Raw genomic sequence first — 57,671 nt, 5'->3', positions numbered from 1 at the left:
CTCACCCCGGACGCCACGGCTCTGGTGTGCGGCACGGAGCGGCTGACGTTCGCGGAGCTCAACGGCCGCGCCAACCGCATGGCCCGACTGCTCGTCGAGCGGGGGGCCGGGCCCGAGCGGGTCGTGGCGCTCTCGCTGCCCCGCTCGGCGGACCTGGTCGTGGCCCTGTACGCGGTGCTCAAGTCGGGCGCCGGGTATCTGCCCCTGGACCCGGAGTACCCGGCCGACCGGGTGGCGTACCTCTTCGACGACGCTGCTCCGGCGTGCCTGATCACGCATCACGGCACCGCGGCGGGTCTGCCCGACGTGGCGGCCGGGACACCACGGGTCGTCCTGGACGACCCCGCGGTCGAGCGGGCCCTGGCCGGTCTGCCGGACAAGGACCTCGTCCAGGCCGACCGGATCGCCCCGGTGGGGGCCGACCACCTCGCGTACGTGATCTACACCTCGGGTTCGACGGGCCGGCCCAAGGGTGTGGCGGTCGAGCACCGCAACGCCGTGAGCCTCTTCCACAGTCAGCGGGCCCAGCTCTTCCGGCCCGGGTCACAGGCGCTGGGTGACCGGCGGGTGCGCGCCGGTGTCACGGCGGCCTTCACCTTCGACGCGTCGGTCAACGGTCTGATCTGGATGCTGGACGGCCATGAGCTGCACGTCATCGACGACGAGGTGCGCCGGGACCCGGAGCAGATGGTCGGCTACGTGCGGCAGCAGCGCCTCGACTTCGTCTTCTCCACGCCGACCTATCTGCGGCAGCTGCTGGCGGCCGGGCTGATGGATGCCGCCGAGCACCGCCCGCGTCTGCTGGAGATCGGCGCCGAGGCGACCGACGACGCTCTCTGGCAGGAGATGCGGGAACTGCCCGACGTATCCGCCTTCAACTACTACGGCCCGACCGAATGCACCGTCGTCACCCTCTGCCTCCCCTTCGCGGAGAGCGAGAAGCCCCTGATCGGCAGGGCGCTGGGGAACACCCGGGCCTATGTCCTCGACAGCCGGCTGCGGCTGCTTCCCGCGGGCATGGCGGGCGAGCTGTACATCGCGGGACCGCAGGTGACTCGCGGCTATCTCGGGCGCTCGGCGCTGACATCCGAGCGGTTCGTGGCGGACCCGTACGGCGTCCCGGGCGAGCGGATGTACCGTACCGGCGATGTCGTGCGCCGCACGGCCGACGGGCTGCTGGAGTACCTGGGGCGCGCGGACGACCAGGTGAAGATCCGCGGCTTCCGCATCGAGCTCGGCGAGATCGACTCGGTGCTGACGGGCCACCGGTCGGTCGCGCACAGCGCGGTGGTGGTGCGGGAGGACCAGCCCGGCGTCAAGCGCCTCGTCGCCTATGTCGTCCCGGCCGGCCGGAGCGCCGACACCGAGGTGCTGCGCGCCCATGTGTCGGACCGGGTGCCGGAGTACATGGTGCCGTCGGCGTTCGTCGTCCTGGACGCCCTGCCGATGACCGCCAACGGGAAGCTGGACCGCAAGGCACTGCCCGCACCCGACTTCAGCCGCCAGGTCGTCGGCCGCGGCCCGCGCACCCCGCGCGAGGAACTGCTCTGCGGGCTGTTCGCGGAGGTTCTCGGCCTGCCGGAGGTCGGTATCGACGACAGCTTCTTCGAGCTCGGTGGCGACAGCATCATCTCGATCCAGCTCGTCAGCCGGGCCCGCCGTGCGGGACTGGCTCTCACGCCCCGTGACGTCTTCCAGCTGCGGACCGTGGAGGCGCTGGCCGCCTCCGCACAGCTCTCCGACGAGGCGGGGAGCAGCACCTCCGAAGGGTCCGGGCCGGACAGCGCGACGGGCGCGGTGCCGCTGACGCCGATCATTCACCATCTGCGGGAGACCGGCGGTCCCGTGGACGGGTTCAACCAAGCCATGATGATGCAGGTCCCGGGCGACTACGACCTCGGGACGCTGACCAAGGCGTTCCAGGGGGTGCTCGACCACCACGACGCGCTGCGGTTGCGGCTGGACAGGACGCCGGACGGCACCTGGTCGCTGGAGGTTCCCCCCCGGGGCGCTGTCCGGGCCGAGGATGTCGTGCGGCGGGCCGACGCGCGTGCCGTGCCTCTGAGCGAGGCCGCGCAGGCCGCCCAGGAGCGGCTGTCCCCCGGCGACGGGGTGATGGTGCAGGTGGTGTGGCACGACGCGGGGCCCGACGCTCCCGGGCAGGTTCTTTTCATGGCGCATCACCTCGTCGTGGACGGAGTGTCCTGGCGCATCCTGATGCCCGATCTCGTCGCCGCGTACGAGGCGGTCTCGGCCGGCCGTGAGCCGGACCTGGAGCCGGTGGGCACCTCGTTCCGCGCCTGGGCCGACGGGCTGGTGCGGGCGGCCGGGGAGCGTACCGGCGAGCTGGACATCTGGACCGCCATGCTCCAGGGCGAGGATCCCCTGCTCGGCTCCCGCCCGCTCGACGCGCGCCGTGACGTCGTGGCGACGTCCGGGGGCCTGTCGGTCTCGCTGCCCGCCGACATCACGCGGGCGCTGCTGTCCCAGGTGCCCGCGGCGTTCCACGCGGGCGTCAACGACGTACTGCTCACCGGCTTCGCACTGGCGGTGACGGACTGGCAGCGGCGGCGGGGCCGCGACTGCTCCAGCGCGTTGATCGACCTGGAGGGGCACGGCCGTGAGGAACTCGTCCCCGGCACCGACATCTCCCGCACCATCGGCTGGTTCACCAGCCTCTACCCCGTACACCTCTCCCCCGGCGTCACCGAAGACGCCTGGGAGGACGTATGGACCGGCGGCCCCGCCGTCGGCAACGCCGTCAAGAGCATCAAGGAACAGCTCAGGGCCCTGCCCGACAACGGCGCCGGCTACGGCCTACTCCGCCACCTCAACCCCGACACCGCACCCACCCTCGCCGCCCTCCCCACCCCCCAGATCAGCTTCAACTACCTGGGCAGGCTGGGCGGTTCGGCCTCCGAGGAGGAAGGCGACTCCGGGAGCGGGCTGGGCGGAGCCGCCGACCCCCAGATGCCGCTGACCCACGCGCTGACGCTCAACTCGATGGCACGGGAGACGCCCCAGGGGCCGTCCCTGGTCGCCAACTGGTCCTGGCCGCGGGAGCTGTTCGACGAGGACGAGGTGCGGGACCTGGCCCAGACCTGGTTCCGCGCCCTGCGGGCGATCGTCACGCACGCCGAAGGGCCGGGTACGGGCGGCCACACGCCGTCCGACCTCTCGCTGGTCCGGCTGGCGCAGAGCGAGATCGACGAACTGGAGGCCGGGCAGCCGAAGCTGGCGGACGTTCTGCCGCTCGCCCCGCTCCAGGAAGGTCTGCTCTTCCACGCCCTCTACGACCAGCAGGGCTACGACGTCTACACCGTCCAGTTCTCCTTCGAGATCGGCGGTGAGCTGGACGGCGCGGCGCTCCGGGCGGCCGCGGACGCCCTCCTCAAGCGCCACGCCAACCTGCGGGCCGGGTTCCGGACTCTGGACAACGGGGAGGCCGTCCAGGTGATCCCGGCCGAGGTGAGGCTGCCGTGGTCCGAGCTCGACCTCAGTGGTCTGTCTCCATCGCGCCGTGAGGCCGAGCTGGCCCGTCACCTGGACGAGGACCGCAACCGGCGCTTCGATCTGACCGCTCCCCCGCTGGTGCGGTTCAGTCTGGTCGCCCTCGGTGAGGGGCAGCACCTCTTCACGATCACCAACCACCACATCCTGCTGGACGGCTGGTCCTACCCGGTGCTGCTGGGAGAGTTGTTCGAGCTGTACGCCGCGCAGGGGGACGACTCCGCTCTACCCCGGGTGGCCCCTTACCGGGACTACCTCGTCTGGCTGGCCAAGCAGGACCGCGGTGCTGCCGCGGAGGCGTGGACCCGGGCGCTCGACGGCCTCGACGAGCCGACGCTGCTGGCGCCGGTGGACCCCGGGCGGTTGCCGGTCGTCCCGGAGCGGATCTCGCGGGAGCTGTCACCGGAGTTCGCGGTGGCCCTGCGTGAGAGGGCCCGTGAACACGGCGTCACGCTGAACACGCTCATGGGGGTCGCCTGGGCCATCACCCTGGGGCACCTGACCGGCCGGGACGACGTGGTGTTCGGCACCACGGTGTCGGGCCGGCCGCCGGAGATCCCGAACATCGAGTCGATGGTGGGGCTGTTCATCAACACCCTGCCGGTACGGGTCCGGCTCGACCCCGCCGAAACGGTGGGCGACCTCCTGCGCCGCGTCCAGGACCAGCAGTCCGAGCTGATGGCCCACCAGCACGTGGGGCTCACCGACATCCGGGAGATGACCGGGTTGGGCGAGCTCTTCGACACGATCCTCGTGTACGAGAACTACCCGGTGGACAACGAGGCGATGGCCCAGTCGCTCGGCGATCTGACGGTTCGGGGCACCGAGCCCCTCGACGCCACGCACTACCCGATCGGCGTCACGGTGATGCCGATGGGCGAACGGCTGCTGGTGCGGGCGGACTACCGCGGCGATGTCTTCGCTCCGGAAGCCGCCGAACGCGTCCTCGGTCACCTGCTGCGGGTGGCCGAGGCGATGACCGATCCGCTGCGTCCGGTGCGCGAGCTCGATGTGCTGTCCGACGCCGAGCGCCGCCGGCAGCTCGTCGACTGGAACGACACGGCCCGCGACGTGCCCGACGAGGTCCTCGCGGAGCTGTTCGAGGCCCAGGCCGCGCGGACACCCGACGCCGACGCGCTGCTGTCCGGCGGCACACGCCTGTCCTACGCGCAGCTCAACACCCGGGCCAATCGGCTGGCACGGCTCCTGATCGCCCGCGGGGTCGGACCGGGGAGTTACGTGGCGGTGGCCCTGCCGCGGACCGCGGAGCTGCCGATCGCTCTGCTCGCGGTGGCCAAGACCGGCGCGGCGTACCTGCCGATCGATCCGGACTACCCGGCGGACCGGGTCTCGTACATCTTCTCGGACGCGCGGCCCGTCTGTGTGATCGCCGGCACGAGCACGGCGACGGGACTGCCGGTGGACCCCTCCGACCTGGTCGTCGTCGACGACGGGACCACGCAGGCCGCTCTGGCGGCCCTCTCGGGGGAGGACCTGGCCGCCGTGGAGCGGACCGGTCCGCTCTCGCCCGCGAGCCCGGCGTACGCCATCTACACCTCCGGTTCCACGGGCCGGCCCAAGGGTGTCGTGGTGTCGGCCGGGAACCTGGTCAACTTCCTCTTCGCCATGCGTGAGCGGGTGTCTCCGCAGCCGTCCGACCGGCTGCTCGCCGTGACGACGGTGGCGTTCGACATCGCGGGACTTGAGCTGTATTTGCCGCTGGTCTGCGGAGCGTCGGTGGTGATCGCCGCCTCGGACGAGGTCCGGGACACCGCGCTCCTCGCCGAGCTGGTGAGGAGCACGGGGGCGACCATCCTGCAGGCGACCCCTTCGCTCTGGCAGAGTCTGGTCACCGAGCGCCCCGAAGCCGTGCGCGGCCTGCACATGCTGGTCGGCGGGGAGGCACTGCCCGCCCCGCTGGCCCGGGCGATGGCCGAGCTCGGTTCCCGGGTCGTCAACCTCTACGGCCCGACGGAGACGACCATCTGGTCCGCCGCCGCCGAGGTCTTCGCCGAGGGCGACCCGTCCATCGGGCGTCCCATCGCCAACACCCAGGTGTATGTGCTGGACGCCGGGCTGCGGTTGATGCCGGCGGGCATACCGGGAGAGCTCTACATCGCGGGAGAGGGAGTCGCACACGGGTACCGCGGTCGGCCGGGCCTGACCGCCGAGCGCTTCGTCGCCAGCCCCTTCGGCACCGCGGGCGAGCGGATGTACCGCACCGGCGACCTGGTGAAGTGGCGGCCGGACGGACAGCTGGAATTCGTGGGCCGCGTCGATCACCAGGTGAAGATCCGCGGTTTCCGGATCGAACTGGGCGAGATCGAGAGCGCCGTCGCCGCCCATCCGGCCGTCGGCCAGGTCACGGCGCTGGTCAGGGAGGACCGGCCGGGCGACAAGCGTGTGGTGGCCTACGTCGTGCCCGCGCGGAGCGATGAGGAGCCGGACGCCGACGAGCTGCGGAGCCGGGCGGCGCTGACGCTTCCGGAATACATGCTGCCCTCGGCCTTCGTGGTACTGAAGTCGTTCCCGCTGACGCCGAACGGAAAGCTGGACCGCAAGGCCCTGCCCGCGCCCGACTTCGGCAGCCTGGCCTCGTCCCGCGACCCCCGGAACCCGCGTGAGGAGGTCCTCTGCACGCTCTTCGCGGAGATCCTCGGCCTGGAGACCGTAGGAATCGACGACAGCTTCTTCCAGCTCGGGGGCCACTCCCTCCTCGCCACCCGCCTGGTCAGCCGCGTCCGTACGGTGTTCGACGTCGAACTCGCGGTGCGCGAGATCTTCGAACAGCCGACCGTCGCCGGGCTCGCGCAGCGCCTGGACACCGCCGACGGCTCCCGTCAGGCGCTGGGCGTGATGCGGCGTCCGGCGGAGATCCCGTTGTCGCCGGCCCAGCGGCGGCTGTGGTTCCTCAACCGCTTCGAGGGGCCGAACGCCGCGTACAACATTCCGCTCGCCACCAGGCTGCTCGGCGACGTGGACCCCGCTGCCCTCCAGGCCGCGCTGCGCGATGTGGTGGACCGTCACGAGAGTCTGCGGACGGTCTTCCCCGACACCGACGGCCGCCCCCGCCAGGACATCCTCAGCTCCACGGCGACCGCCCTGGAGCTGCCGGTCACGGTGGTGTCCTCGGAGGAACTGGACGGCGCGGTGGGCGCCGCGGCCCGGGAGGGCTTCGACCTGGCGCGGGACATCCCGCTGCGGGCGCGGCTCTTCCGGGTCTCCGCCGACGAGCACGTGCTGCTGATCGTGGTGCACCACATCGCGGGCGACGGCTGGTCGCTGACGCCCCTGGCACGGGATGTGGCGACGGCTTACCGGGCGCGGCTGTCCGGGGCGGCACCGGAGTGGGAACCGCTGCCGGTCCAGTACGCGGACTACACGCTGTGGCAGCGGCAGGTGCTGGGCGAGGAGAGCGATCCGGCCGGCGCGCTGGCCGGACAGCTGGACTACTGGCGTGCGGCGCTGGCGGATCTCCCGGAGGAGATACCGCTGCCCATGGACCGGCCCCGGCCGCCGGTGGTGGACTACCGGGGCCGGACGATTCCGCTGCGGCTGCCCGCGCACATCCATCAGCGGGTGGTGGACCTGGCGCACGCGTGCGGTGCGAGTGTGTTCATGGTGATGCAGGCCGCGGTCGCGGCCCTGCTGGGCAAGCTGGGCGCCGGGGACGACATCCCGCTCGGCAGCGTGATCGCGGGCCGCACCGACGAGGCGCTGGACGATGTCGTCGGCTTCTTCGTCAACACGCTGGTCCTGCGCACCGACCTCTCGGGCAATCCGTCCTTCCGCGAGCTCGTCGAACAGGCCAGGGCGACCGACCTGGCCGCCTACGCCCACCAGGACGTGCCCTTCGAGCGCCTGGTGGAGGAGCTCAACCCGGTCCGTTCCATGGCCAGGCACCCCCTTTTCCAGGTCATGCTGGTGTTCCAGAACAACGCGACCGTGCAGACCGAGGTGCCCGGGGCCCGGATGATCCCGTACCCGACGGGCACGGACGTCGCCAAGTTCGACCTGTCGTTCCAGTTCGGCGAGCGGCTGGGCCCGGACGGCGCCCCGGCGGGCATCGAGGGCAGCATCGAGTTCGCGCTGGAGCTCTTCGACCCGGAGACGGTCGAGGCGCTGGCCGTGCGGCTGGAGCGGTTCCTCGACGTGGTGACCGCCGATCCCGCGCGCGCTGTCGCAGGTGTCGACGTCCTCACCCCGCAGGAGCGGCGGACGATTCTGGTCGAGTGGAACGACACCGAGCGGCCCGTCGAACCGGTCACCCTGCCCGGGCTCTTCGAGGCCCAGGTGTCCCGCACCCCGTCGGCGGTCGCCGTGGACGCCGGGCATCTCAGGCTCACCTACGCGGAGCTGAACGAGCGCGCCAACCGGCTCGCGCACGCCCTGGTCGAACGCGGTGTGGGGCCCGAGTGCGTCGTCGCCCTCGCGCTGCCCCGCTCGGTGGACATCGCGGTGGCGCAGCTCGCCGTGGTGAAGGCCGGCGCCGCCTATCTGCCGGTGGACCCGGACTATCCGGCCGAACGCATCGCCTACATCCTCGATGACGCGGCCCCGGTGCTGGTCATCACCGACACGGAGCACGCCGGGCGGCTTCCGGAGGGCGGTGGCGCACCGCGCCTCCTCCTGGACGACGCCGATCTCTCCGGGCACCCGACGCACAACCCGGCGGTGCCGATCCACACGGCACAGCCCGCGTACCTCATCTACACGTCCGGTTCGACCGGCCGCCCCAAGGGCGTCGTGGTCACCCACCACGGGCTGGCCAGCTTCGCGGCCGTGGAGGTGGAGCGGTTCGACGTGACCGGGGACAGCCGGGTACTGCAGTACGCGTCACCCAGCTTCGACGCGTCGGTGCTGGAGATCTGCATGACGTACGCGGCGGGCGCCACGCTCGTGGTCCCGCCCCCGGGGCCGCTGGCCGGGGACGTCCTGGCCGAGGTGCTGCTGGAACTCGAGGTGACGCACGCGCTGATTCCGCCCGCGGCGCTGGCATCGGTACCGGCCGGCGGCTTCCCCGCTTTCCGGTCCCTGGTGGTCGGCGGTGACGCCACCTCGGCGGAACTCGTCGACCGGTGGGCTCCGGACCGCCGGATGGTGAATGCCTACGGTCCGACCGAGTCCACCGTCGCGGCCACGATCGGCCAACCGCTGACGGCCGGCACGGGCACTCCGACGATCGGGCGTCCGGTGCACAACAGCCGGGTGTACATCCTGGACTCGGGTCTGAGCCCGGTCCCGGCCGGAGTCGCCGGTGAGCTGTACATCGCCGGCGCCGGCCTGGCACGTGGCTATCTCGGCCGGACCCCGCTGACCTCGGAACGGTTCGTCGCCTGCCCGTTCGGCGGTCCGGGCGAGCGGATGTACCGGACCGGCGACCTGGCCCGCTGGACGGCAGAGGGGGAGATCAGGTACCTGGGGCGCGCGGACAACCAGGTGAAGATCCGCGGCTTCCGCATCGAGCTGGGAGAGATCGAGTCCGCGCTGCTCTCCCACGGCCGGGTGGCGCAGGCCGTGGTCACCGTCCGGGCGCAGCAGACCGGCGAGCCCGCGCTGGTGGCCTACACGGTGGCCGGGGACGAGGGGGCCGCCGATCAGGCGGAGCTGCGCCGGCACCTGGCGGCGTCCCTGCCCTCGTACATGGTGCCGGCCGCCTTCGTACGGCTCGACGCGCTGCCGGTGACGCCCAACGGAAAGCTCGACCACAAGGCGCTGCCTGCCCCCGATCTCGGGGAGCTGGCGGGGTCGCGCGGTCCGCGCGCGCCCCGGGAGGAGCTGCTGTGCGGTCTGTTCGCAGAGGCCCTGGGCCTGGAACGGGTCGGCATCGACGGCAACTTCTTCGAGCTCGGCGGCGACAGCATCGTCTCCCTTCAGCTCACCAGCCGGATCCGCTCGGTCCTCGGCGTCAAGATCAGCAACCGCGCCCTCTTCGAGACGCCCACCGTGGCATCGCTCGTCGAGAGCCTCGGCTCCGGGTCGTCGAGCGACGGCTTCGAAGGCCTGCTGCCGCTCCGCGCCGACGGGGAGAAGCCGCCCCTGTTCGCGGTGCACGCCACGGGCGGGCTCGCCTGGGGATACGGCGAGTTCCTGAAGCACATCCGCGCCGAGTACCCCGTCTACGGCCTACAGGCACGCGGCTTCAAGCCGGGCGACGAACTGGCCCGGAGCGTACCGGAGATGGCCGCGGACTACATCGAGCAGATCCGTACGGTCCAGCCGCACGGCCCGTACCACCTCATCGGCTGGTCCATGGGTGCGCTGACCGCCTACGAGATCGCCACCCAGCTCCAGGACGCGGGAGAGGAGATCGGCCTTCTGGTCAACCTCGACCAGATTCCGTTCGAGGAGTACTTCGGCGCCGATCAGCCCGAATACACCGAGCAGATCGTCTTCCGCGCACTGCTGATGGTCGCGGGATTCGATGTCGATTCCATCGGTGAGGACGTCGTATTCGAGTACGCCCAGGTCATGGAAATGGTCAGCAGCCGGGACAGCGCCTTGGGGAGCCTCGAACCGCATCACATCGACGCGTTCGCCGAGGTGATGAAGAACAACTACCGCATCGTGACGGAATTCCGTCCCAAGAAGCTGCGGGGCGGCATGACGGTGGTCGTCTCGACCACCGAACACGGTGAGGAGGCCGAGCAGCGCATGGTCGACAAGTGGAGCCCGTACGTCGGCGGGGGCATCGACACCCACCCCCTGGCCGCGACGCACAACGACATGATGTCGCCGGGCGCCGTCTCGGAGATCGGCCGCCTGGTCCACGACCGGCTCCGGTCTCTCGGCGGGCCGCCCGTGGCAGCTAGCTGACTCCTCCCTTGCGGCGGTCCTCCGGCCGCCCCTTTGATGAGCAGAAATGCCCGTAACGCTTGGCCAATCCCCGATGTGGAAGTGGACGGATATGGAGACAGCGATCTCTGCGGAAGGACTCCGCAAGAAATACGCGGACAATGTGGTGCTGGACAGCATCGACCTGTCCGTCGCCAAGGGCGAGGTGCTGGGACTGCTCGGTCCGAACGGTGCGGGGAAAACCACGATCGTGCGTATCCTCGCCACGCTGTTGCCGTACGACAGCGGGAAAGTCACGGTCGCCGGGTTCGACCTCGCCAAGGACAAGCGCGAGATCCGTCGCCGTATCGGTCTGACCGGGCAGTACGCGGCAGTCGACGCCCTGCTCACCGGACGGGAGAACCTCCGTCTGATCGGTGTTCTCCTGGGACTGGGCAAGCGCAAGGCGCACACCAGGGCGGAAGAGCTTCTGGAGCAGTTCGACCTGACGCATGCCGCCGACCGGCAGGCCAAGACGTACTCGGGCGGCATGCGGCGCCGGCTCGACCTCGCCGCAAGCCTCGTCACCACTCCCACCGTGCTCTTCCTCGACGAGCCGACCACCGGCCTCGACGTGACCAGCAGGAAGCTGTTGTGGGGCATGGTCAGGGAGCAGGTGAACAAGGGGGTGTCCGTTCTCCTGACCACGCAGTACCTGGAGGAGGCCGATCAGCTGGCCGACCGGATCGCCGTCCTCAACCAGGGCGGGCTCATCGCCGAGGGCACCCCGGAGGAGCTCAAGCGGAAGGTCGGCGGCGAGCGCCTGGAGGTGTCCGTGGCGACGGAGGCCGACCTTCCGGCCGCGACGCGGGCTGTCGGCCAGGCCTCCGCCGAGGTCCCGTCGATCGACAAGAAGACGAAGACGGTCTCCATACCGCTGGTAGGCGGGGTGAACACCCTCGCCTCGGTGACCACCGCGCTGAAGGAGGCGGCGGTGGAGCCCGTCGACTTCGCGATCCGCCGTTCCTCCATGGACGACGTCTTCCTCGCGCTCACCGGGCAGCCGGTGTCGCCCGAAGAAGCCGACGACGACGAGACAGGCCCGGGGGCCCGACCCACCGCAGAGCGGCAGACCGTTCAGGGAGAGAAAGCGGCATGACCGAGACCCTTGTCCACTCATCCGCCCTCATCGGCCGGCACCTTCGGCATCTGACGCGCACACCACAGCAGTTGCTGAGTGTCACGTTGCTGCCAGTGCTCTTCGTCCTGGTCTTCGGCTATCTCTTCGGCAGCGCGATGGAGGTGCCGGGCGGCCAGTCCTACCAGGACTACATCATGGCCGGCATCTTCGCCCAGGTCGTGCTCGGGAACATGGTCCTGAGTGCCCTCGGCGTGATCTCCGACCTCGACAACGGGCTGATGGACCGCTTCCGGTCGCTGCCGATGTCCCGTTCCGCCGTCCTCATCGGCCGGACCACCCACGATCTGATCCTGACCATCTGGAGCTTCGCGCTCATGACGGTGCCGGGCTATGTGATCGGCTGGCGCGTGCACGAGGGCATTCCGTCGGCCCTGGGCGGATTCGGCGTGATGCTCCTCCTGGGGCTGGCCGCTTCCTGGCTCGGTGCCCTGCTGGGCCTGAAGCTGGCCAACGCCGCGGCGGTGAACGCCCTCGGCTCCATCATCGTGATGCCGCTGGCGTTCCTGTCGAACGCGTTCATCCCGCTCGACGGCCTGCCCGGCTGGATGCAGGCGATCTCCCAGTGGAACCCGGTCAGTTCCGTGGTCCAGGCCACTCGGGAGCTGTTCGGGAACGCACCGCCGGTCCCCGCCGACGCGGCGTTCCCGATGCAGCACGCGGTCCCCATGGCCGTGGCCCTCTCCCTGGCCCTGCTGGTCGTCGCGGTTCCGCTGACGATCCGCGCCTACGAGAAGGCCGCGTCGAAGCAGTAACTCCACCCCACAACGGCAGGGGGCCGGACCGCGACCGCTCATGGACGCTGTCCGGACTCTCTGCGACGAAGACCCTGCAAGAACACATCCTGCAGGGTTTCGTCGTATCTCCGCGGCCCTCGGTCCAGACGTACCGATCCGGCTGCCCGATCCCGTCCGCACCGAACCCAGTCCACGAAACGGGGGAATGATGATGACCGAGACGAAGGAAAGACCCAAGGGCTCCCGGCTGAGTTCACTCACCGGAGTCCGATTCCCAGCACTACTCCTGGTATTCCTCAACCACATCCACCTCGGGATCCCTCTCCGCTCACCGGAGGCCGGAGAGACCTACTACACCTGGGCCGGCTGGATCGGCCAGGCCGGCCTCTCGCTCTTCTTCCTCATCAGCGGATTCCTGCTGGTGTGGACCGCGCGCGAACACGATTCCGCACTGCAGTTCTGGCGGCGCAGGTTCGTACGGATCGCACCCCTGCACTGGGTGACCTTCGGCCTCTCGCTGGCCATCTTCGCCTATCCGGCCGTCTCCGGCACGGCGGCCGTTCTCAACTTCCTGATGGTCTCGTCGTGGTCGATCGATCCCGAAATCTTCGGCAGCATGAACGCCCCCAGCTGGTCACTGACCTGCCTGGCCCTCTTCTACCTGCTCTTTCCCGCCCTGCACCGGGCCGTGCGGCGCGTTCCGGCGCGACGTCTGTGGTGGTGCGCCGGCGCGGTGGTGGCCGCGATCATCTCCATCACGGTCGTCGTACGAGCGGTGGTCCCCGCAGACCCCATGATCCACCCCCTGTCGCCGGCGTCCTCCCTGAACGCCTTCTACTTCATCCAGATCTTCCCCGTGTCGCGCGTTCTGGAGTTCCTCCTGGGAATTCTGCTGGCACGCCTGGTCATCTCCGGCCGGTGGATCGGGGCCGCCCGGCCTCTGCCCGCCACGGCGCTGCTCCTGGTGGGCTTCTTCATCGCCTACCAGCTACCGCGTGAATACCGGCTCGTCGCCGCGATGATCATCCCGGTCGCCCTGTTCGCCGGCAGTCTCGCCGCGGCCGACATCGCGGGGCGCAAGTCCCTCCTCGCGACCCGGCCCATGCAGTGGCTGGGCGACATCAGTTTCGCGTTCTTCCTGGTCCACTGGCCGGTGATCATGTTCTTCGCCAAGGTCTTCGGCCAGCAACGGATGTACTCGGTATCCGAGTTCATCGCCGTCGCACTGCTGGATCTCACGGTCAGCATCGTCCTCGCCTGGCTGCTCACCATCGGCGTGGAACGTCCGCTCGTCCAGCTGCTGTCGGGCCCCCGCGGCCGGACCGAGCAGCCGCCGACGGACCCCCTGCCCTCCATCCCTTCACCCCGACAGGGAGGCCACGACGAGGAAGCAGCGTCACAGGCTCACGCCTCATGACGCAAGGGTGTCCCTCCAACCGGAGGGACACCCCTCCTCATCCTGTGGTCTCTCCTGACCATCCCCCACACAGGAGCAGACATCATGTCCCCCGACCCCTCACGACCCCGGCTGCCCTCCCTCACCGGCATCCGCTTCCCTCTCATGCTCGTCGTGTTCATCGGCCACGTCGCGCTCATCGTCCCCTTCGCGGATCCCGAAGCCGCGCAGTGGTACCGCCACTATCTGGGCGGAATAGGCAAGGTCGGACTGTCCTGCTTCTTCGTGCTCGGCGGATTCATCCTCACCTGGATCCACCGTGAGAAGGACTCGCCCCTGCTCTTCTGGCGCCGCAGGCTTGCCAAGATCGTCCCCCTGCACTGGCTGACGTTCGCCGTGGCCGTGGTCGTCTTCGCCGGCTCCGCGACGACCTTCGAGACGGGGGCCATGAGCCTCCTGCTCCTACAGGCGTGGTCGCCCGACCCCCAGATCTTCGGCGCCGCCAACGCCCCGAGCTGGTCGCTCGCCTGCGTCGCCTTCTTCTACCTGCTGTTCCCCGTACTCCATCGGGCGATGTCTCGCGTCAAGGCCCAGCACCTGTGGTGGTGCGTCGGCGCGGTCCTGGCCGTGGTCTTCGCCATACCCGCCGTGGTGCGCGCCCTCGTACCGGCCGAGGCCGGGATGGCGCCGAACGCGCCCGCCGGTTCGACGGACGCGTTCTGGATCATCCAGATCTTCCCGGTGACCCGGCTGCTGGAGTTCGTCCTGGGCATCCTGGTGGCCCGCATCGTCATGGCCGGCCGCTGGACCGGCCCGGGTCCGCTGCCGTTCGCGGTCCTGCTCGCGGTCCTCTACTTCGTCGCGCTGGAGACCCCCGCGGAGTACCGGCTGGTCGCCATGACCATCGTGCCGGTGACACTGCTCCTCGGCTCCCTCGCGGCGGCCGACCTGCGGGGCGACCGGTCCATCGTCGCGAACCGCCCCATGGAGTGGCTCGGAGACATCTCCTTCGCCTTCCTCCTCGTCCACTGGCCGGTGATGAACTTCTTCTTCCAGCAGTTCGGAGAGGAGCTCTACTCCGTCCCCAAGGCGATCGGCGTGGTCTGCCTCGATCTCGCGGTGAGCCTGGCCCTCGCCCGGCTGCTCACCGTGGCCGTGGAGCGGCCGCTCGTGAAGCTTCTGTCACCGAAGCGAAGGAGCAGGGAAGCCGCGCGCGCACACTGAGCGGCCCGGCTCCCCTGTTCTCCGTGCGGGCGGGTTCAGAAACCCCATTCCTCCGACAGGAGGTCGATCTCGTTCTGGTTGAGGTCCACCAGAAGGTCCGACGGAGTGAATCCGCCCGCATCCGGCGTCTCGGCATGGGCGACCAGGGCGCCGAGCGCCTTGAACCAGCCCTCGGCCAGCGCCCGCACCTCGTCCTCGCGGAACAGCTCCGAAGGCCAGGACCAGGTGGCCGACAGCCGCGGGCCGTCCGCCTGGTCCTGGGTGACCGCGTTCAGCTCCAGCGCGTGCCCGACCGGCATGTCCGGGTCGCGTCCGTCGCCCAGGTCCACGTCGGACAGTACGGACCAGTCCGCCACGTCACCGGCCCCGTCCGCCATGGCGATACGGCCCAGGTAGTTGAAGCTGATCTGCGGTGCCGGCAGGGCGGACAGCGCGGCACCGGCTTCCTCGTTGAGGTAGCGCAGCAGCCCGTACCCGATGCCGTTGTCCGGTATCGCCCGCAGCTGCTCCTTGACCTCCTTGAGCACCCGGCCGAGAGCGGGACCGCCGGCCCGGACGTCGGGCCACTCCCGGTCCGGAACCCGCGGATCGAGGTGCACCGGGTACATGCTGGTGAACCAGCCGACCGTACGGGAGACGTCGAGGTTCTCCCCGAGCTCTTCGCGGCCGTGCCCTTCGAGGTCGAACACGACGCTGCGGCCCGCTCCGCGTGCTCGCTGCCAGTCGACCGCGGCGATGGCGAAGGCCGCCAGCAGAACGTCGTTGATCCCCGCGTGGTAGATGGTCGGCAGCCGGGTCAGGAGCGGTTCGGTCAGCTCCACGGGCAGGGAGAGCGTGAGCCTGCGGGCGGTCGCGGCCTTGTCCCGGACCGGGTCCAGCGCTCGGCTTCCCAGCGGCCGCCGGGGTTCTCCGAGCATGGCCGCCCAGAGCGGCAGTTCCTCGATCCGGCCCGGCTTCCCGGCTTCCTCGGCCAGATTCCGCGCCCAGCTCCGGAAGGAGGTGCCCGTCTCCCCCGGGCCCGTGTCACGTCCCTCGGCCGCGGCCCGGTAGAGCTCCGGAAGCTCCGGCGTCAGCAGGCGCCAGGAGATCCCGTCGACCACCAGATGGTGGATGACGAGAAGAAGCCGGCCCGCCGATTCGGCACCCGCGTCGAACCAGACGGCTTGCAGCATCACCCCGGATTCCGGGTCCAGGCGCCGTTGGGCGGCCCTCGCCTCCTCCGCGATGTCCGTGTCATGCACATCCACGCGGCTCAGGACGTCCTCCGCCCGGACCTTCCCGGGCGGTCGCACCTCCAGCTCCCACTCGCCACCGGCATGACGGGTCAGCCGGGCGCGCAACACGTCGTGCCGGTCCAACAGCGCCTGAACCATGGCCGACATCGGCTCGGTGGCGCATCCGGGCGGGGTCCGCACCATCATGGCCTGCTGGAAACCGTCGGCCGGGCCGCCGAGTTCCCGTAGCCAGTGCATGATCGGGGTCAGCGGCACCGGGCCGAGTCCCGCTTCGGGCGACTCGTGGACAACCGCGGAGACCGGCACGGCGACCTCGGCGAGGGCGGCCGGGGTCTGGCAGTCGAAGACGTCCCGCGTCCTGATCAGCAGCCCGGCCTTGTGCGCCTTGCTGACGAGTTGGAGGGAGACGATGCTGTCGCCGCCGAGCTCGAAGAAGTTTCCGTCGACGCCGACGCGTTCGAGGCGCAGGACCTCGGCGAAGAGGTCGCAGAAGACCTCTTCCTGTACGGTGCGCGGCTCCCGGGTGCCCAGGAGGTCCCCGAAGTCGGGGGCGGGGAGCGCCTCGCGGTCGAGCTTGCCGTTGACGGTGACCGGGAGCGTGTCCAGGGTGACGAAGGCCCCCGGCACCATGTACGAGGGCAGTGCCTCGGCCACATGCCGGCGCAGCTCCGCATGGTCCGTGGTGAGGCCGGCGGCGGGCACGAGGTAGGCGACCAGGACGGCGACACCCGGCTGGTCCTCCCGGATCAGAACCGCGGCCCGGTCGACCGTCCCGTGGGCGTTCAGCGCGGCCTCGACCTCGCCGAGCTCGATGCGGTAGCCGCGGAGTTTGACCTGGTTGTCGGCGCGGCCGAGGTAGTCGAGTTCGCCGTCCGCCGTCCAGCGGGCGATGTCGCCCGTGCGGTACATCCGCTCCCCCGTCGTGCTGTACGGGTCGGCGACGAAGCGCTCGGCGGTCAGCCCGCGCCGTCCGAGGTAGCCGCGGGCCAGGCCCTGGCCCGCGATGTACAGCTCGCCCGGCACTCCTGCGGGGACCGGACGTAGACCAGCGTCGAGGACGTGGACACGACTGTTGTGAACCGGCCGGCCGATGGGCGGCGTCCCGCTCTGCGCGGTCAGGGGGGCGCTGGTGGTCACCATGACGGTGGATTCCGTCGGACCGTAGGCGTTCACCATGCGGCGGCCCGGCGCCCAGCGGTCGACCAGCTCCGCCGAGGTGGCGTCGCCTCCGACCACGAGGGTACGGAAGGCGGGGAAGTCACCGGGCCGCACGGCGACGGTGGCCAGGGCCGCCGGTGGGATCAGCGCGTGGGTCACCGCGCTGTCCCGCAGAACGGCGGCCAGCACGTCGTCGGCCAGCGGACCCGGCGGCGGAACCACGAGCGTGGCGCCGGCCGCGTAGGTCATGCAGATCTCCAGGACGGACGCGTCGAAGCTGGGCGAGGCGTACTGCAGGACCCGGCTGTCGGCGGTGACGTCGAAGCGTTCGAGTTCGGCGGCGGCGAACGAGGCCAGGCCTTGGTGGGTGACGACGACGCCCTTGGGGCGGCCGGTGGAGCCGGAGGTGTAGATGACGTAGGCGGGGTGGGTGAGCTGTACGGGGACGGCGGGGTTGTGGTGAGGCCGGCCGGTGGTGAGGCCGGCGGTGTCGATCAGGAGGCGTGGGACCCGGTCGTGTTCGGGGAGCCGGGGGGCGTGTTCGGTGTCGGTGATGAGCAGGGCGGGCGCGGCGTCGTCGAGGATGTAGCTGATCCGGTCGGCCGGGTAGTCCGGGTCGACGGGCAGGTAGGCGGCTCCGGCCTTCATCACGGCGAGCTGGGCGACCGCGATGTCCACCGACCGGGGCAGCGCGAGCGCCACGATCTGCTCACGGCCCACCCCCCGCTCGATCAGCAGATGCGCCAGCTGATTGGCACGCTCGTTGAACTCCTCGTAGCTATAGGTGAGTTCGGGAGATTCCAGAGCGGTGGCCCGCGGCGCACGGATCACCTGGGCCTCGAACAGCCCCGGGAAGGTCACCGGCTCGACGGACCGCGAGGTGGCGTTCCACTCCACCAGAATCCGCTCACGCTCCCGCGCGGTCAGCACGTCGATCGTCGACACGGCCCGATCCGGATCGCCCAGCGCCGCCTCCAGCAACTGCCCGAGACGTGCCGCCAGCACCTCGACCGACGCACGGTCGAAGAGATCGACCGCGAACTCGATCACACCCTCCAGCCCCGCGGGCGAACCGTCACCGGAGAACCGCTCCTCCAGCTCGAAGGAGAGATCGAACTTGGCCGTGTCGAGCGCCACCGGCAGCGGGGTCGCGGGGATACCGCCCAACTCGGCCTCAATGGCCGGGGTGTTCTGCATCGACAGCATGACCTGGAAGAGCGGGTGCCTGGCCATGGAACGAGCCGGGTTGAGTTCGTCGACGAGGCGCTCGAAGGGCACGTCCTGGTGGGCGTAGGCCGCCAGGTCCGTCTCCTTCACCCGGTCGACGAGCTCGCGGAAGGTCGGGTTCCCGGAGAGGTCGGTGCGCAGCACGAGGGTGTTGACGAAGAAGCCGACAAGGTCGTCGAGCGCTTCGTCGGTGCGTCCGGCCACCGCCGTACCGATCGGGATGTCCTCACCTCCGCCGACCTTGCCCAACAGGGCGGCGATGGCGGCCTGGAGGACCATGAAGACGGTCCCTCCCGCATCACGTGCCAGATCGGCAGCTGCACGCTGGAGGCCGGGCCCGAAGTGCATGGGCACCCGCTCGCCGCGGTAGCTCATCTCCGCCGGCCGCGGCCGGTCGGTGGGGAGGGCCAGCTCCTCCGGGAGGTCCGCGAGCGTGGTGCGCCAGTGGTCCAGCTGACCGGCCAGGACGCTCTGCGAATCGTCCTCGTCGCCGAGGATCTCGTCCTGCCAGAGGGTGTAGTCGGCGTACTGGACCGGCAGCGGCTGCCACTCGGGGGCGCCCCCGGCGCTGCGCGCGGCATAGGCGGTGGACAGATCCTTCGACAACGGCGCGTTGGACCAACCGTCACTGGCGATGTGGTGGACGACCAGCAGCAGCACATGGTCGCCCTCCGACACCCGGAACAGGTGGGCACGGAAAGGAGTTTCGACCGCCAGGTCGTAGGAGGCCGAGGCGGCTCGGCTGAGTGCCGCCCCGAGTTCTTCGGTGGTCACGTCGGTGACGGTGAGGTCGACGGTCGCCTGTTCGGGGGTGTGGATTTCCTGGCGGGGGTGGCCGTCGGTGTCCGGGAAGGTGGTGCGCAGGCTCTCGTGCCGGGTGATGACGTCGTTCAGCGCCGCACGCAGGGCCGGCACATCCAGCCCGCCGGAAAGCCGCAGGGAGAGACCGGTGTTGTAGTTGCCGCCCGAACTCTCCAGTCGGTTGATGAACCAGAGGCGGCGTTGGGCGGGGGAGAGGGGGGTGTGGTGGGGGCGGGGTCGGGGGGTGAGGTGGGGGCGGGTGGTGGGGGTGGTGGTGTCGAGGTGGTGGGCGAGTCCGGCGACGGTGGGGGTTTCGAAGATGGTGCGGACGTCGAGTTCGGTGTCGAGGGCGGTTCGGATACGGCTGATGAGGCGGGTGGCGAGGAGGGAGTGCCCGCCGAGGTTGAAGAAGTTGTCGTCGATGGTGACGGTGTCGAGGTTGAGGGTTTCGGCGAAGAGGGTGCAGAGCAGTTCTTCGCGGGGGTTGCGGGGGCTGCGGCCGACGACTTGGCGGCTGAAGTCGGGTGCGGGGAGGGCTTTGCGGTCGAGTTTTCCGTTTGCGGTGAGGGGGAGTTCGGTGAGGGTGATGAATGCTGCGGGGATCATGTGGTCGGGGAGGTGGGTGGCTGCGTGGGTGCGTAGTTGGTCGGGGTGGGGGGTGTGTCCGGGGGTGGGGAGGGTGTAGGCGATGAGTTGTTTGTTGCCGGGTTGGTCTTCGCGGAGGAGGACGGTGGTGTGGGTGATGTGGGGGTGGGTGGTGAGTGCGGTTTCGATGTCGCCGAGTTCGATGCGGAAGCCGCGGAGTTTGATCTGGTCGTCGCTGCGGCCTTGGTATTCGATGGTGCCGTCGGTGGTCCAGCGGGCGATGTCGCCGGTGCGGTACATGCGTTCGCCGGTGGTGCTGTGGGGGTTGGCGGTGAAGCGTTCGGCGGTGAGGGCGGGGCGGTGGGTGTAGCCGTGGGCGAGTTGGATTCCGGCGAGGTAGAGCTCTCCGGGGACGCCGACGGGGACGGGGCGCAGGGCGTTGTCGAGGATGTAGGTGCGGGTGTTCCAGATCGGCCGCCCGATCGGAACACCACCACCACCACTGCCTCCACCGCTGGTGGTGTCACTTCCACTGCTGCTGGTGGTGGTGTGGTGGGCGGTGACGTCGACGGCGGCTTCGGTGGGGCCGTAGAGGTTGTGGAGTTGGGTGGTGGGGAGTTGGGTGTGGAAGCGGTGGGCGGTGTCGGTGGGGAGGGCTTCGCCGGAGGAGATGATCCGGCGCAGGGTGGTGCAGTGGGGGGTGGTGGGTTCGGTGAGGAAGGCCTGGAGCATGGAGGGCACGAAGTGGGCGGTGGTGATGCCGGTGTTCTGGATGAGGGTGGTGAGGTAGGCGGGGTCTTTGTGGCCTTCGGGGCGGGCGAGGACGAGGGTCGCGCCGGTGCGCAGGGGCCAGAAGAATTCCCAGACGGAGACGTCGAAGCCTGAGGGTGTTTTCTGCAGGACCCGGTCGGTGGTGTCGAGTTGGTAGGTGTCCTGCATCCAGGCGAGGCGGTTGTTGATCGCGTCGTGTCCGACCACGACGCCCTTGGGGCGTCCGGTGGAACCGGATGTGAAGATCACGTAGGCGGGTGCGTTCGGTGCGACTGTCACGTCGGGGCGGTGTGCGGGGTGTTCGGTGCCCCGGCCCTGGTCGGTGTCCAGCAGGAGCTGGGGCACTGGTGTTGTGGGCAGTTGCGGGGCGGTGTTGGTGGTGGTGAGGAGGAGTGCGGGGGTGGCGTCCTGGAGGATGGTGCTGATGCGGTCGGCCGGGTAGTCCGGGTCGACCGGTACGTACGCGGCGCCCGCTTTCAGGACGGCGTAGAGGGCGGTGACCAGTTCCACGGAGCGGGGGGCGGCGACCGCGACGAACGTTCCCGGCCCCACTCCCCGGGCGGTCAGTGCGTGCGCGAGCTGGTTCGCCCGGGTGTCCAGTTCCGCATATGTGACAGCCTGGTCCTCGAAGAGGACGGCGGTCGCGTCCGGGGTGCGGGCCACTTGATCCTCGAACCCGGAGACCAGGGTTCCCGGTGTCACCGTGTGGTCGGTCGCGTTCCATCCCTCGACCACCCACCCACGCTCCACCGCGGACAGCACGTCCAGCTCACCGACCCGTACCCGCGGATCGGCCGCGACCGCCTTCAGCAGCCGCACCAGACCCGCCGCCAGCCGACGCGCCGTCTCCTCGTCGAACAGATCCCGGGCGAACTCCAGCCGCCCCGACACACCCGCGGCACCACCCTCCCCATCCCGCAACTCCACGAGTTCGAGCGTGAGGTCGAAGCGGGCTTTGTCGAGGGGAACCTCGTGGGCGGTGGCCCGGACGCCGTTGAGGTTCAACGCCGTCTCGGGGTTGTTGTGCAGGGAGAGCAACACCTGGAAGAGGGGATGACGGGCCAGCGACCTCGCCGGGTTGAGAATCTCCACCAGCCGCTCGAAGGGCAGCTCCTGGTGCGCGTGTGCCGCCAGGTTGGTCTCACGCACGCGGTCCAGCAGCTCATGGAACGCCGGGTCTCCCGACGTGTCCGTACGCAGCACCAGCGTATTGACGAAGAACCCGACCAGATCGTCCAGCGCCGCGTCCGTACGCCCCGCGATCGGCGAGCCGATCGGGATGTCCGAGCCCGCGCCGAACCGCGACAGCAGAGCCGCCAGACCCGCCTGGAGCACCATGAACAGGCTGCTGTCACGCTCCTGGGCCAGGGCGAGCAGCCGCTGGTGTGTGGCCGCGTCCAGGTGTACGGGAACGTCGGCGCCGGCGTAGGTCGCCACCGCGGGACGCACCCGGTCCGTCGGAAGGGCCAGCTCTTCGGGCAGGTCGGCGAGCTGGGATCGCCAGTAGGCGATCTGCTGCGTCAGCGTGCTGTCGGGGTCGGATTCCTCCCCCATGGCGTCCTGTTGCCACACCGTGTAGTCGGCGTACTGCACCGGCAACGGCTCCCACACCGGCTCCTTGCCGACGCACCGTGCCGCGTACGCGACGGAGACATCGCGGGACAGCGGTGCCATGGACCAGCCGTCCCCCGCGATGTGATGCAGCGTCACCAACAGTACGTGCTCGTCGGACGTGAGCTGGAACAGGTTCACCCGGACCGGAATCTCCGACGCCAGGTCGAAGTCCTCCAGGGTGGCCCGGACGAGGGCATCCCGCAGTTCGTCCTCGCCGATCCGGGTGAGACGCAGGTCGAGACGGACCTCGTCGGCCGGCAGGATCTCCTGGCGCGGCCGGCCGTCCGTGTCGGGGAAGACGGTGCGCAGGCTCTCGTGGCGCCCGATCACGTCGGTGAAGGCGTGGCGCAGCGCCTCGGCGTCCAGCGGGCCGCTCAGCCGCAGGGCGGCCGGCAGGTTGTAGTTCCCGCCGCCCCCCTTCATCCGGCTGAGGAACCACAGCCGCTGCTGGGCCGGCGACAGCGGGATCTCAGCCGGTCGTTCCCCGGCGGTCAGCGGCGCGCGGGTGGGGGCCTCGGCGGCCCGGATCCGGGCCGAGACCCCGGCGACCGTCGGGTCCTGGAACAGGTCCCGTACGGTCAGCTCCACCTTGAGCTGGCGACGGATGCGTCCCAGCAGCCGGGTCGCGCTGAGGGAGTGGCCGCCCAGGTCGAAGAAGTGGTCGTCGATGCCGACGCGCTCCACGCCCAGGATGTCGGCGAAGAGCCGGCAGAGGTGCTCCTCGCGCTCGTTGCGCGGGCCCCGGCCGCCGGTGGTGCCGCTGAACTCGGGCGCGGGCAGCGCCTTGCGGTCCAGCTTGCCGTTCGTGGTCACCGGCAGCGTGTCCATGGCGACGAACGCCGAGGGGACCATGTACTCGGGCAGTTGCCCGGACGCGCGGTCCCGCAGCTCGGCGGAGAGGCGAGCCGGGTCGAGCGCGGCCCCCTTCGACACCACGTAGGCGACCAGGTGCTTGTCGCCGGGCTGGTCCTCCCTCACCACCACAGCGGCCTGGGACACCTGCGGATGGGCGGAGATGACCTTCTGGATCTCCTCCAGCTCGATGCGGAAGCCGCGCAGCTTGACCTGGTCGTCGACGCGGCCGACGAACTCCAGCTGTCCGTCCGGCGCCCACCGGGCCAGGTCGCCCGTGCGGTACATCCGCTCACCGGGCGTGCCGAAGGGGTTGGCCACGAAGCGCTCTGCCGTCAGAGAGGCGCGGCCCAGATAGCCGCGGGCGAGGCCGGCGCCGGCGATGTACAGCTCACCCGGCGCCCCGGCCGGTGCGGGCCGCAGTCGGCCGTCGAGGATGTGGATGCGGGTGTTGTACGACGGATACCCGATGGGCGGAGCGCCCTTGCCGGCCTCCAGCGGGGCGCTGAAGGTCGCGCCGACGGTCGACTCGCTGGGCCCGTACCCGTTGATCATCCGCAGACGCGGGGCCCACCGGTCCATCAGCTCGGCGGAGGTGGCCTCACCGGCCACCGTCAGGGAGCGGAAGGCCGGGAAGTCCGCGGGCGGGACGGTGGCCAGAGCCGCCGGCGGGATGATCGCGTGGGTCACCTCCTGGCCGAGGAGGACCCGGGTGAGCGCGTCGTCGGCCAGCGGGCCGAGGGGCGGAATGACGAGAGTGGCGCCCGCGCCGTAGGCCATGCAGAGCTCCGCCACCGAGGCGTCGAAGCTGGGCGAGGCGTACTGCAGGACCCGGCTGTCGGCGGTGACGTCGAGCCGGTCGGCCACGGTCGCCGCGAGGCTCGCCAGGCCTTGGTGGGTGACGACGACGCCCTTGGGGCGGCCGGTGGAGCCGGAGGTGTAGATGACGTAGGCGGGGTGGGTGAGCTGTACGGGGACGGCGGGGTTGTGGTGAGGCCGGCCGGTGGTGAGGCCGGCGGTGTCGATCAGGAGGCGTGGGACCCGGTCGTGTTCGGGGAGCCTGGGGGCGTGTTCGGTGTCGGTGATGAGCAGGGCGGGCGCGGCGTCGTCGAGGATGTAGCTGATCCGGTCGGCCGGGTAGTCCGGGTCGACGGGCAGGTAGGCGGCTCCGGCCTTCATCACGGCGAGCTGGGCGACCGCGATGTCCACCGACCGGGGCAGCGCGAGCGCCACGATCTGCTCACGGCCCACCCCCCGCTCGATCAGCAGATGCGCCAGCTGATTGGCACGCTCGTTGAACTCCTCGTAACGGAATGTCACGTCGGTGGAGGAGATGGCGGTGGCCTCGGGAGTGCGGACCGCATGGTTCTCGACGATCCCGTGGAAGGTGACCGGGTCGACGTCACGCCGGAAGTCGTTCCATTCGACCAGCACCTGGTGCCGGCTCCGCTCGGTGAGCAGGTCCACCTGTCCGACGGGCCGGGGGTCCTGGTCGCCGATCTTCTGGAGCAGTGCGACGAAGCGGTCCAGGACGTCCTGGGCGGTGGCGGTGTCGAAGACGTCCCCGCGGTAGTCCAGCCGCACCTGCATGCGCTCGCCCGGAACGGCGGTGAGCACCGCCGTGTAGTGGCTGGCGTCGCGGGCGTCGAATCCGGTGATGCTCAGGCCTTCACCGGGCAGCTTCAGGTCAGCGGTGTCGACCGGGTAGTTCTCCAGGACGATGCAGGTGTCGAAGAGGTCGCCCACTCCGGCGATCTGCTGGATGTCGGTCAGGCTGACGTGGTGGTAGGCGGTGAGCGCGGCCTGTTCGGACTGGAGCCGGTCGGCCAGGGCGCCGAAGGTCTCGGTCGGGTCGAGGGTGACGCGCACGGGCAGTGTGTTGATGAAGAGGCCGACCATCGACTCGATGCCGGGAATGTGCGCGGGGCGACCGGAGACCGCCATGCCGAACACGACGTCGTCGCGCCCGGTGAGCTGCCCCAGCACGGTCGCCCAGGCCGTCTGCAGAAGGGAGTTGAGCGTCCGGCCTTCCGCTCGGCTCTGTGCGACGAGCGCGGTGGTCAGCTCGGTGGACAGGGCGGCGGACACCCGCTCGGGCAGGTCATGGCTCCTGCCTCGGCTGACCGGGGCCACCAGGCTGGGCTCCTCGATACCGCGGAACACTTGCTTCCAGGCAGCGTCCGCTGCCGCCCGGTCCTGCTTGGCCAGCCAGCCGAGGTACTCGCGGTAGGGGGTGACACGGGGCATCGCCGAAGCGTCGCCCCCGGTGCCGTACAGCTCGAACAGCTCGGTGAGCAGGACGGGCATCGACCAGCCGTCGAGCAGGATGTGGTGGTTGGTGAACACCAAGCGGTACTCGCCGGGCGCCAGCGTGACGAGCGTGAACCGCAGCAGCGGCGGACGCTTGAGATCGAAGCGGCGCATCCGGTCCTCGGCGAGCCAGCGCTCCCACTCCGCCTGACGTTCCTTTGCGGCCAGTCCGCTGAGGTCGGTCTCGGTCCACGGCAATGCCACTTCGCGCGGAATCACCTGCACCGGCTCGTCGAACTTCTCGTACAGGAATGCCGACCGGAGATTGGGGTGCCGCTGCAGCAGCGCCGCCGCCGCCTGCCGCATCCTGTCGGCATTCAGCGGGCCTTCGATGTCGAGCACGAGCTGGACGGTGTAGATGTCGTCCGAGGCCTCGTCGTAAACCGCGTGGAACAGCAGCCCCTGCTGCAGCGGCGACAGTGGAAGGATGTCTTCGACTCCGGGCCTATTCACCTGAATTACTCCCGCTCTATCTGCGCGAAATACCGCGCCCGCATACAGTCCGTGCATTCCAGCGCTCACTCAACAACGCTGCATGGAGGGCCACAACCACGACTGCAGCAACCTGCCAGGGGGTGCGATCCGGCGTGATGCTCCATGGAGCGAACAGCAGTTGGCTGTCACGTCGGTAGTCCACCGGGGGGCCGGTCGATAGCGTCCACGGGACGCCTCTGCCCGGGGCGGCGCAAAGACCGGGGAAATCGGCCGCGAAGGCAGGCTACTTTCCGGCGCTAACAGTGAACAGGGGGCAGGGGAGCGCATGCGGGTTTCAGTCGGCGGTCTGGTATTCGATGTGGAGGTCTCGGGTCCGGAGGACGGCGATCCCGTTCTCCTTCTGCACGGGTTTCCGCAAAGCAGGCACGCCTGGGACCAGGTGGTGCCGGCACTGCACAGCGCCGGCCTGCGGACCATCGCTCCCGACCAGCGCGGGTACAGCGACGGCGCCCGCCCGACCGGTCCGGACGCCTACGCACTGCCGTTGCTGGCGGCCGACGCGACGGGCATCCTGGACGCCCTCGGGGTCGGCTCGGCCCATGTGGTCGGCCACGACTGGGGAGCCGTCGTCGCCTGGTGCCTCGCGGCCCGTCACTCCGCCCGGGTGCGGACCCTGACCGCGGTGTCCTTCCCGCACCCGGAGGCGTACTGGTACGCGCTGCGGAACGACCCCGAGCAGCGGGAACGGTCGCGGTACCTGGCCTATTTCGCATCGCCGGAGTCCACCGCGGGGATGCTCGCCCACGACGCGGCGCAACTGCGGTCCCTCTTCGGGAACCAGGTCGCCCCGGAGCAGGTGAAGCGCTACCTGGACCTGCACACCCGGCCCGGAGTGCTGGACGCGACCCTGAACTGGTACCGCTCGGGCAGTCTGCTTGCCGAGCACGAGGGCTTCGGCTCCGTCGGGGTACCCACCACCTACGTCTGGAGCGACGAGGACAGGGCGGCGAGCCGGGTCGCCGTCGACCGGACGGCAGAGCATGTCACCGGCCCCTACCGTTCCGTGAGCCTGGAAGGCATCGGTCACTGGCAGCCGGAACAGGCGCCGGACCGTATCGCCGCGGAAGTCGTGCGCCAGACCCGGCGGAACGGCTGAGCCCACTCTCTGGCACGGCCGGCGCGTACGGTCCGTCCGTGCTGTTCACACGGAGGAGTACGAAATGACAGACCTGGCCGACCCGGAACTGCCCAGGAGTGGTCGCACCGAGGAGATATGGAAGGAGCTCCGCGAGCAGTCGCCGCTCTACCGGAACGAGCGTGCGAACGGGCCTGCGTTCTGGGCCGTGCTCTCGCACCCGCTGGCGAACCAGGTGCTCAGGGATTCCGCGAACTTCACCTCGGAGAAGGGCATGCGGCTCGACCACAACCCCCTGGCCACCGAGGCCTCCGCGGGAAAGATGCTGATCGTCACCGACCCGCCCCGGCACGGGAAGATCCGGCGGATCATCAACTCGGCGTTCACGCCGCGGATGGTCAAGCGGCTTGAGGACACCATGCGTTCCACCGTCGTGGAGACGCTGGAGGAGGCCCTGGAGAAGGGCACCAGCGACTTCGTCGACGCCGCCGCCCGGCTGCCGGTCTCCGTCATCTGCGACATGCTCGGTGTGCCCAAGGAGGACTGGGGGTTCATGCTGGACCGGACCATGATCGCCTTCGGTTCCGACGCGGTGGATGGCGGCGAGGACCAGGCCATGCGCGCGGCCGCGGCCCACACCGACCTGCTCATGTACTACGACGAGCTGGTCGAGCTGCGGCGCGAGGACCCGCAGGAGGACGTGGTCAGCGCGATGGTCCAGGGTGAGGTGGACGGTGAACCGCTCACCGACGAGGAGATCTTCCTCAACTGCGACGGGCTGATCTCGGGCGGCAACGAGACGACGCGGCACGCCACCGTCGGCGGGCTGCTCGCACTCATGGACCACCCGGACCAGTGGGACCGGCTGCGCGCCGATCCCGGACTGCTGCCGAGCACGGTGCAGGAAGTGCTGCGCTACACCAGTCCGGCCATGCATGTGCTGCGCACCGCCAACCAGGACACCGAGCTGGAGGGCCGTGCGATCGCGGCGGGCGACGAGGTGGCGGTGTGGTTGTCGGCCGCCAATCGCGATGGGCAGGTCTTCGAGAACCCCGACGCCTTCGACGTCGGCCGCTCGCCCAACCGCCACCTGACCTTCGCCTCGGGCACGCACTTCTGCCTCGGTTCGGCGCTGGCGACCATGGAGCTCTCCGTGATGTTCGAAGAGCTGACCCGGCGGGTGGGGGCGGCCGGACACGCGGGGCCCGTGCAGCGCATGCGTTCCAACCTGATCTGGGGTTTCGAATCGATGCCGGTGGCCTTGGGTCGGAGGGGCTGAGCGGGTACCGCAGGGCCTCAGCCGCGGGGGTGAGCGGGTTCATCCCTGAGACTGATCTCGCGTCCCCCGGTTCCGTGAAACGTTGAGAGTATGGCAAACCAGATGAAGAGTCCGGAAGTGATCGCCATGGGTACCGAAAGGCCGGTCCCGCGCTGGGCGGAGAAAACCGCTCACCTCATTCCGTTGGTCGCTCTGCCGGTGTGCTTGTGGCGGCTTCCCATCGCCTTAGGATTCACGATGGGGACAGGCCTTCCGGCCATGGATATGCCTCTGTGGATGTCGATTGCCTATGTCGGCGGGCTCAGCGTGATTTCCGAGCTCTTTGCGCTGTCGTGTTTCAGCCTGGTGCGCCCGTGGGGCGAGGTCGTGCCGGCCTGGGTTCCCAAGTTCGGCGGCAAGCGTGTTCCGCCGTACATGGTGATCGTTCCCGCGGTTGTCGGTGGCCTGGTCATCGTGGCGGTCCTGATCGGCTGGGTTCTCACCACATTCCAGATCGCCGGATTCGAACGCGGTCCGTTCGACAGCCTGGGATGGGAGATCCTCGCGGTGTCGTGCAGCGGTTTGTTCGTGCTGTGCGGCCCCATGGTGCTGGCCCTGACCTATGCCTACTACCGGCGCCGCTGCCAGCCGTAGGACTGATGTGCTCATAGATGTGCGGCCGGCCCTGGCTTGAGGGTCCGGCCGCTTTCCTTTTGCCGTGCGGGGCGTGGCCCCGCTCTTCTCGCTGGTTCAGGTCCGGAGCGCGGCCCCGCCCCCTTGTGCCGTCTCACGGCCCGGGGACTGGGGATCCTGCCGGCTTCACCGGCGTCAGTGGAACCGGCCGGAGTCAGGGTCGCTCCGGGATTGCCTCCCGTACAGAAACGCGGGCTCTCCGTCTCCTGCTCCCGTCACCTCCTGCTCCCGCCACGTGCGAGGGCTCCCTCGCCACGGATGGTGATGAGGGAGCCCTCGTAGCGGTTGCGGGTCGCTCCCGCAGGGTGACCGGACAGGCTCAGCGCCCGCTGGGGATCAGCCGGTCATCGCCTTTGGTGTCGTCCTCGGTGTCGGCGACCGCCACCGGGCGCGGCGCCGGAACAGGCTCGTCCGGAAGTTCCACCGCCAGGTGCGGCATGCGCTTGTCCAGCCAGCCCGGCAGCCACCAGTTGTTCTTGCCGAACAGGTGCATCAACGCCGGGACGAGCATGGTGCGCAGGATGAAGGCGTCCAGCGCCACGGCCGCGGCCAGGCCGAGACCGAACATGGCGGCGGCCCGCTGACCCGACAGGACGAAGGAGCCGAACACCGCGATCATGATGATCGCGGCAGCGTTGATCACCCGGCTGGTCTCGGCGAGACCGGTGCGGACCGAGGTGGCGTTGTCCTTGCCGTGGACCCACTCCTCGTGCATGCGGCTCACCAGGAAGACCTGGTAGTCCATGGAGAGACCGAAGAGCATGGAGAGCATGATCACTGGAAGGAACGCCTCGACCGGGCCTTCGCCCACGCCCAGCAGATCCGCCCCGAACCCCCACTGGAAGATCAGCACCACCGCGCCGAAGGACGAGGCGACCGCGAGCACATTCATCAGTGCCGCGGTGAGGGGGATCAGGAGGCTGCGGAAGGCGAGCATCAGCAGCAGGAAGCCGAGGACGACGACCACGCCGATGAAGAGAGGCAGCTTCTGGGCGAGTGCGTCGGCGAAGTCGTCGGAGACGGCTGTCGTACCGCCGATATAGACCTTGAGCGAGCTGTCCGCGGACGCGTCGGGGACGATGTCGTCGCGGAGTCGGGTGATCAGTTCGGACGTCTCCGCGGACTGGGGTGAGGTCTCCGGCACGACCTGCACGATCCGAAGGTCACTGCCCGGTGCGGCCGGTGCCGCCACGGCGGAGGCCACTCCCTTCGCGCCCTTCACCTCGGCCACCACCGAGTCGAGCGCCGCGCTCTCCTGCGGGGAGTTCACGACCGCGACGAGCTGGAGAGGCCCGTTCGAACCGTCTCCGAAGCCCTCGGCGAGGAGGTCGTACGCCTTCCTCGTCGTCGTGGTGGACGGGTTGTTGCCCTGGTCGGAGAAGCCCAGGCGCAGGGAGAACGTCGGAATCGCCAGTGCCACCATCACGATGAGGGCGACGGCGGAGAGAATCCGCGGACGCTGCTCCACGATGCGCGACCAGCGCACCGCGAGCCCGGCGGGATGCTCCGTCTCGGGCCCCCGCTCGGCGAGCTTGCGCCGCTGACGGCGGCTCAGGACACGGCCCTTCATCACACCCAGGAGTCCGGGCAGCAGCGTGACGGCGGCGAGCATCGTGGTCAGGACGACCAGCGAGGCTGCCACGGCCATGCCGTTGAGGAAGTCGAGGTCGATGACGAACATGCCGAGCAGCGAGATGCACACGGTGGCACCGGCGAAGAGCACCGCGCGCCCCGACGTGTTGACCGCCCCGGTGGCCGCGTCCTCCGGAGAGAGGCCGCGGTTGATGTTGGCTCGGTAGCGGGTGACGATGAACAGCGCGTAGTCGATGCCGACGCCCAGGCCGATGAGCATGCCGAGCATCGACGAGAACTCCGGCACGGAGGTCACGTGGCTGGCCAGGCCGACGGAGCTGAGCCCCACTCCGACGCTGAAGAGCGCGGTGACGAGTGGCACCAGCATGGCGAGGAAGGAGCCGAAGGCGAAGTAGAGGATGATCGCCGCGGCGATCACACCGACGATCTCGCTCAGATTGGCCGGTGGCTCATCGGCGAACGAGATGACCCCGCCGCCCAGTTGCACGTCCAGCTGATCACCGGAGACGGCCTTCGCCGTCTTCACGAGCTTCTTGACCTGATCGGGCTTGATGTCCTCGAAGGGCACGCTGAAGGACAGCTGCGCATAGGCGATCTTGCCGTTCTCGCTGATCTGCGCGGCGCCCTGCGGCTCGTACGGTCCGGCCACTCGGCCGATCTGCGGGAGGCTGTCGACCTCCTGCAGCATCTTGCCGATCTTCTGCTGGACCTCCGGATCCCGGACCGATCCCGACTCCGCCTTCCAGACGATGGACGCGGATTCGCCGGCCTGTTCCGGGAACTCGGCCTGCATCAGTTCGAGTGCCTTGGTCGAGTCATTGCCCGGGAGAGTCAACGAGTTGGAGTACTTGGGCCCGCCGATGGCACCGTTTATCATGCCGATACCTGCGAACGCGACGATCCACAGCATGATGACGATCCACCGGTGTCGGAAACACCAACGACCTAATGTGCCCACAACTTACTCCACTTCATATCGGTCTTCCGAGTTCGTGCTAGGTGTGAGGGGATTTCGGATGCCCCCGGTCCTGGTGGACCAGTGCTGCGGCATGCCGCCTGGGTCGGAGGTCATGGAACACCGCCCCAAGCCTTCTGCGGTGCGGAGCACGGCGTCAACGCAGGGTTCAGCAACCTGCCAGAACGTGGTTCGTGTCCGCCGCCCGGACGATTCGTTGGCAGGAAGGAACGCGATGCTCCGGGCGATCAGCCTTTCCGCACCGGAGGGGAGCACATCGGCGGTGGTCGACAAATCTTCGATGCCGCGAAGTGACGCTCGGCTACCTCCGGTACCGGGAGAGTGGGAGCTGGGCGGTATCCGTCCGGCCGTCGGCATCGCGCTCGCCTCCGGTCGGGAACATCGGGCCCGGGGTAGGGAGCGGCTGAGGCATGCGCAATGCCTTATTCGATCTCTCTCATTGCAAACTCTCGAACCGTGGTGTCGAAGAGGTCCCGGGAAGTCTTGTCCACGCGTTCCCGCGACGCTTATCGTCGACCTGAATTCGGTGACGATGGCATCCCGCCCCGCTTTTCGCCGAGTTGTCGGACAACCGGAGCGGGTGCGCGATGTGGCCGCCCTACGGCAAGTGAACCCACCGAGGAGAATCAGATCCATGACCACGACCGCCAGTGACCGCCGCTCGGTGATCAAGGAAATAGTCTGCGACATTCTGGAGATCGAGGAGGACGAGGTGACGGATACCAGCCTCTTCATCGACGACCACGGCGCCGACTCGCTGCGTGCCATCGAGATCCTGGCCTCCTTGGAGAAGGAGTTCAGCATCACCATCGACCAGTCCGAGCTGACCCGGATGATCAATCTGGAGGCGGTCCACCAAGTGGTCGCCGAGGCGTCTGCCCGCTGACGCCGCCCAGCGGTCCTGCCGCTCCGGCGGTTCGGGATCCCGGCTCGCATCTCCTGTGACGCGCCGGCCGGCGGGGACCGGTTCCCCGACGGCACCACGGACGGCGCGTCGCACGAGGTGCGGTCGGCCGGTGGTCGCCGAACTCGCCGGTGGGCCTGCGAGCATGGGCTTCGAGGCCACCGGCGAGTTCGGCGATCGGACCCCTTACCGCCGTTGCACGGAAGAGAGAGCGCACCGAGGCCGAGGAGCGGACCACCGAGCCCGCGACCGGGAGCCGACACCCAGGAGGAAACACAGTATGAGCGTCGGCACCCGACGTACCGCCCGGTCGGCGACGGTCGACACCGACAGGTGGTTCCGCCGCTACCCGGCGACGGACCGCCTTCGCCGCAGGCTGCTGGTGCTCCCGCACGCAGGCGGATCGGCCAGCTTCTATCACTCCTGGGGAACCTCGTTCGACAGCGCTACGGAGGTACTGGTCGTGCGCTATCCAGGGCGGCACGACCGCCTGGCCGACCCGTGCGCCGAGACCATGGAGGAGCTTGCCGACCAGGTGACCGCGGCGCTCCTTCCCCTCCTCGACGACGTACCGACGGTGCTCTTCGGGCACAGCATGGGCGGGTCGCTCGCCCACGAGGTGGCCTTGCACCTGAACGACGGGCACGGGGTGCGCCCTGCGGCACTCCACGTGTCGAGCCGAAAGCCCCCGCACCGGGTGACGCCGCGATCGCTGTACACCCAGGGCGACGAGGCGTTGATCGAAGAGGTCCGCCGGCTCGGCGGCACCGACGAGGCGCTTCTGACGGATCCGGACCTCCGGGAGATCGTCCTGCCGGCCATTCGCGCCGACTTCACGATCGTCGGGACCTACGGCCCGCGCGCCGCCCGGCCGGTCGACTGTCCTCTGTACGCGTACGTCGGGGACGAGGACGCGGACACCTCGGTGGCGGACATGTCGTGCTGGTCCGACGTCGCGTCCGGCGAGTTCCACCTGGATGTGCTGCCCGGAGGCCATTTCTACCTGGTCGACCAGCGCGACGCCCTGATCAGGATGATTGCCGGCCGGCTGCTGACCGTCGGGTGAAGCGGACACGCGCCCGCCGACACCACTGAGCCCGTCCCGCCGCAAGGCCAGGAGGACTCCAGGGCGGGGCTCGGCCCTGGCGGCTCCCGCCCCGCCCGCATAGCGTCTCGCGTAGCAGTCAGCGTCAGCGTCAGCGCGAGAGAGGCCGTCCGTGCCGCACACCGTTCCGTCCCCGGACCCCGGAGCAGCAGCCGCTGCTGAGCTCGCCCGGCGCGCCGCGCGCGTCGAGGCCGCCCTCACCGCGCCCGGCGCGCCCTTCGCCGTGGTCATCGGCGAGCGGGGGACACCTGAGTACGCCGACGGGCCCCGTACGCTCCGGGAGTTCGTGGAGGCCACCTGGGCCTACGGGGACGCGCCGTTCCTGATCGCGGGGGAACGGACGTACTCCTACGGGGAGTTCTTCGCTGCCGCCTCCGCCCTCGCCGTACGCCTGCGGGAGCGGTACGGGCTGCGCTCCGGCGACCGGGCCGTGATCGCGATGCGGAACCACCCCGAGTGGCAGATCGCCTTCTGGGCCGCCCAGTTGGCCGGGCTCGTCGCCGTACCGCTCAACGCCTGGTGGACCGAGGAGGAGTTCGGCCACGCCCTCGACGACTGCGAGCCCGAGGTGCTCCTCGTGGACGGGGAGCGGCTGGGGCGGGTCGCCGGCTGGGCCCGGCGGACCGGGGCGCGCGTCGTCCTCTTCCACGGCTCCGACGGGGAGGAGAAGGACGCCGCGGGGCTGCGCGTCGAGCGGTACGAGGAGTTCCCCGCGCCCGATCCGCTGGCCGCGCCGCCCGACGTGGAGCCCCGGCCCGAGGACGACGCCACGATCCTCTACACCTCCGGCACCACCGGCCGTCCCAAGGGCGCGGTGGCCACCCATCTCGCCCAGGCCGGGGCCGCGCTCAACCCCCGCTACCACGCGGCGGCCTCCGCACGGGCGCGCGGCGTCATCCCGGGGCAGGGGCCCGCACCGGTCTCGCTGATGACGTTCCCGTTCTTCCATGTCGCCGCGTTCACCGGCTTCTACGCCGCGATGGCGGCCGGCGGCACCCTCGTCCTGATGCACAAGTGGGACGCGGACGAGGCGCTGCGGCTGATCCGTACGCACCGCGTCACGCACTTCTCCGGCGTCCCCGCCACCGGGCTCCAGCTGCTGGAAGCCGCGGAGCGGGCGGGCGACGGGCTGGCGGGGCTCACCCTGTTCAGCACCGGGGGAGCCGCGCCCCCGCCCGCCCTGGTCGCCCGCCTCACCGCCCGCTACGGCGAACGCGTCGAGCCCCGCAACGGCTACGGCCTCACCGAGACCAGCGGCGGGGTCCTCGCGCACTTCGGCGACGAGTACCGGGCGGAGCCCGGCGGCGCGGGACGGCCCACCCCGGTCACGGAGGTGCGGATCGCCGGGCCCTCGGGCGATGAGCTGCCCGACGGTGAGCCGGGCGAGCTGTGGCTGCGCGGCCAGTCCCTGTTCCGCGGCTACTGGCGCGACGCGGCGGCGACCGAGGAGGCCTTCGGGGACGGTGGCTGGTTCCGTACGGGAGACCTCGCCGTACGGAGCGAGGGGCGGATCTCCGTCGTCGACCGGCTCAAGGACGTGGTGATCCGGGGCGGCGAGAACGTGTACTGCGTCGAGGTCGAGGGCGTCCTGCACGACCACCCCGACGTGGCCGACGCCGCCGTCCTCGGCATCCCGCACCCGGTGCTGGGGGAGGAGGTGGCGGCCGTGGTCCGGCTGCGCACCGGAGCCGGGGCCGGTGCCGGGGTCACCGCCGACGTTCTGCGCGACCACGTCGGCGCGAGGCTGGCCGCCTTCAAGGTGCCCGCCCGGGTGCTGTTCACCGAGGAGCCGCTCCCGCGCAACGCCACCGGGAAGCTCCTCAAGCCTCGGCTCCGGGCCCTGGTGGAGGCGGCCACCGCGCCGCTCCCGGGCGCGTAGTCCGGGCTTCCGTGCGGGCGGCCACCGCGCCGCGCGGGTGCGTAGTCCGGGCCTCCGTGCGGGCCGCCACCGCGCCGCTCCCGGACGCGTAGTCCGGGCCGCCACCGCGCCGCTCCCGGGCGCGTGATCCGGGCTTCCGTGAGGGCCGCCGCCCCACCCGCTCACGGGCGCGTGACCCGTACTCGGTAGTTCCCGTCGTCGTCCTCGTCCAGCACGGATATCCGTACGCCGTTGGCCCGGTCGGTGAACGTCTGGCCGGGGCGGAACGGGGCGTCCGACAGTTCCGCGTGCACATTGGGGCGTCGGGTGCAGCCGCCGCTGTCCTCGGTGGCGTCGGCGACGGAGACCGGGCCCTGGCCGGTGTCCACGTCGGAGCTGACCTTGTAGATCAGCACCCCGGGCCGGCAGACCGCCTCGTCGTTGCCCCCGGCCGTACGGACCTCCACGGCGTAGCCGGACTGGGCGCTCAGCGGGACGAAGGCGAGCTTGGTGCCGCCCTCGGCGGCCAGCGGCCCGAGCGTGTGCTCGCTGACGCCGGACTGCGAGGCGCAGCTGATCTGGTCGTTGTCGAGCCAGCCGAGCTTCCACTTGTGCCAGGCCAGGAAGTCGTTGTTGGCGCCCCAGTCCTCGGACATGATGTCCCAGTGCCCCACCGAGCCGCCGCCCTCCATCGTGTAGAGGTCGGGCAGCCCGAAGACATGGCCGTTCTCGTGCGGCAGGACGCGGTAGCCGGTCTCGGCGTACGACCCCGACCCGTCGTCCTGGCGGCTGTAGACGAACGAGGTGTTGGCGAGCGGTACGCCGTCCGCCTCCGGGGCCTCGTCGTTGCCGGAGAAGGTCACCGAGAGCACGGTGTCCAGCGCGGAGGGGCCGGCGTTCGGGCTGACCAGGATGTTGACCAGGTCGTACTCCGAGAAGTCGACCCGGGGGTCGGCGGCCGCGACGATGTCCTTCACCAGCTGGCGGTAGCCCGGCTCGAACGGTGATCCGCGCTCTATCCCGTACTCCGTGAACGCCATCGGCATCCGCAGCCAGTCCTTGACGGGGGCCTCGGGCCGGTAGACGAGCCGGCCGTAGGAGCTGGTCCTGAACCAGTCGGAGGTCTGCGGGAAGAACTCCGCGTACCGGTCCGCCGCGGGTTCCGTGCCCTCCGCGTCCGGGAAGTCGATCATCAGGTTGAGCGCCCTGACCTCGCCGGTCGACCGGGCGTAGCCGGCCGGGGTCGGCAGGCCCTCGGACATCTGTACGCCCATGGTGGCGGAGATCCGGCACGGGGCGAGCGCGGAGTCCTGCGAGGTGGCCGCCGGGCCCGCCGAGGCGCGTCCGGTGGTCGGCAGGGTGGTGCTGGCCGAGGCCATGGCCGCTATGACCAGCGCGGTCGCTCCGGCCAGGGCGATCGGGCGGCGGTGTCTGCGTATCCGGTGGCGGGGCTGCTGCATAGAGGCGCCTTCGGGGTCCGCGGCAGCCGGCCGACCCCTGACTGCGCTCTGGCGATCAGCCTGTGCCGGGTGGCCGGGGGCCGCTCGCTGGGTGCGCCGATCGGTGGGTTTTCCTGCCGAGGTGATGTGACTCAGGTCACAGTGGGGCGGGAAATAAGCGGGGATCCTCTCCCCGTTTGCATACGTGTCCCCGCTAAACGGGGAAACGGTCCCCGGTTACGGGCAGGGGTCGACCGGCTACACAGAGGGAAGGAACGGCATCGTCGTGGAGACCGTCGCCGAGAACGCCGCATCGGCCGCGCAGTGCCGCACGGCCCGCCCGCGGGCCGACGCGCTGCGTAACCGCGAGCGGATCGTCGCGGCCGCGCGCGAGCTGTTCGTCGAGTTCGGGCCGGACGTGGCGCTGGACGACGTCGCACGCCGGGCGGGCGTCGGCAACGCCACGCTCTACCGGAACTTCCCCGACCGGGCCGCCCTCACCCATGAGGTCGTCCTCGCGGTCACCTCCCGCACCACCCTGAGGGCCGAAGAGGCCGTCGCCGCGGAGTCCGACCCGTTCGCCGCGCTCAGCCGCTTCGTGCACGCGGCCGCCGACGAACGGATCGGCGCCCTGTGCCCGATGCTCTCCGGCGTCTTCGACAAGGACCACCCCGAACTGCTCGCCGAGCGCCGGCGCCTCGAAGAGGCCGTCGAAGGGCTCGTGGCGCGCGCCATGTCCGCGGGGCGACTGCGTACCGACATCGCCGTCGGTGACGTACTCGTCGCCCTCTCCCAGCTCACCCGGCCGCTCCCCGGCATCGCCTGCCAGGGGATCGACCGGTTCACCCACCGCCACCTGCAGTTGTTCCTGGACGGCCTGGAGACCCCGGCCCGCTCGGAGCTGCCCGGATCGGCGGCGACCTTGGAGGACCTGCGGCGCCCCTGACGCCCGCATCGATCTGAGCCTTCCGGGCGGCATGTCACCGCCCCCGTACACGTAGTCGTTCCCCTCCGTCACAGCCCACTTCATCCGTCGCGCGTACACCGGTACGTACCGCCGACGCCCACTTCGCGACGCCTCGGCGCCCTCGCACGTCCTTAGGTGGCTACACCCATGCCAAAAACAGCCGGTCTGTCCCGAACGGCAGACACCGCCCTTCCTGATCCGAGCCGCTGGAAGGCCCTCGCCTTCATCGCGCTCGCCCAGCTGATGGTCGTCCTCGACGCGACCATCGTGAACATCGCGCTGCCCTCCGCCCAGACCGACCTCGGCATCTCCGACGGCAACAAGCAGTGGGTCATCACCGCCTACGCCCTCGCCTTCGGCGGGCTGCTCCTCTTCGGCGGCCGGATCGCCGACCTCTGGGGGCGCAAGCGCACCTTCGTCGTCGGTCTGATCGGCTTCGCGCTGGCCTCCGCGCTCGGCGGAGCGGCCCAGAACGAGGCGATGATGTTCGGCTCCCGGGCCCTCCAGGGTGTCTTCGGCGCCCTGCTCGCCCCGGCCGCCCTGTCCCTGCTCGCCGTGATGTTCACCGACGCCAAGGAGCGGGCCAAGGCCTTCGGCATCTACGGGGCCATCGCCGGTGGCGGTGGCGCGGTCGGGCTGATCCTCGGCGGCTTCCTCACCGAATACCTGAACTGGCGCTGGACGTTCTTCGTCAACATCCCGTTCGCCATCGTCGCCGCCGCGGGCGCGTACTTCGTCATCCGCGAGCCCTCCGGCGCCCGCAACCGCGCACCGCTGGACATCCCCGGCGTCGTGCTCTCCACGCTCGGCCTGGTCGCCCTGGTGTACGGCTTCACCCGCGCCGAGTCGGCCGGCTGGTCGGACGCGCTGACCGTCTCCATGTTCATCGCCGCCGCCGTGCTGCTGCTGGCCTTCGTCGTGACCGAGGCGCGCGTGAAGTCGCCGCTGCTGCCGCTGCGCGTCCTCACCGAGCGCAACCGGGGCGGGGTCTACCTCTCGCTGGGTCTCGCCATCATCGCGATGTTCGGGCTGTTCCTCTTCCTGACCTACTACCTCCAGGTCGTGAAGGGCTACTCCCCGGTCAAGACCGGCTTCGCGTTCATGCCGATGATCGTGGGAATGATCACCGGCTCCACCCAGATCGGCACCCGGCTGATGACCCGGGTCCCGCCGCGTCTGCTGATGGGCCCCGGATTCCTGGTCGCCGCGGTCGGCATGCTGCTGCTGACGCAGCTGGACCTGAACACCAGCTACTCGGCCGTCATCCTGCCCGGCATGCTGCTGCTCGGCCTCGGTATGGGTACGGCGTTCATGCCGGCGATGTCCCTGGCCACGCACGGCATCGAGCCGCGTGACGCGGGAGTGGCCTCCGCGATGGTCAACACCTCGCAGCAGGTCGGCGGCGCCATCGGCACCGCTCTGCTGAACACCATCGCCGCGAGCGCCACCACCGCGTACGTCGCCGACCACGCGGCCCGTGCCACCGACCCGCAGCTCCTGGAGCTCCAGGCCATGGTCAGCGGTTTCGCCGCCGCGATCTGGTGGGCGGTCGGCATCCTCGTCGCCGCGGCCGCCATCGCGATCGCCCTCATCAACACCGGCCGCCCCGGAACGGGGACGAGCGGCGGGGCGGACGGCGTGTCCGACGCGGGCGCCGAGGAGGAGTTCAGGATCCCGGTCGTCGCCCACTGACGGCGACCGCCGCTCCCTCCTTCTCCCACCTGCCCGGGCACAGCGCGAAGCCCGGGCAGGTCCTCTGCCCTGGTTCCGCTCAGCCGTTGCTCAGCCGTCGCTCAGCGGAGCCAGGGCAGATCCGCGTCCGTGCCCTCCGGCTCCAGGCCGGTCGCGAGCACTCGCATGATCTCCCCGAGGCTGCTCACCTGCTCGGGCGTGAGCCGGTCGAACATCGCCTGCCGTACGGCCTCGACATGGCCCGGCGCCGAGCGGCGGAGCATCGCGTAGCCCTCGTCGGTGAGCACCGCGTTCTGGCCGCGCTTGTCGGAGGGGCAGTCCTCGCGGCGCACCCAGCCGTTCTTCTCCAGCCGGGCGATGGCGTGCGAGAGCCGGGAACGGGTGATCTTCGCGTTCCGGGCCAGCTCCGTCATCCGCATCCGGCGGCGCGGGGCCTGCGAGAGCTGGACGAGCAGTCCGTAATAGATGTGCGGCATGCCGGCATCGCGCTGCAACTGGCGGTCGAGGTGATCCTCCAGCAGCGTGGTGGCATGCAGATAAGCGCGCCAGGCGTGCTGCTCCTCGTCGGTGAGCCAGCGCGGCGCGCCGGTGGGTGCCGTGGTCATGTACTCCACTGTACGACCTTTTCTTGAAAGTTTAACTAGATAGGGCTAAGGTCTCCGAGGGTGGGAACTTGAAGGTTCAAGAAGCCTGCCGAGGAGGTTCCCGCAAGGGTTCCGGCGTGGATCCGTACGGATTCCGCAGGACCCCTTAACAACGATCCCCTGGATGACCTCGGGAAACTCCTGCTCGGACGAGTTCGTGACCGGAACCAGTGCCCTGTGCATCCAACGCGGTGCCCGGCGCCACGAGTTCCGCGTCCAGTGGATGGGGAGTGCCATGACAGCCACCGCAGAGCGGATGCCCGCCCTCTACCTCTCGCACGGCGCACCGCCGCTGGCCGACGATCCCGTCTGGCCCGGCGAACTCGCCGCCTGGTCCGCGGGGCTGCCCCGCCCGCGCGCGATCCTGATGGTCTCCGCCCACTGGGAGGAGGCGCCGCTCGCGCTGGGAGCCACCGAGCCGGTGCCGCTCGTATACGACTTCTGGGGCTTCCCCGAGCATTACTACGCGGTGCGGTACGGGGCCCCCGGCGCGCCGCAGCTCGCCGACAGCGTCCGCAAGCTGCTGCGCGGCGCCGGTACGCCGGTCCAGGACATCCCGGACCGCGGCCTGGACCACGGGGCGTACGTACCGCTGGTGGAGATGTTCCCGGACGCGGACATCCCCGTACTCCAGATCTCCATGCCGACGCTCGACCCGCAGAAGCTGATGGAGATCGGGCGCAAACTCGCCCCTCTGCGCGACGAGGGCGTGCTGATCGTCGGCAGCGGCTTCTTCACGCACAACCTGGCCGCCCTGCGACACCAGGGCGGCGGGGTGCCCGGCTGGTCGGCGGAGTTCGACGACTGGGGCGACCGCGCGCTGCGGGCCCAGGACATCGACGCGCTGCTCGACTTCGAGCACACATCCCCGGCCGGGAAGCTGGCCCACCCGCGCACCGAGCACTTCGCACCGCTGTTCGTGACGCTGGGCGCGGCCGAGGACGAGCTGGACCGGGGGCGGAGCGTCATCGACGGGTTCTGGATGGGGCTGGCGAAGCGCTCGGTGCAGTTCGGCTGAGGGGTACGGGGTCCGGGGTCCTCGCCGTCCTCGCCGTCCTCGCCGTCCTAGAACACCGGCGGGTTCAGCTCGATCGCGCGCCGGGCGGCGGAGAACGCGAGCGCGTCGCCCACGTCCAGCGCCGTGTCGGTGAACTTGATGGTGTGGTCGTCGCCGTGCGCCGCCGCCCGGGCGAACAGCTCCCCGGCGTCCGGAGCGGCCCCGGCCGACGCCGGTACGGGGGCCGCCTCCCGGGGTGCGTAGGCGGCGGTGACCGCCGCGCTCGCCGCCCAGGCGGCCCGCAGACTCGGCGCCCACAGCTCGCGGGGCAGGGCCGGCAGGGTGCGCAGGACCGCGTTGGGCGCGGTCGCCGCGTGGACCAGCATGATCGGCTCGCCGTGCGCGTGGGTCGCGTACCGGTGCGTCGAGGCCCGGACCAGCTCCCGGAGCGCGGACCGGGCGGCGTCGGCGGAGGCGGGCTCCGGGCTGAAGCGCCCCGGACCGGCGGACTCCGGGGCGGCAGGCTCCGGACCGGTGGATTCCGAACCGGCAGGTTCCGGGCCGGTGGGCTTCGAACCGGCAGGTTCCGGGCTGGTTGGCTTCGGACTGGTGGACTCCGGAGCTGTGGCCTGCCACGGAGCCGGCCACTCCGGAAACCCGGTCAGCTGCGCGAACCGGTCCCGGATGCCACCGCTCCGGTCGGGCACCAGCGGCACCAGATCCAGCGCCGCCGCCGCGCTCGGCGCCGGGCCGAGCGGTGTCAGGGCGGGCAGCGGCTGGTGCCGGGCGGCCCAGTAACCGAGGGCGTGGGCCAGCTCCCGGACGCGCGGGGCGGTCTCCTCGCCCGTCAGCAGGGTCCGTACGGAGTGGCCCACCCGGATCACCGGATGCGTGGCGCCCGCCGCGATGCCCGGCAGCAGCCGGGGCCACCACGCGGCGAGCACGTCACGCCAGGGCGCCCGGGCCGTCTCCCGCTCGAAGTACGCCGTCCAGTCGGCGACACGGCGCGGGTCGCCCAGCGCCTCGTGCCAGTTCCGGGCGGTCACCGGGGCGCCGGTGACCGGCATCTCCTCCAGCTTCGGGCCGTAACGGTCCAGCCAGCGGTGCACGGCCGACGCCTGGCCGTGCCGCACCAGGGCCTCCACGGCCATCGGCGCGTGATTGCTGAGCCAGCCGTCGCGCTCCGGCCCCGAGACGTGGATGCGCTCCAGAGCTTCGTCGAGGGTGCCCGTGGTGTCGTCCATGCCGATCACGCTCCCGTGGTGTCCGTGCCGTCAGCGGTATCTGTCGTGTCCGCGGCGTCCTTGGCGTCCGTGCGGTTCGTGTCGATCACGCTAGGCGCGGGCGGGCGGGGGCGGATCGGGCTGCGGTCCCGGTCGGCCCGGGACCCCGGTCCCGGGCCGATCCGGCCGCGGTCACCGGCCGGATCGGTCCGAGGTCCTAGGACCGGTCGGCCCGGCACGCCGCGGACATCCTGAGCAACCCGAACGGCGCCCGGCACGTCTTTCACGGCGGGAGCGCGGCCCTCCTGGACCCGGGTCCGGACCTGGGCCGGCCGGTTGGGGGAGAGGCGGGCGTGAAGGTGAGCGCGGTCTCATGGACGCACTGATTCCGGGTATCCGGCCGGAGAGCCGGAAAGCGGCCCGATCGTCCCCGGAACCGGCTCTGACCTGCGCGTCCGGCGAAAGCCGGAAGCTGCATCCGCCGGTCGGCGGCGGACAGGGTACTGCATGGTCACGAAAATGAATGTGCAGCATGGGAATTCTGTCCGGATTCCAGTCGTTGTTTCCATCGGATGCAGGGCACCCGAAAGGGTGTCGCGACCTACTCAGCAAGGGAGCACGCATGGCAACCCGTGCCGTCGCCCGTCGTACGTCCACCACCTCCGGTGGGACCGGCAGGGCAAGCAGTGTTCGCGCCGGGGGCGGGGAAATCGCCGACCGCGACCTGGTCGGCATGTACCTGGACGAGATCGCCCGCACACCGCTGCTCGACGCCGCCAAGGAAGTCGACCTCTCCCAGACCATCGAGGCGGGCGTCTACGCCCAGCAGATCCTCGACGGCGAGGTGGAGAGCGCCGCCGGTGACGCGAAGCGTGAGGAGCTGGAGGCGCTGGTCGCCGAGGGCGAGCGCGCCAAGGACATATTCATCCGTTCCAACCTCCGGCTCGTCGTCGCCGTGGCCCGCCGCTACCCGCGCGCGGGGCTCCCTCTGCTCGACCTGATCCAGGAGGGCAACGCGGGCCTGGTGCGCGCGGTCGAGAAGTTCGACTACGCCAAGGGCTTCAAGTTCTCCACGTACGCGACGTGGTGGATCCGGCAGGCCATCACCCGGTCGATCGCCGACCAGTCGCGCACGATCCGGCTCCCCGTCCACCTGGTGGAGGAGCTCGGCCGGATCCGCCGGGTGCAGCGCGAGTTCAACCGCGAGCACGGGCGCGACCCGGAGCACGCGGAGATCGCCGCCGAGCTCGACTCCAACGCCGAGCGCGTGGGCAACGTCCTGGACTGGGCCCGCGACCCGGTCAGCCTGAACATGTCCGTCGACGACGACGGCGACACCCAGTTCGGCGATCTGCTGGAGGACACCTCCGCCGTCTCGCCCGAGCAGTCGGTGATGACCCTGCTCCGCAGTGAGGAGCTGGAGGACCTGATCGGCAAGCTCGACAACAGGACCGCCTCGATCATCAAGATGCGGTACGGCATCGAGGACGGGCGCGAGCGGACCCTGACCGAAGTGGGCAAGCAGCACGGCCTCACCCGGGAGCGGATCCGCCAGATAGAGAAGCACGCGCTGCTCGAATTGAAGCGAATGGCTCACGACACGGGCTTTGACGCTGCGGCGTGAGCCAATAACCCGTAATCTCCCCATCAAGCCGGTTCGCACCGGCTGACCGACCGGGTCATTCCGGTCACCCGACCGGTTTTCACCGGTCCCTGAGCTGAGCCCCGGCGCCCACCCCCCCGGCGTCGGGGCTCATCCCTGTTCCGGGCCGGCAGGCCGGGGCAGAGGCCGGTCCCCGGGCCGGGCGGCGCGGGTCAGCCGGGCGCCGAGACTCTCCAGGTACGCCACCAGCTCCGGCGGCTCCCGTACGGAGAACTCGCAGTCCACCAACGCCAGCCGCAGCGCCACCCACTCCAGCGAGTCGGTGCACGAGGTCCGCAGCCGGCAGCCGCCCTCGCCGTCCGGATCCGGCGCCCCGAGGTGCGCGGGCAGCCGCGCCGCCACGAACTCCGCCGGCCCGCCGAACCACACATCGAGGCGCAGCTCCGGCTTCATCCGCCGCATCGACCGGGCCAGGAACCTCGCCGCGTCCCCGCCCCCGCCCTTGCCGACGCCCCCGCCTTCGTCGCCGCCCTCGCCCTTCGTCCCGTCCACGGGCAGCGGTCTCGGGACGAACCGGGCCCCCGTCGCGTACGGCTCGCCGACCCGGTCCACCCGGAACGTGCGCCAGTCCTCCCGGTCCAGGTCGTACGCCACCAGATACCAGCGCTGCCCGGTGCTCACCAGCCGGTACGGCTCGACCTGCCGCTTCGTCCGGGTGCCGTCGCCGCTGCGGTACGCGAACCTCAGCCGCTCCCGCCCGGTGGCCGCCGAAGCCAGCGTCGTCAGGGTTCGCGGGTCGATGGTCGCGCCGTCGCCGCGGGTCAGCGGCACGGTGGCGTTCTGGAGCGCGGAGACCCGGTGCCGCAGCCGCGAGGGGAGCACCTGCTCCAGCTTCGCCAACGCCCGTACGGAAGCCTCGTCGACGCCCTCGATCGCGTGCCCGGCCCCGGCCCGCAGCCCGACCGCGATGGCCACCGCCTCCTCGTCGTCCAGCAGCAGGGGCGGCATGGCGGCGCCCGCCACCAGCCGATAGCCACCCGCCGAGCCGCGCGAGGCCTCGACCGGGTAGCCCAGGTCGCGCAGCCGGTCGACATCGCGGCGGATCGTGCGCGGGCTGACGTCGAGCCGCTCGGCCAGCTCACCGCCCGGCCACTCGCGCGGGGTCTGGAGGAGCGACAGCAGTTTCAGCAGTCGTGCGGGGGTGTCGGACATGGCCTCAGGATGCCGGGCCATCAGGTCATGATCTGACCTGATGGCTGCCTAGGTTCCTCCCATGCCTTCTTCCGCACCCCCGCCCCTCGCGGCGTCGCACCTCGCACCGCCCGCCCCGCCTGCACCGCCCGCGCCGGTGAAGACAGCGGTCGCACCCGGGTCCGCCCCGGCCGACCGGCGTCGCTGGTTCGCGCTCGCCATCGTGATGACCGCGGCCTTCATGGACCTGGTCGACGTCACGATCGTCAACATCGCGATCCCGAGCATCCAGCGCGAGACCGAGGCATCGGTCTCCGCGATCCAGTGGATCACCGCCGGTTATGCCCTCGCGTTCGCGGCCGGGCTGATCACGGGCGGCCGGCTCGGCGACATCTACGGGCGCAAGCGGCTCTTCCTCATCGGCATCGGCGGATTCACGCTCGCCTCCGCCCTCTGCGGTGTCGCGCCCAGCCCGGAGATACTGGTCGCCGCCCGCATCCTCCAGGGCGCGACGGCGGCCCTGATGGTGCCGCAGGTCCTCTCGATCGTGCACGCCACCTTCCCGGCCCACGAGCGCGGCAAGGTCTTCGGACTCTTCGGCGCGATCGTCGGACTCGGCGCGGTCTCCGGCCCGCTGCTGGGCGCGCTGCTCACCGAGTGGGACCTCTTCGGGCTCGGCTGGCGGCCGATCTTCCTGATCAACCTGCCCGTCGGCATCGCCGGTCTGCTCCTCGGCGCGAAGTTCATCACCGAGTCCAAGGCGCCCAAGGCGGTCCGTCTCGACCTTCTCGGCGTCGCCCTGATCACCCTGGCGATGCTGATGCTCATCTACCCGCTCACCCGGGGCCACGAGCTGGGCTGGCCGCTGTGGGGCCATCTGTCGATGGTGGGCAGCCTGTTCGTGTTCGGGGCGCTGGTCCTGAACCAGCGGCAGAAGACGCTGACCGACGGCTCGCCGCTGATCGAGATGTCCCTGTTCCGGGTGAAGAGCTTCGCCGCCGGCATCGCCGTGCAGCTGACCTTCGGCGTCGGCCTCGGCATCTTCTTCCTGGTCTGGACCCTCTACATGCAGATGGGTCTCGGCTGGAGCGTGCTGCGCGCCGGCGCGACGGGCATCCCGTTCTCCGTCGCCGTCTCGGTGGCCGCCGGGATCTCCGTGCAGCAGCTGGTGCCCCGCTTCGGCCGCAAGGTCCTCCAGGCCGGTGCGCTCCTCATGGTCGCCGGGCTGCTGATCTACCTCTGGGAGAGCGAGCAGTACGGCATGGGCATCACGTCCTGGCAGATGGCCGTCCCGCTGGTGGTCATGGGCGCGGGCATGGGGCTGATCGTGGCTCCGCTGACCGACGCGGTGCTCTCCGAAGTGCCCAAGGAGCACGCCGGTTCGGCGTCCGGCCTGATCAACACCGTGCAGCAGATGGGGACGGCGCTCGGCCTCGGCCTGGTGTCCGTCGTCTTCTTCGGCGCGATCGGCGACCGGCTTGCCCCGGAGGCGGTCGGCCCGGCGTTCGTCGACGCGTTCCAGCAGTCGCTGTGGTGGGTGGCCGGAGTGCTCTCGGTGATCTTCCTGGTGATGTTCGCCCTGCCCGCCCGCCCGCGCGCCCACGTGGAGGACGACGCGTCCACAGAGGCTGACGCGAACTGACCGCCGGCCCGGGTCAGCAGATCCGGGTGCGGCTCTCCATCGCCGCACGGGCGGTGTGCTCGTCCTCGTACACCTCGCACATGTGGCGGCCGTCGGGCGTCGCCGTGTGCTCGACCTCCCACAGGCTCGTCTCGCTGCCGTCCAGCAGCAGGAACGCGTGCTCGTAGAGCGTGAATCCGGCCGTCCGGCCGTCGACGTGGCACTGCCGCCCGAAGATCTGGGTGATGTGGTGGGCGAAGGCGGACCGGAGCAGCCGCGCCTTCTGCTCGCCCGGCCGGTCGGCGTTCTCCGCGCGGCGCAGCACCCGGCGGGCGTGGTCCGCGGAGTTGTCCGGCGCGTACGTCCGGGGGAGCGGGGCCGGAGGGGCGGGCATCAGGACCGTCAGCATCTCCAGATCCCCCTGCGCCTCCTGTATCCCCTCGTCGCCGAAGAGCGGGGAGTCGGAGAAACTTCCGGCCAGCCGGGACGCGGCGATGCGGGCGTCGCCCTCCTCGTCGTACAGCTCGTGCCGGCGCGGGGCCCGCACATCCCGCCCTCCGCTGTGCACCAGCTCCCACAGGGTCAGGGCGGAGCCGTCGGCGAGGAGATACGTGTGACGGTAGGTCTCGCGGTGCAGCACGGAACTGTGGTGCGACGAGTGCAGCGAACTGCTGTGGGCGAGCGCGGTGCCGAGCCGGTCGACCGTACTGTCGGGAAGGTCGAAGGAGTTGAGGGCGCGTCGCAGGAGTCGGTCGAGGTGGTGCTCGGTTGTCTCGTACGGATCGCTCAAGGTGGTGTCTCCAGGCCGTCGCCGCGTGTTACTTGATGCGTGCTTAACGTAGTCCCTGGGTCCGACATCGTGACCGGGGTTGGTAAAAACGTAGGGCGCACGCAGAAAGTTCCCCGCGTGTTCCCGGTGCATTTCGGGCGCTTGGGGTGAACTCCCGGGCGCCGAGGGTGAGTCGGCTGCCCGCGCGCCCCTCGCTCGCGCCGCGCGCCCCCGGAACCTGTCGTTCGGATCAGGCCTTGCCGCCGTACAGCTCCGTGTACGAGAGGAGTCTGCCGCCCGGCCCCTCGGTGCTCCGGGCCGCGCGCACCGCCTTCACGATGGCCCGCGCCAGGACGTCGGCGCCCGCCGCCAGGATCTCGTTGACGGCGACCGGATCGCCCGACGGCACCGGCGCCTGCCCGGTCGCGAGCGTGAACACGGTGTCCCCGTCGGTCAGCAGATGCACCGGGCGCACCGCGCGTGCCAGGCCGTCGTGCGCGGTGCCCGCCAGCTTCTGGGCCTGCGCCCGGGTCAGGTCCGCGTCCGTGGCGACGACCGCGATCGTCGTGTTGAACGGCGGAACCCCGCCCCCGGCCTCCTCCGCCGCTTCCCGCTCCCGGGCGAGACGGCGCTCCGCCGCCGCGTGGACCTCGGCCGGAGGCTGCGCCGGCGGCTCCCCGGCCCCGTACTCCCCGAACAGCACCCCGGTCCGGGGGTCGACCACCGAGCCCGCCGCGTTCACCGCGACGAGGGCGGCCACCGTGACCCCGGAGGCGAGGCGGGCGCTCGCCGTGCCGATGCCGCCCTTCAGCTGCCCGGCCACCGCGCCGGTACCCGCGCCCACGCCGCCCTCGGCGACCGGCTCCCCGGGCCCCGTGGCGGCCGCGGCCTCCACCGCCGCGCGGCCGGTCGACGCGTCGGGGCGGGCCCGCCAGTCGCCGCCCCGGCCGAGGTCGAAGAGGGCGGCGGCCGGAACGACCGGGACCACCTGGGTGGGGCCCGCGCCGACCCGGACACCCCGGCCCTGCTCCTCCAGCCAGGCCATCACCCCGGACGTGGCATCGAGCCCGTACGCGCTGCCGCCCGTGAGGACGACGGCGTCGACCCGCTGCACCAGATTGCGCGGATCCAGCGCGTCCGTCTCCCGCGTACCCGGCCCGCCGCCCCGCACGTCCACGGCGGCCACGGCCCCGCCCTCGGGCGCCAGGACGACGGTCGTACCGCTCAACGCACCCGCTCCGGCGACCTCGGCATGGCCGACGCGGATCCCGGCCACATCGGTCAGCGCGTCCAGCAGGGGCGGGAGGGCGGGGGCCTTGTCATCGTGGGTCATGTGCGGCTCCTCCGGTCGGGATCGGGGCCCGCGGGGGAGCACGGGCCGATGCGCCTCGAACGTACCGGCGAGCCGGCAGCGGTGCGCAAGGCCCCGCACGGGCAGGGGGTCCGGACCCGGCCCAGGCAAGGCGACCCTTGCGACTGTCCGGGCGACCCGCTCACCCTCTCACCCTCCAAAACGGGTTGAATCCGCCCAAACAGTCCTACGGTGGCCGGGTGACCGAGCCCTCTGAAGCCACCGCAGCAGCCGAGCCCCACGCCCCCGACGGAACCGCGGCCACGCCCCCCGCCGCGACCGGCCCCCGGTCCGTCACCACCCGGGCCACGCTCGTCGGAGCGGCGGTCTCCGCCCTGCTGATCCTCGCGATCGTGCTCGGCAGCCGGATGCTCCGCAACTTCGACTCGGCCCTCCTCCCCTATGCCGTGGCCACGGTCTTCCTCGCGTTCGGCGTCGCCTACCGGTACACAGTGTGGATCTCCGCCCCCGGCGCCCGACGCCTCTTCAAACAGGGCTGGCGCAGCTTCTTCTCCCTGGACAACTTCCGTCGGGCGCCCACCGCCCTGCCGAAGATGATCGCCACCTATCTCGGCTTCCAGAAGTTCCTCGGAGCCCGCTCCCACGCCCGCTGGGCCGCCCACCAGCTGATCTTCTGGGGCTGCATCCTCGCCGCCCTGATCACCTTCCCGCTCACCTGGGGCTGGTTCACCTTCACCTCCGGCAGCGGCTCGGGTCCCGGCTACGAGATGCGGATCTGGGGCTTCAAGATCCTCGGCTTCGACTCCCTCAACCTCCTCGGCTGGCTGATGTTCCACGGCCTGGACATCGCCGCCGTCCTCGTCATCCCCGGCGCCTCGTACTTCCTGTGGCGCCGGATGAAGGACCGCGGCGCCATCACCGGCCAGCGCTTCGCCTACGACCTCGTGCCGCTGATCGCGCTCATCGTCATCTCCGTGACGGGTCTGCTGCTCACCTTCTCCTCGGTCTTCCTGCACGGTGGCGGCTACCAGTTCCTGGCGATCCTGCACATGGTGTCGGTGGTCTTCACCCTCATCTACATCCCGTTCGGCAAGTTCTTCCACATCGTCCAGCGCCCGGCCGCGGTCGGCATGCAGCTGTTCAAGTACACCGGCCGCAAGGACGACGAGGTGTTCGCCTGCCGCCGCTGCGAGGAACCCATCGACACCGGGCCCTACGTCGAGAACCTGCGCGGCACCATGCGCGACCTCCGGCTCGACTTCGACTCCTGGGCCGAGTACTGCCCGCGCTGCAAGCGGGTGCTGCGCGGCAGCGCCTACCTCTCCCATGTGAAGAAGGGCTTCAAGTGACCGCGGAACCGCGAGCTGCTGCCGACCGCCGCACCTTCATCCCCCTGGACCCCTCCCTCGCCCCACCCGGCACCCGCGCCTTCCGGGACGCCGGCGGCATCCCGGCCGACCAGTGGCACGCCGACCAGAACGGCGAGACGCTCGTGCCGACCCACTGCTGCTTCTGCGGCGTCCAGTGCGGGATGTATCTGCGCGTGGACCGGGGCGGCAAGGTCTTCGGCGTCGAACCCCGCAACCACGACATCAACCGGATGCGGCTCTGCCCCAAGGGCATCAACGCCTATCAGCAGGTCAACCACCCCGACCGGCTCACCGCCCCGCTGATGCGCCGCTCCCGCGACGAGGAGTTCCGCGAGGTCTCCTGGGACGAGGCGCTCGACTTCACCGTCTCCGAGATCAAGCGCATCCAGCAGACGCACGGCAACGACGCCTTCGGGCTCCTCGGCGGGGCCAGCCTGTTCTCCGAGAAGACCTATCTGGTGGGCAAGTTCGCCCGGGTCGCGCTCAAGACCCGGCACGTCGACTACAACGGCCGCCTCTGCATGGTCAGTGCCGCGGGCGCCAACAAGCTGGCCTTCGGCATCGACCGGGCCGGCAACCCCTTCTCCGACATCCTCCTCACCGACTGCCTGCTCATCGCCGGCTCCAACGTCGGCGAGTGCTTCCCCGTGATGACCCAGTACGTCTGGGGAGCCCGGGACCGCGGGGCCAGCCTCATCGTCATCGACCCGCGCGAGACCGCCATCGCCCGGACCGCCGACATCCACGTCGCCCTCAAACCCGGCACCGACTCCGCCTTCTTCACCTCCGTCCTGCACGTCGTCATCGAGGAAGGGCTCACCGACGAGAACTACCTCGCCGCCCACGCCACCGGCTGGGAGGAGGTCAAGGCCAAGGCCGCCGAATACCCGCCCTCCCGCGCCGCCGCGATCTGCGGGATCCCCGCCGAGCAGATCGTCCAGGTCGCCCGGACCTTCGCCCGCGCGCCCAAGGCCATGGCCTGGCACGCCCGAGGCATCGAACACCACTCGCAGGGCGTCGAGAACTGCCTCTCCGTGATCAACCTCTGCACCGCCACCGGTCACATCGGCAAACCCGGCGCCGGCTACGGCACCATCACCGGCCAGGGCAACGGGCAGGGCGGCCGTGAGCACGGCCAGAAGTCCGACCTCCTCCCCGGCGGACGCTCCATCATGAACGAGGAGCACCGCCGCCAGATCTGCGAGATCTGGGGCATCGAGGAGTCCGAACTCCCGCTCGCCGGGACCTCCATGATGGAAATGGTCTGGCAGATGCAGCGCCGCGAGATCCGCGGCCTGATCGGCATCTGCAACAACCCCTTCGTCTCCCTGCCCAACTACCGGGTGGTCAAGGAGGGGTACGACACCACCGAGTTCCACGCGCAATTCGACTTCTTCCTCTCCGAGACCGCTGCCAACGCCCATGTCGTCTTCCCCGTCACCACCTGGGCCGAGGACGAAGGGGTGATGGCCAACGCGGAAGCCCGCGTGGTCAAGCACAACAAGGCCCAGGACCCGCCCCCCGGCGTCCGCACCGACACCTGGGCGATCTGCGAACTCGCCCGCCGGCTCGGCGCCGGTGACAAGTTCGACTTCCCCGACTCCCGGTCGGTCTTCGACGAGCTGCGCATCGCCTCCGCCGGCACCGTCAACGACTACTACGGCATCACCTACGAACGGCTGGAGGAGACCGGCGGCATCGCCTGGCCCTGCCCCACCACCGACCACCCCGGCACCCCCCGGCTCTTCGAGGACGGAAAGACCTACCACCCCGACGGCAAGATCCACCTCCAGGTCGTCGAATGGCACCCGCCGATGGACCCGTACGACGACGAGCACCCCATGTCGCTCACCACCGGCCGCACCGTCGCCCACTTCCTCTCCGGCAACCAGACCCGCAGGCTCGGCGCCCTCGTCGAACAGACCCCGCGCCCCTGGGCCGAGATCCACCCCTCGCACGGCTTCCGCAACGGCGAGCCCGTCCGCGTCGTCACCCGGCGCGGCAGCGAGGTCTTCCCCGCCCTGGTCACCGAGGCGATCCGCCCCGACACCGTGTTCGTCCCGTACCACTGGCCCGTCCCCACCGCGGCCAACGCCCTCACCATCGACGCCCTCGACCCCCGGTCCAAGATCCCCGAGTACAAGGTGTGCGCCTGCCGCATCGAGCACGCCGAGCGGATCGACGAGGTCCCCGCCCCGCCGGTCGCCCCCGGCCATGTCGCCTACCCGGAGACCCAGGTCTCCCGTACCGACCCGCTGCCTCCCACGGCCCCACAAGGCCGTGGCACCTCGGAGAGGAGCTGATCCCCCATGATGGGAAGAACGATCTTCATCGACCCGGGGCGCTGCATCGGCTGCCAGGCCTGTGTCTCCGCCTGCCGCGAATGCGACTCGCACCGCGGCAAATCGATGATCCACCTCGACTACACCGACGAGGGCCACTCCGTCGCCTCCCTTCCCACCGTCTGTATGCACTGCGAGGACCCGGTCGCCCCGTGCGCCGAGGTCTGCCCCGCCGACGCGATCCTGGTGACCGCCGACGGTGTGGTGCAGCAGGCCGACACCACCCGCTGCATCGGCTGCTCCAACTGCGTCAACGCCTGCCCCTTCGGCGTACCGAAGATCGACCTCCAGGCGAAGCTCCAGATGAAGTGCAACCTCTGCTACGACCGCACCGCCTACGGCCTCGCCCCCATGTGCGCCACCGTCTGCCCGACCGGAGCGCTCTTCTACGGAACCGTCGAGGAACTCCAGGCGGAGCGCCCCGGCGTCCAGGTCGCCGACACCTTCGTCTTCGGCGAGACCGAGGTCCGCACCGGCGTGGCCATGGTCGTCCCCGCCGAACGGGTCCAGTGGCCGGTCCCCGGCGGCCTTCCCGTCGTCGAGATCAACGGGAAGGACGTCCGCCGATGAGCGTCACCGACCAGCAGCCGGGCGGCGAGCACCCCGCCGGGGGAGACCCGCGCGAGGCGCTCCAGGACCGGATCGCCGCCGACTCCCTCACCACCCGGCGGGACTACCTCCGGATCGTCACCACCGTCTCCGGCGGTCTCGCCGTCGGCGGCATCGGAGTGGCGGCCGGCATCCTCCACCGCCACGGCGACGGCGAGGAGGGCAAGGCCTCCGAGCCGAAGCGCATCGCCGGGCAGCTCCTGCCCGGCGAGTCGATCGCGTTCCGCTACCCGGGCGAGGAGGACCGGGCCGTGGCCGTCCGCCTCGACGACGGCACCCTCGTCGGCTACTCGGCCGTCTGCACCCACCTCGCCTGCGCCGTGCTGTGGCGCAAGGACCGGGGCAGCGAGGGCGAGCTGTACTGCCCGTGCCACGAGGGAGTCTTCGACGCCCGGTCCGGCGAGGTCACCGCCGGGCCGCCGCCCCGAGGGCTGCCGAAGGTCGTGGTCATCGAACAGGGCGACGGAAGCATCTGGGCCGTGGGCACCACCCGCTCCGGCGAGAGCGTCGAGGAAGGCCTCTGTCGCCAGCTCGGCGGCGAGCGCCCCGACCTCGCGACCCGTATCGGCTGCCCCGACATCGGCGGCGGAGCCGAATCCCCGCCCCGGGCCACCGGCCCCGGCCGGCGAACCGGTGCGGTGTCCGCCACCGCCGAGAACCCGGGCAGGCGGACATGAACGACACCCCGCACCCCGAGCAGCCGCTGCCGCCCCCGGGCAGCCACTACCCGACCTACCACCCCGGCAGCGCGGACCCCGTACTGAACCGGCCCGTCCACGAGCGCTATCCGCAGATCCGCCCCACCAGCGGATACGGGGACCCCCGCGTCCGGCACACCGGCCCCGGGCCCGGAGCGGGCACCGACCAGGACCCCGAACGCTCCTCGAAACTGACCGCCCGGCTCGCTCTGGCCATGACCGTCGTCATCGGCCAGCTCTGGGGGCTGACGATCCTGATCGACGAGTGGATGGAGGGCAACACCGGCACGGCCTGGTGGGGGGCCGGCTTCCTCTGTCTGTCGTTCCTGGTCGTGCTCGGCCTGTGGCTGCTCGATCCGAAGGACCGCTGACGCCCACCGCCCTGCTCCACGGCGGCTCACACCTCGTGGTGAGCCGCCGTACCCTGGAGACATGAGCGCCGCCCCCGCCCCCCGACCGCGTGATGCGAAGAAGCCGCAGCAGCCGGAAGAGCAGCCGCACCAGGAACCGAAGCCCAAGCCGGTTCTGATCTTCGACGATCCGCTGGACCGGCAGTCCGCGGACGATACGGACCAGGGGTGGGGCGAGCGGCCTCTCACCGGAGGCAGCGCCGCGGACCTCGCGCGTTTCCTGGACGAGAAGCCGCCCCACCACATCTGAGCGGCCGCCCGGAGGGCTACCGGTCCTCGACCGGGCCCGCCCCAGCCCCGCCGGTCCCGCCGGTCCCGCCAGGACCCTCGCCCGAGTCCGGCCCGAGCCGGCCCGGTGCGCCACCGGTGCGCTGTGCGAGGAGGGCGTCGCGGATCTCCTTCAGCACCTCCAGCTCGCTCACCTCCATCGTCTCCTGCACGCCCTCCTTGGCGGCCTGCGCCGCCGCCCGCCGGGCCAGATACTTGGCCATCGGCAGCACCATCAGGAAGTACACGACGGCAGCGGTGATCAGGAAGCTGAGAGCGGCGCTGAGCACCGAGCCCCACAGGATCTCGATCCCGTCCATCTCCCCGGTCTTCGGGTCCGTCGTGCACGGGCCCTGGAGACAGGAGCTGTAGTTGTCCAGGTCCTGGGTGCCGAACGCACCGACCAGGGGATTGATGACGCCCTTGACGACCGCGTTCACGATGTTGGTGAACGCTGCGCCGATGACGACAGCCACCGCGAGGTCGATCACATTGCCGCGCGTCAGGAAGGCTTTGAAGCCGTCCAGCAGACTGACCTTCTTCTCGCTCACAGGTGAGCCTTCTTTCGCATGGGCGGTAGGGGGAGCAAACTGCTCCGCCACCTAAGGCGGACGAAGGCGACACTGTCCAATCCGCTAATTCCCACGAGTGACTTGAGAGGGCGTCAGTTCGCATCGGACACCGCCACGGCCAACCGTCCCGAAGTGCCCGCGCCGAGCAGGGCCGTGGCCGTCGGCCGCTCCACGGACAACACCACCAGCGCCCCGGCCCCCGCTTCACCGCTACCGCCCGCCGCGTGGCCGCCAGGTCTGGCGGCTGTGTGCGGCACCTTCGCCACACGCACCCCTCGTGCCACCACGCGCGCGTCGTCGTCGCCCGTATCGCCGACCGCGATCACATCGACCCGATCTCCCGGCCGCAGCAGCCGTACGGTCTCCGGGTCCGCGATCCGGACCGGCGCGGAGACCAGCCGCTCGGACGACCGGTCGGCACCCGGCGGCGCGTCCGGTGCGGCGGACCCTCCGTCGGCGCTGCTCAGGCCCGTGGTGGCCAGCGCGGCACCCGCCAGCGCGAGCCCGGCAGCCGCCGCACGCCGCTGTCGGCGCAGCATCCGACGCAGCCGGTCCGCGCCGCCGCCCCGCACCCGCAGCGGAGCGAAGGGCCCGACCCCGCACGGTGCGGGCACCGGTGCCGGGAAGGAGCAGGCGGACGGGGGAGTGGACAGGGACGAGGACATGGCACCACCTGGGGATCGGGGCGGACGAGCGCGAGGAAAGCGCAAGGGAAAGGGGAGTCCGGCCGGTGTGACCCGGCCGGACTCCCCTCACTTTCCACGGTCCGAGCAGAACCCGCTGAGGCCTGTGGACAGTCCCCGCACTGTGGACAACTCCGTCACCTGATCCGGTGAAGCCTGCCCTGTGACCCGGTGAGTCCCGCCCTGCTGCCCGCTACGGCAGCGCGATCCCGGTGTCGATCCCGTCCAGCGCGTGGGCGCAGGTGCAGTTGCGGCTGTCGTTCTCCGGCAGCCCGGCCACCGCGTCGAACAGCACCGAGCGCAGCCGGTCCACATTGGCCGCGAACACCTGGAGCACCTCCTCGTGCGAGACGCCCTCGCCCGCCTCGGCCCCCGCGTCCAGGTCGGTCACCAGGGTCATCGTGGTGTAGCAGAGCCCCAGTTCACGGGCCAGGACCGCCTCGGGGTGCCCGGTCATGCCCACGACCGACCAGCCCATCGCCGCATGCCAGCGCGATTCCGCGCGGGTCGAGAAGCGGGGCCCCTCGACCACTACCAGGGTGCCGCCGTCCACCGGCTCCCAGTCGCGTCCGCGGGCCGCTGCCAGCGCGGCCTTCCGGCCCTCGGGGCAGTACGGGTCGGCGAAGCCCAGGTGGACGACGTTCGGCACGGTCCCGTCGGCCCGGGGCTCACCGTCGTAATAGGTCTGTACGCGGGTCTTGGTGCGGTCCACCAGCTGGTCGGGGACGAGCAGGGTGCCCGGCCCGAACTCCGGCCGCAGCCCGCCCACAGCGCACGGCCCGAGCACCTGCCGGACCCCGACGGAGCGCAGCGCCCACAGGTTGGCCCGGTAGTTGATGCGGTGCGGCGGCAGATGGTGGCCACGTCCGTGGCGGGGCAGGAAGGCCACCCGCCGGCCGCCGAGCTCACCGAGGAAGACCGAGTCGCTCGGCTTCCCGTAAGGGGTGTCCACGGAGACCTCGGTGACGTCCTCCAGGAAGGAGTAGAAGCCCGAGCCGCCGATGACACCGATCTCCGCGGAACCCTCGGTACCCGTACCGGAGCCCGATTCCGTATGTGCGTTCGCCATGCGGTCACCGTATCCGGAGGAGCGTTTCCCGGGACGCACGACCGGACCCCGCCGAGTGGTCTCGGCGGGGTCCGGTGAAAAGCAGGTGGGGCGTACGCGGGCTCAGGCGGCCGACGTACCGCTCGACGAGGCCGGCGCGGAGGCCGACGACGAGGAGGAGCCGGACGAGGAGGACGAGGACGATGCGCTCGCCTTCGAGTCCGAACCCGACGACGAGGACGACGTGGAGTCGGACGACTTCGAGGTCGCCGACGCCGGCGTGCTGCTCGACGACGAGCCACGGCTGTCGTTCCGGTAGAAACCGGAACCCTTGAAGACGATGCCGACCGCGGAGAACACCTTCTTGAGGCGTCCGTCGCAGCTCGGGCACACGGTCAGGGCATCATCGGTGAACTTCTGCACCGCCTCGAGGCCCTCGCCGCACTCGGTGCACTGGTACTGATAGGTCGGCACTTGCTCCTCCTGGCACTCTCACTCAATGAGTGCTAACGACGCTCCATACTGACGTATTCCTTTGAATCAGTCCACCGTGACCGGCTCGCGGTGACCGATCCCACGTGCCACGGTGCGTCCCGGGGACCGGGGGGTCAGCCGTGAGCGCAGGGCCAGCAGGGTCACCAGGGCCAGTGCGGTTCCGGCCAGGGGCACCAGGAATCCGGTGCTCGCGCCATGGGCGTCGGCGAGTTGCCCCGCCACGGTCACGGCCGCGGCCTGTCCGAGCGCCACCGCGCCCGTCAGCCAGGTGAAGGCCTCGGTACGGGCGGTGGCGGGCACCAGCGACTCGACCAGGGTGTAGCCGCTGATCAGCGCCGGGGCGATGCAGAGGCCGACCAGCAGGCCGAGC

35 protein-coding genes (2 of these 35 only partly in view) are annotated in these 57,671 nt (G+C 70.6%); 22 read left to right on the top strand and 13 right to left on the bottom strand.

Annotated features, from left to right (window positions below):
- The 5 genes from G3I54_RS35675 to G3I54_RS35655 all read left to right on the top strand — a co-directional run.
- A protein-coding gene (locus G3I54_RS35675; protein ID WP_164610158.1) for a non-ribosomal peptide synthetase crosses the window boundary here: on the top strand, nt 1-10,326 show its 3' portion. It extends 1,407 nt beyond the left edge of the window; the window shows 10,326 of its 11,733 coding nt (coding positions 1,408-11,733); the start codon falls outside the window, past its left edge; its stop codon occupies nt 10,324-10,326.
- Nucleotides 10,327-10,417: 91 nt separating this feature from the next.
- Entirely contained in the window at nt 10,418-11,443 is a 1,026-nt protein-coding gene (locus tag G3I54_RS35670) for an ATP-binding cassette domain-containing protein (RefSeq protein ID WP_164610160.1), read from the top strand.
- Entirely contained in the window at nt 11,440-12,237 is a 798-nt protein-coding gene (locus G3I54_RS35665; RefSeq protein ID WP_164610162.1) for an ABC transporter permease, read from the top strand. Before G3I54_RS35670 ends, G3I54_RS35665 begins: the two co-directional genes overlap by 4 nt.
- Nucleotides 12,238-12,430: 193 nt before the next feature.
- Entirely contained in the window at nt 12,431-13,636 is a 1,206-nt protein-coding gene (locus G3I54_RS35660) for an acyltransferase (protein ID WP_164610164.1), read from the top strand.
- 84 nt (nt 13,637-13,720) lie between these two features.
- Nucleotides 13,721-14,839: an acyltransferase gene (locus tag G3I54_RS35655; RefSeq protein ID WP_164610166.1), complete on the top strand. Its 1,119-nt coding sequence runs from the start codon at nt 13,721-13,723 to the stop codon at nt 14,837-14,839.
- A gap of 35 nt (nt 14,840-14,874) precedes the next feature.
- Here the strand turns inward: G3I54_RS35655 and G3I54_RS35650 are convergent, their stop codons facing one another.
- A complete protein-coding gene (locus G3I54_RS35650) occupies nt 14,875-25,845 on the bottom strand; it encodes a non-ribosomal peptide synthetase (protein WP_164620943.1) in 10,971 nt (3,656 codons plus the stop codon).
- 307 nt (nt 25,846-26,152) lie between these two features.
- Between G3I54_RS35650 and G3I54_RS35645 the strand changes: the two genes are divergently transcribed.
- The 3 genes from G3I54_RS35645 (at nt 26,153) to G3I54_RS35635 (ending at nt 28,874) form a co-directional block, all read left to right on the top strand.
- Complete coding sequence (locus tag G3I54_RS35645; protein ID WP_164618611.1) at nt 26,153-26,983, top strand: alpha/beta hydrolase; 831 nt, start codon at nt 26,153-26,155, stop codon at nt 26,981-26,983.
- Nucleotides 26,984-27,047: 64 nt separating this feature from the next.
- Nucleotides 27,048-28,241 (top strand): cytochrome P450, encoded by a 1,194-nt coding sequence (locus tag G3I54_RS35640; RefSeq protein ID WP_164618613.1) that lies wholly within the window; start codon nt 27,048-27,050, stop codon nt 28,239-28,241.
- A gap of 90 nt (nt 28,242-28,331) precedes the next feature.
- Nucleotides 28,332-28,874 carry a hypothetical protein gene (locus G3I54_RS35635; protein WP_164618615.1) on the top strand — a complete coding sequence of 181 codons (543 nt, stop codon included), beginning with the start codon at nt 28,332-28,334 and terminating at the stop codon, nt 28,872-28,874.
- 358 nt (nt 28,875-29,232) lie between these two features.
- On the opposite strand, the gene G3I54_RS35630 is transcribed toward G3I54_RS35635, so the two are convergent.
- Nucleotides 29,233-31,383, bottom strand: a complete 2,151-nt coding sequence (locus tag G3I54_RS35630; RefSeq protein ID WP_239144632.1) for an MMPL family transporter — start codon at nt 31,381-31,383, stop codon at nt 29,233-29,235.
- Nucleotides 31,384-32,116: 733 nt separating this feature from the next.
- Here G3I54_RS35630 and G3I54_RS35625 point away from each other — a divergent pair.
- The 3 genes from G3I54_RS35625 to G3I54_RS35615 all read left to right on the top strand — a co-directional run bounded on the left by G3I54_RS35625 (nt 32,117) and on the right by G3I54_RS35615 (nt 35,370).
- The gene (locus G3I54_RS35625) at nt 32,117-32,368 is read left to right on the top strand and encodes an acyl carrier protein (RefSeq protein ID WP_164618619.1); all 252 of its coding nucleotides are present in this window, start codon (nt 32,117-32,119) and stop codon (nt 32,366-32,368) included.
- 298 nt (nt 32,369-32,666) lie between these two features.
- Nucleotides 32,667-33,452: an alpha/beta fold hydrolase gene (locus G3I54_RS35620; protein WP_164618621.1), complete on the top strand. Its 786-nt coding sequence runs from the start codon at nt 32,667-32,669 to the stop codon at nt 33,450-33,452.
- A 151-nt stretch (nt 33,453-33,603) separates the two neighbouring features.
- Nucleotides 33,604-35,370: a class I adenylate-forming enzyme family protein gene (locus G3I54_RS35615; RefSeq protein WP_164618623.1), complete on the top strand. Its 1,767-nt coding sequence runs from the start codon at nt 33,604-33,606 to the stop codon at nt 35,368-35,370.
- A 161-nt stretch (nt 35,371-35,531) separates the two neighbouring features.
- Here the strand turns inward: G3I54_RS35615 and G3I54_RS35610 are convergent, their stop codons facing one another.
- Entirely contained in the window at nt 35,532-36,809 is a 1,278-nt protein-coding gene (locus G3I54_RS35610; RefSeq protein WP_164618624.1) for a M6 family metalloprotease domain-containing protein, read from the bottom strand.
- A 265-nt stretch (nt 36,810-37,074) separates the two neighbouring features.
- Between G3I54_RS35610 and G3I54_RS35605 the strand changes: the two genes are divergently transcribed.
- Nucleotides 37,075-37,734 carry a TetR/AcrR family transcriptional regulator gene (locus tag G3I54_RS35605; RefSeq protein WP_164618626.1) on the top strand — a complete coding sequence of 220 codons (660 nt, stop codon included), beginning with the start codon at nt 37,075-37,077 and terminating at the stop codon, nt 37,732-37,734.
- Between the two features lie 168 nt (nt 37,735-37,902).
- The gene (locus tag G3I54_RS35600) at nt 37,903-39,447 is read left to right on the top strand and encodes an MFS transporter (protein ID WP_239144633.1); all 1,545 of its coding nucleotides are present in this window, start codon (nt 37,903-37,905) and stop codon (nt 39,445-39,447) included.
- 101 nt (nt 39,448-39,548) lie between these two features.
- Here G3I54_RS35600 and G3I54_RS35595 read toward each other — a convergent pair whose 3' ends face one another.
- A complete protein-coding gene (locus G3I54_RS35595; RefSeq protein WP_164618628.1) occupies nt 39,549-40,061 on the bottom strand; it encodes a MarR family transcriptional regulator in 513 nt (170 codons plus the stop codon).
- Between the two features lie 265 nt (nt 40,062-40,326).
- Between G3I54_RS35595 and G3I54_RS35590 the strand changes: the two genes are divergently transcribed.
- Nucleotides 40,327-41,109: a class III extradiol ring-cleavage dioxygenase gene (locus G3I54_RS35590; protein ID WP_103508191.1), complete on the top strand. Its 783-nt coding sequence runs from the start codon at nt 40,327-40,329 to the stop codon at nt 41,107-41,109.
- Between the two features lie 47 nt (nt 41,110-41,156).
- On the opposite strand, the gene G3I54_RS35585 is transcribed toward G3I54_RS35590, so the two are convergent.
- The gene (locus tag G3I54_RS35585) at nt 41,157-42,332 is read right to left on the bottom strand and encodes a questin oxidase family protein (protein WP_164618630.1); all 1,176 of its coding nucleotides are present in this window, start codon (nt 42,330-42,332) and stop codon (nt 41,157-41,159) included.
- 601 nt (nt 42,333-42,933) lie between these two features.
- Here G3I54_RS35585 and G3I54_RS35580 point away from each other — a divergent pair.
- Nucleotides 42,934-43,935 (top strand): sigma-70 family RNA polymerase sigma factor, encoded by a 1,002-nt coding sequence (locus G3I54_RS35580; protein ID WP_164618632.1) that lies wholly within the window; start codon nt 42,934-42,936, stop codon nt 43,933-43,935.
- A gap of 129 nt (nt 43,936-44,064) precedes the next feature.
- Here the strand turns inward: G3I54_RS35580 and G3I54_RS35575 are convergent, their stop codons facing one another.
- A complete protein-coding gene (locus G3I54_RS35575; RefSeq protein WP_164618634.1) occupies nt 44,065-45,126 on the bottom strand; it encodes a transcriptional regulator in 1,062 nt (353 codons plus the stop codon).
- A 205-nt stretch (nt 45,127-45,331) separates the two neighbouring features.
- Here G3I54_RS35575 and G3I54_RS35570 point away from each other — a divergent pair, with 205 nt between their 5' ends.
- Nucleotides 45,332-46,747 (top strand): MFS transporter, encoded by a 1,416-nt coding sequence (locus tag G3I54_RS35570; protein ID WP_239144636.1) that lies wholly within the window; start codon nt 45,332-45,334, stop codon nt 46,745-46,747.
- A 13-nt stretch (nt 46,748-46,760) separates the two neighbouring features.
- Here G3I54_RS35570 and G3I54_RS35565 read toward each other — a convergent pair whose 3' ends face one another.
- Both G3I54_RS35565 and G3I54_RS35560 read right to left on the bottom strand, forming a co-directional pair.
- Nucleotides 46,761-47,516: a DUF6227 family protein gene (locus tag G3I54_RS35565; protein ID WP_164618636.1), complete on the bottom strand. Its 756-nt coding sequence runs from the start codon at nt 47,514-47,516 to the stop codon at nt 46,761-46,763.
- A 229-nt stretch (nt 47,517-47,745) separates the two neighbouring features.
- Nucleotides 47,746-48,828, bottom strand: coding sequence for a P1 family peptidase (locus tag G3I54_RS35560; protein WP_164618639.1), 1,083 nt, complete (start codon nt 48,826-48,828; stop codon nt 47,746-47,748).
- A 218-nt stretch (nt 48,829-49,046) separates the two neighbouring features.
- Between G3I54_RS35560 and G3I54_RS35555 the strand changes: the two genes are divergently transcribed.
- From G3I54_RS35555 to G3I54_RS35530, 6 genes are all read left to right on the top strand, one after another.
- Nucleotides 49,047-50,156 (top strand): MFS transporter, encoded by a 1,110-nt coding sequence (locus G3I54_RS35555; RefSeq protein WP_164618641.1) that lies wholly within the window; start codon nt 49,047-49,049, stop codon nt 50,154-50,156.
- The gene (locus G3I54_RS35550) at nt 50,153-52,480 is read left to right on the top strand and encodes a molybdopterin oxidoreductase family protein (protein WP_164618643.1); all 2,328 of its coding nucleotides are present in this window, start codon (nt 50,153-50,155) and stop codon (nt 52,478-52,480) included. Before G3I54_RS35555 ends, G3I54_RS35550 begins: the two co-directional genes overlap by 4 nt.
- A gap of 6 nt (nt 52,481-52,486) precedes the next feature.
- Complete coding sequence (locus G3I54_RS35545) at nt 52,487-53,089, top strand: 4Fe-4S dicluster domain-containing protein (RefSeq protein ID WP_007452552.1); 603 nt, start codon at nt 52,487-52,489, stop codon at nt 53,087-53,089.
- Nucleotides 53,086-53,805, top strand: coding sequence for a Rieske (2Fe-2S) protein (locus tag G3I54_RS35540; RefSeq protein WP_164618645.1), 720 nt, complete (start codon nt 53,086-53,088; stop codon nt 53,803-53,805). Before G3I54_RS35545 ends, G3I54_RS35540 begins: the two co-directional genes overlap by 4 nt.
- Nucleotides 53,802-54,197 (top strand): hypothetical protein, encoded by a 396-nt coding sequence (locus G3I54_RS35535; RefSeq protein ID WP_164618647.1) that lies wholly within the window; start codon nt 53,802-53,804, stop codon nt 54,195-54,197. Before G3I54_RS35540 ends, G3I54_RS35535 begins: the two co-directional genes overlap by 4 nt.
- Nucleotides 54,198-54,258: 61 nt before the next feature.
- Nucleotides 54,259-54,486, top strand: coding sequence for a hypothetical protein (locus tag G3I54_RS35530; protein ID WP_164618649.1), 228 nt, complete (start codon nt 54,259-54,261; stop codon nt 54,484-54,486).
- A 16-nt stretch (nt 54,487-54,502) separates the two neighbouring features.
- Here the strand turns inward: G3I54_RS35530 and G3I54_RS35525 are convergent, their stop codons facing one another.
- The 5 genes from G3I54_RS35525 to G3I54_RS35505 all read right to left on the bottom strand — a co-directional run.
- Nucleotides 54,503-55,054: an MscL family protein gene (locus G3I54_RS35525; RefSeq protein WP_164618651.1), complete on the bottom strand. Its 552-nt coding sequence runs from the start codon at nt 55,052-55,054 to the stop codon at nt 54,503-54,505.
- A gap of 113 nt (nt 55,055-55,167) precedes the next feature.
- Complete coding sequence (locus G3I54_RS35520) at nt 55,168-55,647, bottom strand: RcpC/CpaB family pilus assembly protein (protein WP_164618843.1); 480 nt, start codon at nt 55,645-55,647, stop codon at nt 55,168-55,170.
- A 304-nt stretch (nt 55,648-55,951) separates the two neighbouring features.
- Entirely contained in the window at nt 55,952-56,827 is an 876-nt protein-coding gene (locus G3I54_RS35515) for an S-methyl-5'-thioadenosine phosphorylase (protein ID WP_164618653.1), read from the bottom strand.
- Nucleotides 56,828-56,929: 102 nt separating this feature from the next.
- Nucleotides 56,930-57,280 (bottom strand): FmdB family zinc ribbon protein, encoded by a 351-nt coding sequence (locus tag G3I54_RS40220; protein WP_164618655.1) that lies wholly within the window; start codon nt 57,278-57,280, stop codon nt 56,930-56,932.
- A gap of 66 nt (nt 57,281-57,346) precedes the next feature.
- On the bottom strand, nt 57,347-57,671 hold the end of the coding sequence (locus G3I54_RS35505) for an MFS transporter (RefSeq protein ID WP_164618657.1). The gene runs 956 nt beyond the window's last position; 325 of the gene's 1,281 nt are visible here — the last part of the coding sequence; its start codon lies off the right edge, out of view — the gene reads right to left on this strand; the stop codon is at nt 57,347-57,349.

The sequence above is a fragment of the Streptomyces sp. SID14515 genome (assembly GCF_010548505.1).
Lineage (GTDB): Bacteria > Actinomycetota > Actinomycetes > Streptomycetales > Streptomycetaceae > Streptomyces > Streptomyces caviscabies.
Note: the sequence above shows the minus strand (reverse complement) of the source record. Positions and strands in the feature narration are given on the sequence as shown.

Bases quoted from the DNA above. Each gene is read 5' to 3' on its own strand.
- G3I54_RS35640 (WP_164618613.1), top strand. From the start codon at position 27,048: ATGACAGACCTGGCCGACCCGGAACTGCCCAGGAGTGGTCGCACCGAG.
- G3I54_RS35540 (WP_164618645.1), top strand. From the start codon at position 53,086: ATGAGCGTCACCGACCAGCAGCCGGGCGGCGAGCACCCCGCCGGGGGA.
- G3I54_RS35590 (WP_103508191.1), top strand. From the start codon at position 40,327: ATGACAGCCACCGCAGAGCGGATGCCCGCCCTCTACCTCTCGCACGGC.
- G3I54_RS35575 (WP_164618634.1), bottom strand. From the start codon at position 45,126: ATGTCCGACACCCCCGCACGACTGCTGAAACTGCTGTCGCTCCTCCAG.
- G3I54_RS35585 (WP_164618630.1), bottom strand. From the start codon at position 42,332: ATGGACGACACCACGGGCACCCTCGACGAAGCTCTGGAGCGCATCCAC.
- G3I54_RS35535 (WP_164618647.1), top strand. From the start codon at position 53,802: ATGAACGACACCCCGCACCCCGAGCAGCCGCTGCCGCCCCCGGGCAGC.
- G3I54_RS35625 (WP_164618619.1), top strand. From the start codon at position 32,117: ATGACCACGACCGCCAGTGACCGCCGCTCGGTGATCAAGGAAATAGTC.
- G3I54_RS35600 (WP_239144633.1), top strand. From the start codon at position 37,903: ATGCCAAAAACAGCCGGTCTGTCCCGAACGGCAGACACCGCCCTTCCT.
- G3I54_RS35635 (WP_164618615.1), top strand. From the start codon at position 28,332: ATGGCAAACCAGATGAAGAGTCCGGAAGTGATCGCCATGGGTACCGAA.
- G3I54_RS35610 (WP_164618624.1), bottom strand. From the start codon at position 36,809: ATGCAGCAGCCCCGCCACCGGATACGCAGACACCGCCGCCCGATCGCC.
- G3I54_RS35655 (WP_164610166.1), top strand. From the start codon at position 13,721: ATGTCCCCCGACCCCTCACGACCCCGGCTGCCCTCCCTCACCGGCATC.
- G3I54_RS35560 (WP_164618639.1), bottom strand. From the start codon at position 48,828: ATGACCCACGATGACAAGGCCCCCGCCCTCCCGCCCCTGCTGGACGCG.
- G3I54_RS35515 (WP_164618653.1), bottom strand. From the start codon at position 56,827: ATGGCGAACGCACATACGGAATCGGGCTCCGGTACGGGTACCGAGGGT.
- G3I54_RS35660 (WP_164610164.1), top strand. From the start codon at position 12,431: ATGACCGAGACGAAGGAAAGACCCAAGGGCTCCCGGCTGAGTTCACTC.
- G3I54_RS35580 (WP_164618632.1), top strand. From the start codon at position 42,934: ATGGCAACCCGTGCCGTCGCCCGTCGTACGTCCACCACCTCCGGTGGG.
- G3I54_RS35670 (WP_164610160.1), top strand. From the start codon at position 10,418: ATGGAGACAGCGATCTCTGCGGAAGGACTCCGCAAGAAATACGCGGAC.
- G3I54_RS35645 (WP_164618611.1), top strand. From the start codon at position 26,153: ATGCGGGTTTCAGTCGGCGGTCTGGTATTCGATGTGGAGGTCTCGGGT.
- G3I54_RS35530 (WP_164618649.1), top strand. From the start codon at position 54,259: ATGAGCGCCGCCCCCGCCCCCCGACCGCGTGATGCGAAGAAGCCGCAG.
- G3I54_RS35570 (WP_239144636.1), top strand. From the start codon at position 45,332: ATGACCGCGGCCTTCATGGACCTGGTCGACGTCACGATCGTCAACATC.
- G3I54_RS35545 (WP_007452552.1), top strand. From the start codon at position 52,487: ATGATGGGAAGAACGATCTTCATCGACCCGGGGCGCTGCATCGGCTGC.
- G3I54_RS35630 (WP_239144632.1), bottom strand. From the start codon at position 31,383: ATGATAAACGGTGCCATCGGCGGGCCCAAGTACTCCAACTCGTTGACT.
- G3I54_RS35620 (WP_164618621.1), top strand. From the start codon at position 32,667: ATGAGCGTCGGCACCCGACGTACCGCCCGGTCGGCGACGGTCGACACC.
- G3I54_RS35665 (WP_164610162.1), top strand. From the start codon at position 11,440: ATGACCGAGACCCTTGTCCACTCATCCGCCCTCATCGGCCGGCACCTT.